The sequence below is a fragment of the Brumicola pallidula DSM 14239 = ACAM 615 genome (genome assembly GCF_000428905.1).
In the GTDB taxonomy this organism is placed as follows: domain Bacteria; phylum Pseudomonadota; class Gammaproteobacteria; order Enterobacterales; family Alteromonadaceae; genus Glaciecola; species Glaciecola pallidula.
On sequence record NZ_AUAV01000024.1, the window covers coordinates 1 to 57,671 of the forward strand.

The window sequence follows — 57,671 nt, forward strand, 5'->3', positions numbered from 1 at the left end:
CACCTATTAGTGAACTATCCGCCTAAAGTGGCAGTGTCGAAACTGGTGAACAGCCTCAAGGGGATATCGAGTTTAATGATCCGGAAGAAAAAATATCCAAGCATTCAAAAAAAGCTATGGGGGGCGCATTGTGGTCGCCTAGCTACTTTGCGGGGAGCTGTGGTGGTGCGCCAATTGCTGTGATCCGCAAGTACATCGAGCAACAGCAAACGCCACACTAAAACAAATGGACGGCTTCGCCATCCGAGCTATCCATCCGAGCTATCCATCCCCGCCCTGAACGACGAGGCTTTCCGCTCAATTCCGGTAAAATTTTCCACTTCACGGGATTCAGTTTGAGATAAAAATACAGAACAAGCACCTTGTAAAAGTGCTAAGGATAAAATGATTGAGAGGATTATATATTTCATGCACGGCTCAATGATTAGCTGGATAATGAGGTTATTTTGCCGCATTAAAAGAACAATCGTTAGAGCGCTTTGTCATCAATTGAGATGACAAATGTCATGCTGTTGAGGTTGAGGTTGAGGTTGAGGTTGAGGTTGAGGTTGAGGATAATTAACGACAGCTTTATAGTTTGGTCAACCGCATTATTAAAATCCAGAGTGGGTAGTGGCCAGTTTTCGACTTTTTCCAAGCCTAAAGTAAAGTGTTTTTTATAAATGAAATTAAACTAATATTGGCATTGCGCCAATTTATGGTGATATTTAAGTCGTTTAAAAGTATGGTTATGACTCAAAAAACCAATACTATGACCCTTCGATTTACGTAACAACAATGCTTGCATTTTTAGGCTTTATTTATAGTTTTTGTTCATTAATCCAGCGTGTTTGCTAATTAAATCACCGGATATGTAGCGTAAATAGTAATCTTTATTAAATACATCGCATCACCAATTAAATGAACCAAGCCAAGTAAAGAAAACGTATCTAAGCAAATTATAAACAACACTATAGACAGTTAAAAAAGGAATATGGATGAATCAGTCAGCTAGCATGCACAAACACGAGAGTAAGTTAGGGTCATACAAAATAGCCCTATTGCTGTGCCTAATAAGTTTAACGGGTCTTCTTTCAAGCCAAACAATGGCGTTCACTGCGGCTCAAAAACAAAATTCAAGTGCACAAATGGCGACTGAAGTTAGCCCCAAACACACAGCGGTAGTTGCGAATGCTGTGCTGATGACACCGTCGATTTTGGATCTTAGTGCTACGCAGCAAGCAACGTTGATCAGTCAGGGTAAACTTAGCTCAACTGAACTCGTGTCAGCCTACTTGACTCGCATTGAAGCTATGGATAGAAAGGGTCCGAGTGTTCAGTCGATATTATCACTTAACCCGAATGCGCTAGGTGAGGCAAAACAAAAAGATGCTGAGGTTGCCCAAGGTAAAACACTGGGACGTTTGCATGGTATTCCGATCCTCGTTAAGGACAACATTGAAACAAGTGAGTTACCAACAACGGCCGGCGCTATTGCTTTGGCCGAAAACAACACCCAACGCGACGCACCTATCATTGCTAGATTAAAAGCCGAAGGCGCAATCATCTTAGGCAAAACCAACTTGTCACAATGGGCAAACTTTCGCTCGAACGATTCCATCAGTGGTTGGAGCGCACTGGGTGGTCAAACTCGCAATCCACATAGCCTTGACCGTTCTCCTTGCGGCTCGTCTGCGGGTTCAGGTGCAGCAATCGCGGCTCAGTTTGCGTCTCTGGCTATCGGTACAGAAACCAACGGCTCTATTATTTGCCCTGCTGCAATGAATGGCATTGTGGGTGTCAAGCCGACGGTGGGGTTATTATCACGCACTCATATTGTGCCTATTTCAGTAACGCAAGATACCGCAGGTCCTATGACACGTTTTGTTGAAGACGCTGCGCTCATGCTGTCCATTATGGCTGGTACCGATCCTGCAGACCCTTACACAAAGCTCGCGGACGGCCGCAAGCGCGACTACACAAGTGACTTAGACAAGCCCTTAAAAGGCAAGCGTATCGGTGTTTTTACCGCGGTGCAAGGTAACCATCCAGCAATTATTAGTGCATTCGAAGCATCGGCAAAAACCATGCAAGCTTTAGGTGCAGAATTAGTGATTATAGAAAAATTTGAGACGCCTGAAGGCTTTTGGGATAAGGCGCTCAATGTGTTGCTAAGCGAATTTAAGCATGAATTAAACCTCTACTTAGAACTAGCAGCACCCGCAGTAAAAGCACGAACCTTAGCCGACTTAATTGAATTCAATAAAGCTAACACTCGCGAAATGGTGTTATTCGACCAAAGTCTGTTTGAACAATCACAAGTAACCACAGGGTACGACAAAGACTATCTCGACACGGTCGCCTTTTTACAAAACGCGACTAGAAAACAAGGAATTGATTTACTACTCACTAAATACAACGTCGATGCGATTATGATGCCCAGTCGAACCCCAGCATTTTTAATCGACCCTGTTTTTGGCGACAACTTTGCTGGCGGCAGTGCAGGTGCAGGTTGGTTAGCAGCCATTGCAGGCTATCCGCACGTCAGCATTCCCATGGGTGAAATGAAAGGATTGCCTATCAACCTTAGTTTTATGGGAAAGGCTTGGGACGAAGCACTGCTATTAAACTTGGCGTATCACTACGAAAAAGAAACCAAGGCGATAATTAAACCTAGTTTTGCGGTCGGCGCATACTATACGTCTTATTTTAGAGAAGCGATGCGACCTTTGAAGAAAAATTAATCGCTGCCTATTAACAAGTCTGTAAGTCTGAAATAACAGTGAACTAGTCAAAAGCGCATAAAAAAGGCTGCTTATGAAGCAGCCTTTTTCAATTCAGCTTAAATTTTGCTCAGCGCAACCTATGCCGCTTTCTGCATCCAAGCTGAACACCAACCTTTAGCATTCACTAGTTTGCCTGGGAAAATTCCGCAAGGACGCCATTCTTGACCGTCTTCACCTTGTATGTATTGGCAATTTGAACAGTAGTGACCTTCCACTGCTGACTCGTGGACATATTTTAGTGCGACAGCAGTTGGGTCATCTAATTTAATCTGCTCTTGTGCATTAGCGCGCAGTGCAACGCCGCCAAGAGTTAAGCCGATAAGAGTAGAGCCTGATAATTTTAAAAAGTCACGACGATTAACATTGTTCATAGTGCGTATCCCAATTTGTAGACGAAAATAGAAATGATTCTCTTTTACACTACCCCTAAAATGCAAAAACTCGCCAGATAGAGGCGAGTTCTTAGGAATAGTGAAGTTTTTTATGCTTCTGTTTATACTTATACAGAAAAAATTTAGATCCATCCAGTTAAATTAAATAAATAAGGTGTTTTTGAACTCTCGTTTTATCAGTTTATATGCCTGCAACCAACATCTTAACTAATCGTCATCAATAAAGCGCTGGTCAAGGGGCAAACTGATTAAGAGCCAAACGATAAATGTTAAAACGCGAACAGCGACGCCACAAACCAACGGTAATTACTCTGAATATAGTATCATTATTACGCGTTACTACGTCTCTTTAGGCGGCATAATAAATGGTTTCTCATTCGTTTTGGCGTATCCCAAACGAGCAATTCGATGGCTTAAGTGATAAGAGTCTAAAGACGAAATCGCCACCGATCCAGCAGCTTCAATATCGACATAGCCATCTTCGCTAACCCAATAAGGCTCTACAATTACCTCCACCACCTGGCCAATCACCAGCTCAGTTTGATTAATTGCTAACAACTGAATATCTTGCACCTGCATGCCAAGCTTAATGCGTGACTCCAACACATACGGTGCCTTTACCTGATCCGTTGTTTGCGGCGTTAGCCCTATTTCTTCAAACTCACTCACCTGCGGATCAAACCTCGCTGATGCCCAGTGCGCCTTTTCAACAATGGAAGCGCATATATGGTTAATTGTATATTCACCCGTATCTTTAATATTTTGCAGGGTATCGCGAGGTACCGTATGTGGACGCATTATCATTCCTAATAGAGGTGGATGCGCACCAATATGAAAAACAGAACTGACAATAGCCAAGTTATCAACGCCTCTGGTACCGTCTTTACTGCTAGGAGAGCGCGTACCAATTAGGTTACCACTTTTAAAACCGGACAATGAATTAATAAAGTTGGCCCTAACGCGTTGCTCCATATTATCAATGTCGCTTGCGTTAAAATACTTTGGATCCGCTTTAACCTGCTTTTTGTTCATTTCAATCATCATCCCTTTTGGCAATAATCTCAATACCAAAGCCATTGTCGATAATACTCAGCTCGATGGGGGAGCAGCAAATGTGACAATCAACGATTTGTTGTTGCCCAATATCGTTTGCTTCATCAATCTCCAATTCGTTATAAGTCATACAATATGGACATTCAAATTTTTCAGCGATACTTAGCGTCATTTTATTACCCTGTAAACATATATCTTTTAAACACAACAGCCTAAAAAAACGGCCATTTTCACACCGCACTCACGTTCAGCGGATTAACGAGTGCATCATTAATTTTGTCGTCACGTTGCTCAATCTAACATGGTCTACTACGAATAGAATGTTAACTTGGACGTATTCATGGCTATAAAATTTTTAGCAGGATCGGATAACGCTATTGGCCTCTGGCCCGAGCGTCTGCATAGAACGTCAGATACCCCGCCGAATAAAAAAATCAAAGAACCGAAAATTTTAATTACAACAAAACACTGTATATGCAGACAGTTATTTAGTATGCTAATTCTTTTTTGGTAGCAAAATTATGCAGCGGCCCTTACCCACTTATTATTATTTGAGTCATTTTCATGAATTTTTAAAGTTTGTCACGGGCCCTTGTAACGCTTTATTAGATGGCAATGACATACAATTCATTGACGATTTCATGGCCCTTTCGAAACACCAGCAATGCCTAGTTGTTCGTTTTATTAATCGTAAGTCGATATTTGTAAAAGCCACGTCTTATGCTTACGAAGAAATCGAAGATATTCCCGATAATCTTAATTTTTTATTTCAACAACATTGGTTTATGCCAGTGCAATCAAAAAATATTGAAGCCTTTATAAATCACCTCACCAAACACGAAATCATTCAGGTCATCGATGAATTAAACGCGCCAAGCTTTACTGAAAAGCCAACATTGATGTATAAAAAATCCCAAGCCAAAGGCATATTAGCTGCCTGCATCTTAGATCCAGCTTACGTAAATGATGTCCACAAAACCGCTGTTGCAAGGTCGTATTGGCAAGAAAATTTTGAACAACATATTAGTTATTTTTTGTATCTCTATTTTGGTAATTTCAGATCTAAATTGAATCAATTTTCAATGCGTGACTTAGGGGTTATGCGCACTCGTAAGGAGCAAGCGCAAGTACTTGCTAGATTCGCCGACATTGCCAGCGCAAAATCAGCTTTTGTAATGCACTCGCGATTAAATGACATACGCAGCGAATTGCCTTTATTGACCCACTCAACGACCCTAAACCAACTTCAGACGTTGCCAAGCCCTGTAGGATCCAAAGCAGTTGAATTGGATGCCAAGGTACAATTTTTACTGGCTTGCGAGTTATTGAAACAAGATGCAACTGACGCCATCCGAGTTCTCAAAACGATAAACACCGATATAGCGCAGGAAAAATGGGCGCGGGAAGCTTACAAGCTGGGTCAGAAGGACGAAGTTGAAGCTGAACTAGAACGCATAATAGAAGCCCCATTATCTGAAGACTTATTAGCCTTTGCTGAAGACTTTTTAGCGCGTAAGTATCACAAGAAACGCACCAGTATATTGACTGATATGTTGCGCGAAAACAGCCAAACGATCCTTATTGACGAAATGCACAAAGGAGCCGTTGAACGCGGTGTCGTGGCTTATTATGAACAACGAAAATGCAGCGCCTTTCGCACCGAAAATGAATTATGGCGCGGGTTATTTGGCTTGTATTTCTGGCATGAAATATACGAACTACAAGGCTTAGGATTAACCAACGAGTTTGAACATATACCGGCATCGCTGAAAACAAATCAATTTTATGAATTTGCCTCAAAGCAAATCGATGAGCGCCTTAAAAGCACAGACACAAAGGCCAAGTTGATCCAGCAACTGTCGTTGTCCGCGGCAAAAAATTATGGTCAGGGTAATATTGTATTTAGATGGCGAAAAAACATATTGGAACGCCTTATTTTACTGATTAACTACAGTAAATTAGAGGCATTATTGGCGTTATTAGAAGCCATGACTCAAGATTGGAAAAACTTGAGTGATGGGTTTCCGGATTTAATGCTGATAGATAATGAAAAGCTGCGTTTTGAAGAGGTAAAATCAGAGGGTGACCAATTGCGTCGCAATCAACTTCTCAGCATACAAAAGCTCCGCAGCTTCGGCTTTGATGTGCGTATTACCAATGTAAATTGGACTGTCGATCCCATGCAGCCTTATGCCGTCATAGATATTGAGACTACAGGCGGCAAAGCACAGCATCATCGTATCACCGAGGTGGGTATTGTTAAAATGATTGGCGGCGAAGTGGTGGCTCAATGGCAATCATTAATAAATCCTCAGCGGCGTATTCCACACAATATTACGTCATTAACCGGTATAGACAACGACATGGTAGCTGAGGCTCCCTTATTTGCGGAAGTGGCTGACGATATTGATGAATTCACACAAGGATGTGTGTTTGTTGCACATAACGTTAATTTCGATTACGGCTTTATTAAAGAAGAATTTAATCGCTTGGAGCGCCACTTTCGACGACCAAAACTGTGCACCGTTAGAGAAATGCGAAAACACTACAAGGGCCTGCCCTCATATTCTTTGGCAAATCTCACCAAACATTTTAGTATTGATATGCAACGTCATCACCGCGCAATGTCAGATGCCATTGCTGCAGGTGAATTATTAAATATGGTGAACGAAAAGCGCCTTAAAGATAGACTATCTTGAGTTCTTTATAGATTTAAGCTCAATGATATTTCTTGCAATAGCAACTAATCCAAATCGCAAATATATAAGTAAAAATGTTATGCAGATAAGTTTTAAACAAAAAATGAAGCAATTTAGCGATGATGAAACCTCGCGGATCATTGAAATGGCGTGGGAAGACCGCACGCCCTTTGAAGCTATCGAACGCTTATTCGGCGTAACTGAGCCCCAAGTGATTGAAATTATGCGTCGCAATATTAAACGAAAAACCTTTAATAACTGGCGGGCTAGGGTGACTGGACGTAAAACAAAACACCTTAAACTACGTAGTCCCGATGTCAGTCGTGGCTATTGCTCATCCCAATACAAAGCAGTGCGTAAACGCTAGGCGTTTGCTATCTGCGACTTTCTATATCATCAAAAATACCGCGTCTAAACTGCGCAGTTACGTCAAAGTACCATATGCTTTCTTGCTTAGTTTGAGGGTCTTCTACTTTAATCGCATTCATAGGCCTTTGTTCAAAATAAACAAGCGACTGCCCAATTGCGATCATTCCATTAAGTTGCACAAATGCGTATAAGTCATTAGTACTCGTAATGTAGAAAGCTGTCGCTGGGGTTGAGCCATCTCCTGAGCGCCAAATAGCGTCCATAAAACCGTCGAGTATTACGTTGTGATATTCCCCGTTCTCTTGCTGACCCGATTCAAAGTAACAAATCATTGCACCATAGTGACCGGTAATACTGGTATAATTTTGTTCTAAGATGAGCTCGGTAGATTGCAAACAAGCTTCCCAATTTTGTTCTTCTATGCTGGCAAAAGCCACTAACTTTTGGGCTTGCTCAACGTTCCCATACGGGCTGTATTTTTTGGTTAGTGGATATATCCTAAGGATATCGTCAAAATCACTTGCTTGGGCCTCTTCACGCTCAAATTTAGCGACCAATGCATAATAGTCGGCGTCTGATTTAGCGTAATCCAGAATGTGTTGTTTTGCTTTACGCTGTTGTTCTTTTGCTGACACTGCTTGATTATTAGTTTCCGGTGAGGAGGATTGAGTTGTTGCATCAGTTGATCCACAGCCCGAAAAAACCAATGTTAAGATGATTATGAAGAATACTTTTGTCATGGTTGAAGAGATCGTTAGCATACTTGCTGCCTATTAAAAGTTTACAACCAACAGAATAAACTTCAACTAATTTGCAAAACCACACACCGTGGATGAATTAGTAACTCTCTGGTCGATACTTTTTGTGGAACGTTTTTATATATAGTCGTTCAACTTTATCACGGGCCCACGGTGTTCTGCGCAAAAATTTCAAACTACTTTTAATCGAAGGATCAGATTTAAAACAGTTAATGTTTATACGATAAGCCAAGCCCTCCCATCCGTACTGTTCCTCTAAGTTCTCCATAATCGTTTGCAGTTTAACGCCATGCAGCGGATTATTAGCTTGAGTATTGCCAGCGTCGTCATCGGTCTCAGGGGAAGTAGAAAAGGTTGAAGCTTCATCTACTTCAACCTTTGATTTTTTATCGTTCATATCAGCTCACTAGCTAGCGTTAATTAAAAAGGTAAGAAGTTGAACGCGTATTCTAACTCAGTTGTGGTGACATTTTGAATACCAAAGTTAATTAGTCCTATTCGGCTTATTAGTTTTTCAACTAACTCGGGTGCTCCAAGCTCACTATTCACCAATCTCACTGACAATAAAGAGCCATCAGGCTGTATAGTCAAACGTACTGTCAACTTGCCTTCAATAGAAGGGTCTTGACGCAAAGCGCGGCGATATAATGAATAAACCGCACCTTTGTTGGCGTCTAGTATTTGTCGAATGCTGTCTAGGTCGCGGCTACCAATAACGTCTTGTGTTTCTTCAATACGTTGTTGAGTCGCCAATGAAGCTTCGCCTATTTCAGCGCCAACAAATTCGGTATTTCTACGCCCTTCCAGCGCACCTGCCGCACCCACATCTGAACTCAAACTACCTAGTTTTATACCGCCACTGGTTTTGTTGGTTTCTCGGCCCAGAATTTTGCGCTGAGAAGTGTCTGTTTGTCCGCCACCTTGGGTCTGCTGAGTGTTGGCTAAATTAGTCAGGTTAGCTGTATCTCGCATGCTTGCAAGCTGGTCCTGCAAGGCGAGTACACCTTTACTTTTTGCCGATTCGCGCGCCTGTTTGGTCTTTTCTTCCAACGTTGGCTCTTTCGGCTTTGGCTTCGGTTCAGGCTTAGGCTCAGGTTTTGCTTCTGGCTTCGGCTTTTCAGGCTTAGGCTTTTCAGGTTCGGGTTCCGGCTCAGGCTTTGGTTCAGGCTGAATCACTTTTGGCGGCGGCACAGGCTCCTTGGCTTTAATTAATTTTGCCAATTGCGGCGGCAACTTGTCACGCTCTGCTCTTGGTACCTCAGGTAACTCAGTAATTTGTACGTAAAATGCAATCGCTAACGTCAGTGCCAGCAGCACAATTGTGATGCCGGTAAACGTTGAATTTTCTTTATCACTGCTTTCCCACGGCAACAATGAATGAAAGTACACTGAAGGCAAGTTTGAAGTACTCATGAGCCATCACCTTCAGCGCTAGCATCTGCTTGTGTATCAGCGGGTGCAATTTCGCTACTCGCTTCAAGTTGATTTTCTACCGCCAGTGCAATGTTGGTATAACCCGATTCAGCGCTGGTTTGCATGATTTTCTTGAGTATCTGATAAGGAACCGATTTGTCACCCATAATGGTAATTGAAAGACCCGGATCTTCTTCTGCGTCAGGATCCTCCGGATCAATCGGAGCCCTAGTTGTGCGCGATGCTTGGTACAGCAATTCTTCTTTCAGTGCTAATATTATATAGTCTTGCTGTTCATATAAGTCTGCTGTTTTCGCAATAGGCTTGCCTTGCAACAAAATATTATTTGCATTAATCATCAGCAATAAGGTTTCTTTGGCCGGTGTTTTCACTGTCGACTTTGGTAATTCAACCGAATCGTCACGTTGCAACACTTGCACATCTGACGCATTAAGCATCAAGAAAAAAACCAATATCGTGAATATGTCCATCAATGACACTAAGCTAAGCTTGGTTGTGCCGCGTTTATGGTTTCGAGCCATGCGTTTAGCTCGGGCTGACATCTTCATTGCGCGCCTCCCGCATTTTTTAACTCATAGCTTGCTGGTGCTTCGGCAAGTGATACTTGTGGAAACAACTCGGCATCAACAACCGAGGTTATCAATACCTCTTTGTATGAGCGCGTTGCATCAATCAAGCTAATAATGGTTTGATAGTCTGTGCTATCGGGAAGCATTAAAATAATGTCTTTTTTATCTACTGCCTTGTCTAATAACGTTTGCTTTACCAACTTTAAAGTATTCTGTAGGCCTTTAAAATCGTGCTGTAACGAAGGTTCTGCGCCAGTGGAAACAAGAGCTTCGCCGTCTTCGTCCACAGCCGGTATTTTGGTAATGGTTTTTACCAAATAACCTTGTGGAAAAAAGATGTTTAACGAGTCATCGGAAACTAAAATCTCCAAGCGTTGTTCCTCAACTGCTTCATCTGCTCCCAGTGCCTCAATGCCGGGAAGTATTAACTCCACAACTGTAATTCTTGAGAACACCATCATCATTAACAAAACAGGCACCAATACGATCATCAAATTCATGAAAGAGGTGATGTCTAATTCAGCGTCTTCTTTCTTAGCGTTACGCCCATGACGTCGTCCAATCATAAGAATACTTCCTACGAATCTGACTGGCGGGTTTTAGGGCCCAAATTCTCTTTGGCAATAAGGGTGTTTAAACATTTCACACCTGCCATTTCCATGCTGTCCACTATTTCAGCCGTCTTGGTGTTTAGCAACGAGTGCAACAATAATAATGGAATTGCAGCGATTAGACCAAACGCAGTCGTGTTCATCGCTACGGAAATACTTTGTGACAGCAAGCTGGCTTTCTCTGAAGGGTCCGCATTGGCAACTGCTGAGAATGCTGCTATTAAACCAATAATCGTACCTAATAGGCCAAGAAGCGTTGAAATATTGGCCAGCATTCCCAAATACTGGGTGCGTTTTTCAAGTCGAGGAATAGTTTCCATCAACCCCTCTTCCATCGCATATTCAATATCTTCACGACGTGGACTAATACCTAAACGAGCAATACCTGCACCAATAACACGAGCAATAGGCGCTGCACTATTTTGCGTAACTTGGATAATTTTATCGAAATTTTGGCTAGCTAACAAAGGCTCAATTTCGCGAAACGCCTTTTTATTAGTGTGTTTTGCAAACCCCAAAAACCAATAACGTTCTAGCGCAATCGCTAAACCAATAGCCAACACAACTGAGATAGGGAACATAAAAGCTCCCCCTTCTTGGAAAAAGCGAACGATGGTGTCCATGATATCCTCTTTAATATAGTGATCATTTAATAATCTAGCCTCAATAGTTCTTGATGAACACAGCAATTGAGCGCTAAAGTTTAAGTTGTTGATAGTCTATTCGAATACGTTCTAATGTTATGTATTATGAACCATCAACATGTTGTTGTATTTATACCCAATCAGTTACTTTGTGCATCCACTGCAATAGTAGATTGGCTATTTTTAATCCCTTTTAGGAGTTTTATCTCCCTTAAAAAACTGTTACGTTCCAACGATTTAAGCTCAGTTTTAATGGGTGCCCAACGTTGTTCATTACGATCAATACGCTGATACAAAGGTAACTGCCAAGGTACAATTGATAATACCTTTGGCTGCTCTTTATTTCCGCGAATGGTCTCCTCCAGTCTCAAAATATCTACGCTTGATGAGACATTCCCGGCAGATGCGACAGTTAGTGCTAACGGCGCTTGTTCTTGAGTTAATGTTTGGGCTTCAACGGGCGCCTGTTCTTGTGCTTTTTCTTGTGCTTTTTCTTGTGCAAAGAGATGATGTTGTGCACAAACTAATAAGGTAACTATCATCATCTTGCCGAGCCACTTTGTAAGCACTGCTTTTGTTTCATGCATAAGTGTTGAGACTCTGCCGTTATCCATTCGTTTGCTCCCGCTGCAGGACTTCTATTTGACGTTGAATATCCATGATCCACAGACTTGTTAGTTTCTGCTCTTTGCGCAATGATTTTACTGGCGACACAATACGTTGAATTTGAAGATCAAGTAAGGCTTTATATATTTTATAGTCCGCTAATGCCGCAATTTTGTCGCCGACATAGAGGTCATTTAAAATACCTCTATTGCGATAGCTATTAGCATTGCCAGGCCAAGCGTCAATTGCCTGGTTGTAATGCGCTTTAGCTAAATCAAATTTGCCTGCGTCACGATAGATAGCACCAAGGCGATTGTGTGCTTGATAGTTGCTTGCGACTAATTTTAGTGCTGTTTGGTAATCGCTTATTGCTTTCTCGTTTTCTTCTTTAGCTAGCAATATATCGCCGCGTAATACCCACACTGCTGTGTTTGGTGATGCCTTAAAATCGGGATCATCAATCACGCGTTGCACCTCAACCAAGGCTTTATCTGGCTCACCATTAGCTAACTGATTTATCGCGCTTTGCACACGACGTAACTGACTAGAATTTAAATTCGCTTGATTTTGTTTGTCTAATTTGAACGCATTTACTGTGCCCATTAATCCGCGCGCTTGCAATGCAAGAGCTTGCTCTTCTAGTTCCTCTGGGGTTAATTCAAGCGCTATTTGAACTGCATCAACAGTATCAGCATCACCGCTCAGACTAGCCTCATCTGCTTTTTCAGTGTGACCAGATGCAGTTTCAGCATGTTGCGTCGACTCAGCGTCAGGGCCCGAAAACCCAGGCAGGGACGGCAGGCTTGAGCAACCCGATAAGATCGTAGAAAAAGCAAATACCAAGACCAAGAGTCGTAACTTTGCCTTATTTAAAATCATTAGCACTCAACTCCTGAATCTGTTCTGGTTTGCGGTAACGCACCGGTAGTAAGTTTTCGAGCGTTTTTAAACTCTCTTTTACCCAGTCATCATACAAACCACCATGCGCGCGTTTAGCGTTATTCTCATGCAAGGTAATAGACGTTTCTTCAAATGGAAATGCTTGCTCTTCTAATAACAATTCATACTGGCTTAACTCTAGCGCACTCAAACCGGTCGGACGACTCGATTGCATCAAATCTTTAGCCAACACAGAATATACATTAGCCAGCGAATAGTTGGCTTGTGTGGTGTACTCAGCGATCCCATAGGCCATCACGCCATCATAACGAGCAATGGCGTTTTTAAGCGCATTCTGCTTGCGCTGCAAACTTTTGTTTAACGGTAGCGTTAACTTAATTTTTTGGTAAGCAATATCTGCGTCAGTAGCAAATACCATCGACGCCATCGCGGCTAAATAACGTGAACGTGGTGACCGCTCAGAACCGGCTTTTTGGTCTGCTTGAATTAGTTTGTTTAGCCAAAAACGACGTTTTTTGTCATCACTCGTTTCGTTATAAAACTCGGTCATCTTAAAACGCGCTTCGTTTGCATCAGCTAGCGGCGATGGATATCGATGCGCATAACTTCTGTAGGCACTCAATGATGCTTCGCGATCACCCGCTTTAGAATAGTAATCAGCAGCAACGTACAATGCATCCCTACCCAATTGAGTGTCGGCTTGTGCTTTATGCTGTGCCATTAATAATACAGCCGCAGGCTGCCATTGCTCAGACTCCTCATAAGCAACTAATAACTTACCCGGTATACTCAACACTAAGTCATTTTTTGGGAAACGGGTTTGGAAATCAAGCAATAATGGCAACGCTTGCGTAAAATTTTCTAAGGCCAGTAAGTACGTAGCTGCATCATATTGCGCTGCAGCTCTAAAGGTTGAATTAGGGGTTTCTTGCATAATGCGTTGAAGTAACGCCACACTGTCAGTAACCGCACGTCGTTGGGTTTCACTTAACTGAGCAAAGTCCCTACCTTCGGGTAATGGCGCTGCCAACGTTTGTTTCACTTTGGCTGACGCTAACAGCTGTTCTGACTGCTGAAAGAAAGTAGCTGCCAAACGGTTAGTAAGCGCTTGCACCCGTTTATCCTCTGACTGCAATATACTTAATAATGTTTCATAACCGGCTTGCGCGACTTGGTAATTTTCCAGTGCGAAATTACCATGCGCGAAAACGAGGCGAGCTGAAATTAAACTTTCTGCGTTTACAGCATGCGTTGCAATATGGGCGTCGCGCCAGCCTGCTTTTGGCAGATTTGCGCTTGCATAAGCTAAACCATTTACTTTGTCAGCGGATAATAACCAATGGCTCCAGCGTATTGCATCTGTGTATTTTCGCTGTTCGAACAACCGTTGCATCAAAGCTTGTGCCACATTCACCGTACGTGAGTCTGTAGCAAAGGTGTCAACAAACAAACGCTGACTGATCATCTTCCTGGCTTCTAGCTTTTGGGTAAAGTCAGCTTCACGTGAAACTGTATTTTCAGCAAGTTTCTCAAACAACAACAAAGCAGCATAAGCGGCCTCGCTAGCCAAAGGATTAGGTGAGTCTTGATATGCATAAATTTCAAAGCTTTCAATCGCTAAATTGAATTTGTTTGCAGAACTTAATGCCTCACCAAGATAGAAGCGCATTTGTGGCACTTCCTCGTCAGGTGTAAAAGTGCGAATAAATTGGTCATAATAACCGGCCGCATTTACAAATGCTTGTTGCTTAATGTTACTCAATTCGCTAATTGAAGCCGCTGTCCAAGACGCGCTTTGCACTTCTGATATTGCCAAACCCACGAATGATCCTTGGGCTGTTTCATCACTGCTCAATTGCGCATTTGATACCAGCATATTCTCAACGGTTTGCGCAATACTATGTTCGTTTTGTGCCAACTCTTTTACATAACGGCGCAAGTAAGCGCTGGTTTGGCGACCAATAATACTCTGTAATCCAGAATAGTGCTGCCCATCGACCCCATACGCGGCCACAAATCCTTGCTTACCTTCCAGCACCAATGCAGGGAATTTACCCAATATATAAGCATCAATATGCTTAACGTAAAACTCCACAGCACGCTCATGTAATGGATAAGTATTAGCGAATACAAGAAGGGTGTCAGCACTGTCTTTGAAGCGGCTATCGTTCAAATGTTGCTGAGCTAGCTGTTCATAAATTAAGTTTTCATAGGCGCGCTGACCATTCACAACAAAGAAATCGTTAATTGCGTCACCATTACCTTGGTACGAAAACAATAGCGCCATGATACGAAGCGTGTCTTGCACTAGTTTTTGCTGCCCTAGCTGCAATGTATTAATGTTAGTGTGGGTTTGTGTATAGCTGTTTTGCTCTAGGGTCTCATCTAGCATTTTAGAAAATGCCATTAATGCTTTGGCATGCTCTTCTTGCTTGAAGTAGCTCCAACCCAGCATGTAAGCAGAAATACCATAAAAATTATTAGCAGCAATGTTCGCTTTTTGTTCAGATAAGGCGAGCACCTGAGCATAATTTATAACTGCATTATCGTAATTTTGGCGATTAAAATAGTATTCGCCAATACGAAAATACAATTCAATATGATAGTTAGTCACTGCGTTCTCTGCGCTTGGAAATGTGCTTAAAAAGCGCTGAGCGACACTCACCGACTCATCCGGCTTTCCATCTAAATCAAGGGCTCGAGAAAGTTGGTACATGGCATCCATGTATTTTATTTCTGAGCGCCTAGCTGCGGCTACTGTTGCTGGGTCATCAGACAGTAAATCGGCTTGTGCAACCGACTTGGCTTGCTGCTCTAAGACTTCTTTATAACTAGAAATTGCTTGCTTAAAGTAAGTTGCAGATTGTAATTGCCCAATGCCTTCAGCCTTATTATTGATCGCTGCGCTCGCTTTTGGATCCTCACCGCTCTGAGTTGCAGACTGGCTCGCTTGCAAGGCTTCTAATGGAATACCATCTTCTTGCGCTTTTTCGGCAAGTTGCATTTCAATATCAGCTAAACGAAAAGCGACTTGTTGGCGCTGCTTCTCATCTTTTAATAACGGTAACAACGCTGCATATTCATCGCGTGTTTCTTGTAGCGATAATCTTGGCGCTATAGAGGGCTCAATCTTTATCGGCTGCAGGTCTAATTCAGCTAATGTCGGGCGGTTACTGATACCTTCATTGATAAGTGACCCTTCTTCATCAGAGCTAAACATACTGCAGCTTGCCAGCACCATGGAAAAAGAGAGAATAAGTATTTTTTTCATCTTATAGACCTCTTCCTGGTTCTGCTAAATCTTGTAAACGAATAATCGCAAGCCGGGTTGCTACTTGTTGATCAGCTAACGCTTGCATTCTTAGGTTCATATTAGCTTGTAAAAACTCAGTTAAGCGTCGAGTAAGAGAATCAACTAAGGCTTCAGTCCGTGCATAGTCAGCTGCAGCACTTAAGGCCATGACGTCAACACGCGAGCGCTGCTCATCAGTGCTACTGGTGTTGTTTTGTAACTGCTTAAGTCGCGTATATTGCTTGTTGGCATCAGCGTAGGCTACTTTTAGTTGATTAAGTTGTTTTTGATGTTGCCAGCGCGTTGCCGGATACGCTTCTGATAATTCCCATGCCAATACCCCTTTTAAACGAACAACACGTTGTCCGTACTTTTGCGATAAATTAGCTTCACGTTCAGTATTAATACGCAGTATTCTCTCTTCGCCTTTATCGAGACGCTCAAGTGCCGATACTTGCTCAGTTGTGGCCAATAACTTAGCGGAAATTTGGTCTGAATTAAGGATCGTTTCAAAAGCCTCAATATGTAACTGAGTGCGATCAAGGGTTTCTTGTGCATCAGTTAACGACAACGCCTCGCTTCTGCGCTCAAATGCGAGTTCACGTTCATCAAGTAAACGATACATGCCGTCAATTTGCGCTAAGTTCCCTTCGAGCGTGTTCAACAGTTGCTTGGCCTGGCCCCGCACGCCGAGTAAATATGCGCTGTCGATATCGCCATTACCACTAAGTAATAAAATTTGCAGGTCACGATGTTCTATTGGCCAATTACCATTCTCCACGGTATCGAAAAAAGCAGCTTGTTGCACTTGTTCACCAAAGCTATTCAACGAGGTCATTACGGCGTCTAATTGACGAGAGGAATCGCGCAGTGCATCAAATGCTTCAGCCAATGCGCCTTGCTGCTCGTAGCCATACGCCAATCCATGACTGGCCTGCAATGCATAGATCCCTTTGCTGTTATCACGTAAATATTGCCAAGCCGCCATTGCCAAGGGCCAACGGTTTTCTTGTGCTAATGTCCAGCCATAAGTCAACATGGCTTGTTCTGCGTGCAACGATTCACGGCCAATTAATTTAAGTGCGATCAGCGCATTGGCGTAGTCTTTTTGCTCAAGTAGGGTAACACCTAAACCATAGTTTAAGCGGTCAAATAATGCGTTACGTTCTTGAAAGGCCCGGTCTTCTTGACTCTCTGTCAAGCCATTACCGAACCAATTAAACCATGACCACCAACTTGAGCTGTTGTTTTCTTCTTGTATCGAATTTTCAACCGGTGTGGCGTTCAACAGCAACTTCGCACTAATGAAGGCCTCATTCGCGGCATCATAATCTTGCTTGTTATGTTCTATTACCGCTTGATTAGCAATAAGATAGGTTTGATAAATAGAGTCACTGCTTAATTCTCCTGCAAGTGTTTCCCAATCAGCGCCCATATTCATGCGTTCATGACTAACTTGGTAGACCAGTTCTTCCCAGTGGTCTTGGCTTAGCTCGTCTTCTAAATCATTCTCGATAATCGCTAAATATGCGCGTTCGCTTACGCCCATGCGTTTTTGTGCAAAGCTGGATTTAGCTAACCAAAACCACGTATTTGCTTGAATATAAGGATTGCCTGATTGCGCTAGTAAGCGATTAAAAATGCCTTCGGCTTGCTGTGTCATGCCTAACTGCAAACTCACTGCACCTCGCATTAAATCGAGTCGGTCTTGGTTGTCAGGTCCGTAGGGTGTTTGCGCCCTCAATTCGTTTACGCGGGTTAATGCACCTTGCAATAAGGTTTGGTCGGGAGCGCCTTGGAAGTAACTATAAACCACCTGACCAAAGGCAAGGTCTTGGCGTTTTTGCGCTAAAATTTGCACAGCGCTGCGCGTATCTGCTGCAGGTGTTGGCGGCTTTGGCGTTGAAAAACAGCCGTTAAGTACTAACGAAACGAGCGCAATACATGCAAAGTTAGTGGCCTTTAATTGAGTCATAAACAAAAGCAAATCGACCTAAAGTAATATGGCTGAAAAAGTAGGTTGTTGCTTTGATGTCGAATCCACAATTTTCAGTTCTATCGTGGCTGCTTCATCGTCTTTATCAAACTGCAATGTAACAGCGCGCTTGTAAGGTCTATTTTCAGGTCCTGTACCAATAAAAAATGCAGATATTTCTCTGTCACCTTGATTTATATTGCCGACGAACAAACGCTGAACACCGCCTTTATACAGCGCATTCACTTGCCTTTGTGTATACAAATAATGAGTTGCTAATTTACCATCAATTTTTAACTCAACCGCATCGAGCTTGAAGTATTCACCCACATCCATAGATAAATAAACGGCAACTTGGGTGCTGGATGGAAACAATAAGTCTTCTTCCAAAATAAACAAATCACGATTCAAATTCACCAATGCTTGTTTGAGCGTTTCCATTTCAGCCGCTAAATCGCTATCTGCAACCGCCGGCTGATTTTTAACTTCGGCTAGCACAGGCGTTTGCGTATCGCTTGGATCTTGTTGCGCATTTGCGTTGTTGGTCCACAATGCCGCTGCAATTAACAGCATAATCGCTAAGCATGCTTGCACTAATACATTCTTAATTAATAGCAAAGCAACAATGCGCGTAGTGCTTGGCAAATCCTTTACAGTATGGATTGATGCATTTCTAATTGTCATATTTAGTACCAAATTGAAGCAAATATGCGTAACACATTTGCCGAGAATCCAAACAATGGCTCTTCACCCACAGGCGTTTGGGCCGTGGCATCTCTGAAGTCATTGTAATCAAATTTCATGTAATCCCATTCAAAATGCACTGCACTCTTTTTGAAAGTAGCGGTTTGAGAGAATTGCCATTCGTAGGACACGCTTATGCCTGCGGTTAAGCCTGTATAGGTGCTCATTTCTTTGTCGCGAGCCATAAAATTAAACTCATTGGGACGGCTAAATAAATCTTGGTAAAAATCAGCTTTATCCTGTTTATAGTGGCGTAAAAACACTTCAAAAATCCAATCATCTTCAACCGGATGGATGTAACCTAGCTTCACGTTTTGCGCTTTTATGCCCCAAGTATCATTGTATATTCTAGCGTCACCATAAATAGCGGCGCGATAAGGAAGATAATAATTGGCATTTATCGAATAGGCTGTGCTTGAGCGAGTATTCGGGTATTTTTCTGTCACAAAACTAAAGCCGCGATCCGTCGTAGGGTCAAGGAAGCGCACTGCACGGTATGGATTATTCAAATAGCCTTCATCCGAGATATGCTCAATGTTAAAACCAACAATTAAACTCTTTGTAGCCACTTGGCTAAAACCTAAACCAAACTTTTGACGATCAGCTTCTTCCTCGAAGCTTTCATCACCGCGACGACCAACAACATCCCACCCTTTTGAATAACTCAATGAAATAGTACTTAAGTCACCAAAAAAATCCTGGCTAACACCTACATAGAGAGAATTGGCTTCAAAATCATTTTCACTACTGTTAGTGAAACTCGTGCTTAATAATGTTTTGTTATTCAGATAATCCAAGCCAACGGTTTTTTCCTTGCGTACCTCTTCATATGGACTCGCCGTTGCACGCACATCAATTGACGCACCTGAAACAGTATCAACATAATAGTTTGCTGACACCGACACTTTGCCGGCAATATTTTTTCGCAACAAAACCGATGGTCCATCAATCGTCACGCCATCGCCTTCGTAAGAATGATAAAGCACGTCAGCGCGCTCAATAGGCAGCACTGCAGCCTTAGTCCCACCCACAAAAACAAGGCTTAAAATTAGGCCTAAGGCGACTAACACACGCTTAACCATAGTCAGGTTTTGAGTAATTGCCTGCGTGGTTTGTAGTTTAGTTACAGCCACAACCACCACCTGCGCCGCCATCGGCACCACGCGCACCTTCGCGAGATTCAAACACGTGCTTAGCATACGCCAAAGCTACCGGATTACGATTCATACTCATAATAGGGTCAGCTAAGTTACTGCGCTCATACGGTTTAACCCAAGGCTCGAGATTAGCCAATGGATTGATGCTATCATTGATACTTTCAAACGTGCTTGCACAGCCGCTGGAGAGCGTTGCGATGCAGGCTACAACCAATAATCGGATAGACGCTTTGTTCAGTAATCTCATGTGTACTACTCCCTCATCAGCATTTTAATCGCTTTTTCATATTTCTTTTCATCGCCCTTGCGGTAACCAGGATGCAACAGACGTACGGTACCATCGCGGTCAACTATGACGGTAGTGGGCATTGCGCTGACATCATACAATTGGCTTACTTCACCCGATGTATCAAACAGTACTGGAAAGCTTACTTCAATGTCTTGTAATAAAACGTTGGCTTTGTCGGCTTCGTCATCCACATTTACGGCGAGTATTTCAACACCTAAGTCTTGGTATTCTTGGTAGAGTGCTTCAAATGCCGGAAGCTCTTCACGGCATGGACCACACCAAGACGCCCAGAAATTAACCAGTACGATATTGCCACGTTGTTCGGACAGTCTAATATTGCCGCCATCACGACTCTTTAAAGTAAAGTCAGGAGACTCCTCACCTGATACCGGTTTTGCCATCGCGCCAGCACTACAAATAGTTAATGCAACTACCACCGCGCCATTCGTTAACAACTGACGCATGCGCACTGTTGATAGCGGTTTGACGAATAGTAATGTTGCTAAAGCTATATTTATGTTTGTCATTATTTAGTCCTGTCAATTAAAAGAAGAACGTTGTGCTTAGCGTAATTGCTATATTGTGAACGTCCTTTTCTACGCCGATAATATCACTGGAAAATACATGATCACGAACGTCTACTTTTAACGCCCAAAAATCAGTCAACAGCAGTCGATAACCAGCACCAGCACTTATCGTAAAGCGTTCGTCACCACCAAATTTGGTACTGCCAGCGCCCAACGTAAAGTAGATATCTGAATTGAAGACTACGTTATCTGTGAAGAAAGTTTCACCATTAATGTTATAACCTAGTGATAAGTTATAATACGTATAGTCACGTTCTTCTTCGGTTAAGAAAGGTGCGCCTCCAGACAATTTCTCAAAACTGGTTTGCCCTGCAGTTGCTTGTGCATAACGGGCTTCAAGAAATAAATTTTCATTGATATGATAGGCTAACGAGACCCCCACAACCGCGCTTGACTCAAAATCTTCAATCGCAATAAATCCACCAAAAATACCTATTTCAAGGTCTTCGGTATCAATATCCGACTCATTAATTTCACGGCGTTGAATATTTGGATCAATCAATGCAGGAGGCTGGTCAGTATTTGCTTGCATCGAACGCGCTGCGCTTTTTACTGATGAGCCTTTTACTGATGAGCCTTGCGCAAATACGTGCGCATTGAATAAACCAATACTCAATACAACAGCTGTGCTTAATACGACATTTCTATTAAATTTCATTCATTTCACCATACTATGGGTTTCATGCTAACGCGATATTGACTGCTATCGCCTATCTGTTACTTTTTGCTTGCATTTATTGAGGGCTTGTCGGCTAAAAAAAGACCGAAAAGCCTAATTTAAATTCTTCAATTTGTTCTTGGTCGTCTCGATCTGTTAGTGCAATAATATTTCGATATTCAAATTTTATAACCATATTGCGCGCAAAATAATAACGTATACCGGCGCCTACTTCATAAAAGTCACTCTTGCGAACCTCATCACCACTTTGCACTAAATTGGAACGAGGGCGCGTATTTATACCACCAGCACCAATCGTTAAGTAAGGGCTTACTTTCCACTCAGGGAATATATGATGCTGTATTCTAATTGACCATAATTTATTTTCAGAAAAATCGCCCAACGCTTGAGTATACGTTGCTTCGGCAACTAAGTTACCCGTCACATTCCAAGCCGCAGCAACTGACATTGCAGTCACACTTTCTAATATGCCGCCAAAAGCACTGAATTCAAATGTACGATTAGTGTAATCTTCGAAGCTGCCTGTTGGTACATAAAGCAACTCACCGCTGGGTTTGATAGTTTTACCAAGTTGCTCAGCTGATATCCAGCCCTCTTGGCCTGTATAAGTAATGGCTTTGTACCAGCCGGTTTTCTTTTTAAATATAGTGATGGTTTCACCTTGCTCAGCAACGTGAAAAATAGGATATTCGCTGGCAGGGCCGGTACGAAAGTCAACGTAGGGTTCGACAATACTGACAATCAAGTCATCTGCTTTGGCTGCAATGCTATAAAAGGCAGACGCCATAATAACGACAAATAAAAAGTGTGGGTTTAATTTCATTAATTTGTTGGTGCATCAAATGGGTTATTGTAGTTTTGGCCACCGACATCGAGCCATTCGCTTATCATTTTTAATTCAGCTGGACTCAACCAACCTTGGTGACTACCGCTTTCAAATGGAGCAAAAAAGCCAGCGCTATTACTCGCACCACTCACATTCATCGCACTACCTACGCCCACTTGCTGTGTTACCTGAATTGGGTTGCCTTCTTCATCCAGAATAAGCTCACCATCTTCATCGAGCTCAAATACTGGATCACCACTGTTATCAAAAACAGGTATCAAACGCGGCAAAAGCGCTCCGTCAATTAATTCCAATTCAACATCATTAAACATGAGTTCACGGTAACTAGTCAATAATTCTGCATTGGCTGGTGACGGATTACCAGTTAATTCTAGTTGCACTGCAGGGACTTGCAATTGGTTATCTGCATCAAAACGATTATGACAAGCCACACATGTGTTATCTGCCACCACTAAACCATCGGTATCAACGATTGCACGATCAAGCTCAAAAAGCGGTTGAATGTGATCCGGAAAATTAATCACAGCGCGACAAATTGAGGTCCACGTTTGTGCGCAACTTTGAGTAATAGGCAATGGCGTTAGCAAATCGGCATAGCGGTATTCAATATTATCAGCGGGCGTTTGCACTGCCGGGTCTGCCCACACATCTGCAAACAAAATATCAGGCGTTAGGTCAGGTACACCGTTAATACGTGTAAAGGTTTCAGCCATGGTTTCGCCTAAATCTGCGAAAAGTGAAGGGTTAGTATCAGGGAAGGGCACGCCAGTACTTGGAGCACCATTATTAATAGAAGGCGTTTCAGCATCGCTTCTGCCGTGTGGACGCAATGTAATATCAGAATTATTACTGCCATCATGGCAACCACTGCAAGTTTTAGTTTCACCGGGAGCGACTTGCAACCAATTTTGGTGGCGCGCCGAAATACGTTTACCTTGTGCATCAACAATACTAATGCCAAAAGGCACTTTAGCTGGCACCGCTACTTTAACCGAGCCATCTGGTTGGATCGGTGTGTAGCCGAGCACTTCGCGCATTAATTGGTTTCTTGAGCGCCCAAATGCACTATTCTCAATATCCAAAGTATTCTCATCGGGTATAGACACACTTTTAATAATTCGAAGGAAACGAGCGGGTCTCTGGTCAGGGGCAACTACCGTAGGATTTGCCATATTCACAATGCCTTGTGGGCTGAAGTCTTCACCCGCAAAGTCATATACGCTACGAATATGAATAATCCCCATATTGGCATCAATTAGGGCTGTTTCGCTGGTATCAATGGTTGATGATGGATCGGCAGGAAATGGACGGCTCTCAACCGCGACAACTTCCGAATAAGAGGCATCTTCTTGGGGCACAACTAAAGGTAACTGCGTGCCTTGAGATGGGTCAAACATCCATAAACCATACAGTGGGGGTGCTTTTTCATATGTTGGGTCAAGTAACGTTTCAAGAGAGCAAGGCACGACCGAACGCACTTCATCCGTACCTGCATCTACTGCTAGGGGCGCCAATAAACGGCATTGACTCCAACTAAATAGTTGACGACCGCTGCCGTCAAACAAGGGATATAAAGCAGCAATATAACCACCGGGAGAAATATCTGCCTCTATATCAATATTTTCAAACAATGCCTTTTCTTGCGCCGGACCAGTTAACGAATCTGCCGCTGCAATAGGCGTAAAGTTATCGATATAGTTGACCACATCAATAGTAACAAAATCAGTGCCTAATTCGTCTTTTTCAAACGCAGTGAGTGCAACAAGAATACGACCATCGGGTGTCACCCGAGTTTGCGTAAAATGAATATCTGCGTTATTGCCGTTAGAATCGACATGACTATGGCGGCCATACAATATTTCTAAATCGCTACCGTCCGGATTCATTTGATAAAGATGCACGCCTTTGCTGCCACCGAATTGGTCCCAGCGACTAAAGATAATTTTGCCATTGGGCATCACCAATGGGTCTAAATCGTGGCTTTGATTATACGAAATTTGCTCCAGATTTTCACCATTCGCATCCATAATATGCAATACCGAAGCATGCACATCTCGGCTTTCTTCTAAGCCAGCATATTGCGGCTTGCCTTCATCCAACAGACGTGCTTGATTGCCACGTTGACGAGTGGAGCTGAATAAAATGCGACCGTCGGCTAAGTAAACTGGCCCGGTATCTTCACCGGTTTGTGCAGCAATATCAGAGGAAATAACACGCCGTAACTCTTTGCTTTCAATAACGTATTCCCAGATGTTCCATGTCGGTTGTTCGTCATCATCGGCGTTTTCATCTTCTGGAGCTCGCATACTAAAAATAAGACGTGAACCATCATATGACGTTTCTAAGTCTTTAATATCAATTGGTAGACGATTACCCTCTTCATCTACTCGGTCTTCGAATACGTTTGCGGTAATATCAACTTCAATGGCAGTTGCATTGGCACGCGCTTTTAAAATCAGCGATGCACCGGGAATAAAAAGAGCAGGGGCCGTAATAGAGCGCTGCACGTCAGCGCCTTCAATACTCAAGTCTCGTTTCACAACGGCGATGGGTACATCGACAACAACCGGATCAGGCTTTTGTTCTTGGTTGCTTATATCTTCACCGCCACAAGCGGCAATGACAAATATGCATGAGCAAAGTAGTACTGTTTTCAGTGGTTTTGTTAACAAATAGTCAGTATTTGGATTACCAGTCATCATATTACTCTGCTCATTTTGAAGATAAATCTGCATCGCTACGATACTTACCTACCTTACCTATTTATAGTGTCACTAAAGTGCAACGCCTGTATTTACCTGACGCGAAAGGTATATTTATTCGATGCCCTACTAAACACACTTTGACCTGAGAGGGATAGCCTTACACCATGCGGTCTATACAACAATCTTGTTTTCTATATTTAAGGATTAATTTTTATACCGTGCCTTTAGGTATACTTTTCACCCCGCAATTGCGACAATTAATAACCAAAACAGTAAATATATCAACAAGTAATATCAAATTGATATAACAATTATTTTCCCTAGTAACAGGTTGTCGGCAATTATCAAAAGCACATTAATGCCACAAATAATAAAAAATCCCGCTTCTAACCCATTAAAAGTCACAAAAGCTGTCTTCATCACGGGTTCATTCAGACTAAGTAATTGAAAAAAATACTGGTTCAGTGTCGCATTTAGGTAACACCCAACTGTGTTTTGATTTAAAGAAGTAACTGAGATAGCTTAATAAATTTTAGTTTAAACGTTATAAAACAATACATTAAAAAGAACGGCACATTTATTGATTAGAGGCAAAACTAGGCCCTTTATTGCCGTTTTTTTTTATACAACGATCAATCGAGTGATTAATCGGTATACGGGCAAACACTTAATGTTAACAGAGAATAACTAACGATACGTAAAAGGCGGGTATAACATGATTCTCATTCAAAAAAGGAGTTGGTTCGATGTACTTATTGGCAAAAGAATCAAATAACCCACCTGATCACGTTTCTTTTCATCAAGTAACTATGAATATAAAGCAGTTGCTGAAACTTATCTGCTTGGCTACACCGATCATTCTAGCCAGTACGTTAGCATCTGCGGGATCCTTAGAACAAGCCAAACGCATGCACGATCGTTTGGCAGGCGTTCCGGGCTCCACAGCAGTAATCCAGACAATGTCAGACTTAATAGACGCAGGCGATGCTCAAGGAGCAGCGCAAATTGCAATGCAGTCACCTAGCTTTTATAACGTCACTATAAAGAATTGGGTTACACCATGGACAAACGAAGAGTTTGACGTCTTCGCGCCGCTAAACGACTACACAGCCACGGTCATTGGTATGGTTAGAGATGAAGTTGATTTTCGTCAAGTCTTAACCGGTGACATTCTATATATAGCAAATGCCAACGCAGGCGTACCCGCATACAGTACAAATAATAACGCACACTATGAAACTTTAGAAGATGAAGGCGCAGACCTATCGAGGGCCTTAGTCGCAACCACACAGTCCTCGCTGACTGGTATTCCCGCACCAGCGACTGCTGGCGTAATGACAACGAGAGCTGCAGCCAAAGCATTCTTTCAAGATGGCACAAACCGCGCCATGTTCCGCTTTACACTCATGAACCATATGTGTGCTGACCTTGAAGCATTTAAGGATACCAGTAGTCCGCCAGACAGAATTCGGCAAGATTTGAGTCGCAGCCCAGGTGGCGATAGCCGCATTTTTACAAACTCATGCTCAGGTTGTCATTCCGGCATGGACCCATTGGCTCAAGCCTTTGCTTATTATAACTATGACTACAACGTTGAAGCCGACCCTGATGGCGAAAATGGTCAAATTGTTTATAACGCTGAAGGGCAAGTCGACCCTGAAACGCAGCTAAGAGTACAAGCTAAATACTGGATAAACTCGAATAACTTCCCATTCGGTTATGTCACCATGGATGATACATGGGAGAACTATTGGCGGACCGGGCAAAACCAAACAGTTGGTTGGTCCAACCAACTTTCTGGCACCGGTAGTGGCGCTAAATCAATGGGTGAAGAGCTAGCTAACAGTCAAACCTTTGCAAATTGTCAGGTAAAAAAAGTGTTTAAGAACGTGTGTTTACGTTCACCTCAAGACCAAGCAGACCGCGCTGTAATTGCTCAAATTCAATCTGAATTTATGGGCAACAACTACAATATTAAAAACGTGTTTGCCGCAACTGCAGACTACTGCAAGGGGGAATAGAACATGGTTAACTCAACTTCAAACTCTAATTTGCAAACTGTGCTGAGCAAAAATGACAGCACTGGCACGTCAATGTATTCTCAAGCGGTTCGTCATATTGGAGCTGCTAGTATCGCAATTTTGCTACTTGCTAGTTGCGGCGGAGGTAGTGATGCAATAGTAGAACCGACACCCTTACCACCGCCAGTTCAGCAGCCCACGTTGAATTATACAGGCCCAGCACCAGCAACTACCGACGTGCAAAACTTTAAGTTAGCCCTTTGGGATAACCTAGCGAAACCAGATCGTTGCGGTGCTTGTCATATTCAAGACCAGCAATCACCACCTTTTGCTCGCTTCGATGATATAAACCTTGCTTATACAGAGGTTAACGGTCTTATTAATACCTCGCGTATTGCTGACTCTGCGCTGGTTACTAAAGTTGCTGGCGGACACAACTGCTGGTTAAGCGACGCATCTGCTTGCGCTGATATTATTAGCGCATGGATTGGCAATTGGGTAAGCACGGAACAGGTGGAGACAAGCATAGAACTCAATGCCCCTGTGGTTAAGATCCCCGGTGCAAATAAGAATTTCCCAGCGGACTCAGGCTTGTTTGAATCAAATGTGTATCCTGTATTACGTGCACATTGTGTTGACTGCCACCAATCAAGCGCTGCTATCCCTATATCGCCCTACTTAGCCTCATCCGATATTGCTGAAGCGTATGCCGCGGCAACCTCGAAGATGAACTTAGATTTACCAGAAGATTCGAGGATCGTAGCGCGACTACGAGATGAGTTTCATAACTGCTGGACAGACAATTGTCAGGCTGATGGTCAAGCCCTAGCAGACGCTATTCAAGCCATGGCAGATGCCATTGACGTAACCGAACTAGACGCAAACCTAGTTAGCTCAAACGCACTTACTTTATTTGATGGCACCCTCGCTACCGGGGGTGGTCGGTTTGAATCTAACCTTATTGCAAAGTGGGAGTTTAAAACCGCTTCGGGGAATATTGCCTTCGATACCAGTGGCGTAGAGCCCGCACTCAACCTTACCCTAAGCGGCGCTTACGAATGGGTTGGCGGTAATGGTATTCAACTGACTGATGGTAAAGCACAAGGTTCGACTACCGACAGTAAGAAGGTCCATGATTTGATTGTCTCTACTGGCGAGTTTGCCATCGAAGCGTGGGTTGCTCCTGCAAACGTCACACAAGAAGGGCCTGCGCGTATTGTCAGCTATTCAGGTGGCCGCGACAGACGTAACTTCACTCTGGGTCAAACGCTCTACAACTACGACATGCTATTGCGCCACGGCAATACCGATACCAATGGCATGCCTGCGCTAAGTACGCGTGACGCCGATGAAGATTTGCAAGCCGCACTACAACATGTCGTGGTTAATTATGATGGTGTTGGCGGTCGCCAAATTTACGTGAATGGCGAATCTACAGATGACCACGACACGATTGAAGCTGCGGGTTTAGGTGACTGGGATGATAGTTTTGCATTCGTCCTTGGTAACGAAGTCTCGGGAGATGTGCCATGGGCAGGTACCATCAGAATGGCCGCTATGCACAATCGTGTATTGACCTCAGAACAAATCGTGAAAAACTTTGATGCCGGTGTGGGTGAAAAATTCTTTCTCTTATTCGGTGTCTCAGAAATCATTAATGTCCCGCAAAGCTACATTGTGTTTGAAGTGAGCCAGTTTGATTCATACAGCTACTTATTTACCGAACCTTCAATGATAAGCCTTGATGCAAATGCAAATCTGGATGGCATTACGTTAACCGGCATTCGTATTGGCGTGAATGGTCGAGAATCAAGAGGCGGTCAAGTATTCGCAACATTAAACCTAACCGTTGATGGTGTAGAAGCGGCGAGTAATGATTTAGGCCAGCAACTCTCTGCACAAGGGACCATTATTCCAGTGCAAAAAGGGCCTGTCCAAGACGAATTTTTCCTTACCTTTGAAGTATTCGGAGATGCGGTCTCTTTGCGTCCAACTGCTGACATGCCGTTAGCAGCGCAACCCGTCGACTTAGCACCACAATCAGACATTGGTATTCGGAACTTTGCTGAAGTAAATGCAAGCATGGCCGCACTTACCGGTGTGTCGTCTTCACAAGTAGACGTCAACGCAAGCTATCAGCAGTTGCGTCAACAACTGCCCAGCATAACAGACATGCAAAGCTTTTTAGCCTCAAACCAAATGGCAATCACGCAAATGGCAATACGCTATTGTGACGTTATGGTTGAAGACAATAGCCTAAGAGCCAGTTACTTTCCACAGTTTGACTTCAACAAATCAGCTAACGAAAGTCTTGGCACCAATGAACGCGCAGCGCTAGTTAATCCGCTTATAGACCGCATGATCGGTAGCGGCTTGAGCAGCCAGCCCGCTTCGGCAGATGTATCAACTGAGCTAAACAACTTAATCGATCGCTTAACGACTTGTTCAAATAGCAATTCTTGTTCAGCGCAGACTATACCCACAGTAGCAAAAGCAACTTGCGCAGCCGTTCTCGGCAGTGCTGCTGTTGTTATGCAATAGCAGATGCGAATAGGTGATTAAAATGAAAAAAATAACACGTACATTTTCAAAAAAATACGCCGTCGGCGCGAGTGCAAAAACTGACCATGGTGGCATGGGTGGTAAAAACGGATCGAATCCAGATGCACCACTGTTTCATCAAGACCACGGCAAACCCGTAACACGACGTGACTTCTTAGCTCAAGGTTTTACGGCTGGTATGGGCGCTGTTGTTGGCGGTTCAGTATTGAGTATGTTGGCAGGTTCTGGCAAAGCGTATGCATCCTTATCACCTGATTTAGAGGCATTAAAAGCAGGCTGCGGTATTGCGACTCAAGGTGCAGGGAAAATACCTTTTATCGTATTTGATTTAGCCGGTGGTGCTAACATTGCAGGTTCAAATGTACTGATCGGGGGTCGCGGCGGACAAATGGATTTTTTAAGCACCCAAGGATATAGCCGTCAGGGCTTGCCTGGAGATATGATACCAAGTATTGCTAATCCGGAAGTCGGGTTATCTGATTTTATAAATAATGAATTAGGCTTAGCATTTCACGCTGACAGTGCATTTTTGCGTGGTATTCAAGATAAACTAGCCGTAGGTAACCGCGCTAATGTAAACGGTGCCGTTATTCCCGCTCGATCAGAAAATGACACTGGTAACAACCCACACAATCCAATGTATGGTATCAATCGTGCAGGTTCAGACGGCTCGTTACTAACCTTAATTGGTTCAAGAAACTCAGACAGTGGTGGCAGCTCAATGGCACCTGCAGCGTTGATTGACCCGGCAAAACGACCAACTAAAGTCGACCGACCGTCCGACGTAACCGGCTTAGTTGATACCGGCGACCTCGTGGGCTTATTAAGCCAAGAAGACGCCGTGTCGGTAATGGAGTCGGTCCAACGTATTAGTGACATGAAGCTCAATCGCGTCGATACAAAAATTAGTGGCGACGAAAACTTAAAAGAACTCGTGCGTTGTGGTTATGTAAAAAGCGCAGATATTGCGGATAGATTTGGCGACCCATCCTCACTTAACCCAGAACTTGATCCTAATATTGTGGGTGACGCTGGCATCTTCACTCAAACAGAATTTGACGGTGACCGTGAGTTTCAAAAAACAGCGTCAGTAATGAAGTTGGTAATGAACGGCTTTGCAGGCGCTGGTACCATCGCCATGGGCGGCTATGATTATCACACCGGTAATCGAGCATCTGGTGAAGTAAGAGATCTGCGCGCTGGCAAATGCATGGGTGCGGTATTGGAATATGCAGCTCGCGTTGGTGTTCCGGTCATGATGTATGTTGTCAGTGACGGCTCTGTATTTAGTAACGGTATGATAGATGACTCTGAAAACGGTCGCGGTAAAGGTGTATGGACGGGTGATAACTCCTCCACGGCTGCTTCTTTTTTCATGGTCTACAATCCTAACGGCACGCCTCAATTAATTGGTGGTACGCCAGAAGAACAGGCTGTTAGCCAACAAATTGGCTATATGCGTCGCGATGGGTCTGTTGAAACCTCAGCAACACCGGCAGCAAACAACGTAAACTTGCTAGTCGAAACAGTTATTTTAAACTACCTTGCTTTGCACGGTGAGCAGGGGCAAATGCGCACGTTATTCCCACAAACAGGCCTGGGTAACTCGGCGTTAATGGATTCATTAACCGCATTTGAACCTATCGTAAATGGGGTGATTATTGCTTAGTAAAGCGAATAAACGCTAACTTGGGCTAGGTTGTGGAGTTTAACGATTTCGAGGTAACAGTCTCGTCATGGGTGACAGGCAGGAATGCTTAAAGGCATTATTATGCTTAATATATGGCGACATCAATACAAGTAGAAACCGGTCTAAACACGGTTTCTACTTTTCTTTATATCTAATTTATATGTAGTTTATATCGAGCTTATATCTAGCTTTTTATTTAACTTTCTTCCACACAAATTGCTCGAATGACTTATCCACAGGCGTATTGCCAATGTGGTTAATGTAATTACTCATCACCTTTTGCGATAATCCTAAAATGATGTCCAGTAGATGCTGTTCGCCATAACCCGCTGCGTAAAAGCTATCTAATTCTTTTTGGTTAATGTGGCCGCGGTTTCGCACGATAATCAGAGTGGTATCTAGTAACGCTTGCAACTTAGTTGTTGGCATCGGTTGTTCATTGCGCAACGCATCCGTTAATGCAGGGTCTACTTTCATTGCATGTGCAATGCCGGTATGAGCAGGTACACAATAATGACATTCGTGCTCAACATTAATACCTTGCCAAACTACGGTTAACTCTTGGGCATTAAATGAGGAATTACAAAATAATTCGTGTAGCTTTTGATATCCCTCGAGCACTTGTGGTGAGGTCGCTAAAATGCCGTGCAAATTAGGTGTCATACCAAACGCTTTTTGAGAGCCTTGCAATAATGGTTTACTTGCTTCAGGAGCTGATTCAATTGTGTGAATAGTTAGTGATGTCATTGGATTTCCTTTAAATGAAAAGTTACTTCAACTTACGTTTACATGTGACAGTTACGAAATTTACGGATGAATAGATACATCGAGAAGCCTCTACACTGTAATCACCATAAAAGGGGTAATCGATTTCCTGATTTCATTCATATGAAATCAGTTGACCCTTGGCGTATTGCAATAATTGGAGTGAAGTACCTTGTGTAAATCTGCGCTGCCGCTATTTAATACCAATCGGTATAGTTTGATTAAATGGTATTGTACCGATTGGTATAGTAAAGTCAACGGGTATAGATTTAGAGGTAAAGATGAAGGTGAGGGTAAATAGAACTAAAATAAGATTTATTTAAGAGTGGAGACCTACGGACCCAGCTTAGTCGAGCCCTATTCCGGCAAGAATGCTATCTACAGAATATTCTAATTCTGCTCTTAGCGCACCTGAGCGGGCCATAGCAGCAGTGCCTTTCAACATTGTATAAAGACATAAACTATTGGATTGAGCATTCTGACTTAGCCCTAACAGAATGGCTTCAGGGTCGTTACTAAAAATGTCAGCGTAACATTTTGTTGGTATTGCTTCTGCACTTTTTAGCAATAACTCGGCTTGCATCGGTATGCCACCGCTAATCAACTCTGATTGACATAAAACTAAATAACAACCTTTAGCATCAGGAGTACTGCATTGCATATCAACAATCGACATCATGTGTTTTTTAAAGCGGCCTTTTAACGTGGCACCTTCCTCGAATAGCAATGCCATATGAGGTTTCATTTTGATTTCGAGATAGCGCTCAGTTGCTTTAATAAACAAGTCTTCTTTATTACCAAAAGCGCGATATATACTGGGCTTATTGATATTCATCCTTTCAATAAGGTCACTCATTGACGTACCGCTGTAACCCTTCTGCCAAAAAACATACATTGCAGCATTTAGTGCTAACTCATAATCAAACTCGCGCCTACGACCACTAGCCAACGTTTATTCCCCTGAAGTTAAATCAACTTATTTATCTTTCGATGTTTATGTTGCTGCGCCCTATGTTACCACTTGGTATAGAAAATTCAATTTTGAATTTATCTATCTGCAGTTGAATGCTCAATCGACTAGCAAGATCGATAATCTAGCGAATAAAGGTCATCGTTCGCAGACCTCTTATTGTTGCAGGCCATTCGAATAATGCATTTTACGTTGATAATCCATCACCACCGCATCGTAACCATCAATTCGATTAATCATACCCAGACCGTCTCGTAAACCCATAACAAAAACCGCTGTCGACAATGCATCGTTATAAGTGCTACTTGGACCAATAATCGATACCGACTGCACATCGTAAGTCGATTTACCCGTTTTAGGCGACAAGATATGATGATAGCGTTTACCATCTTCTTCAAAGTAACGTTCATAATCACCTGAAGTCGACATGGCGGAGTCTTGCAATGGCATGACCACTGCTTGTTTTTCTTCGTCTCTAGGGTCACGTATACCGACAATCCAAGGCTTGCCCCGGCGGTCACCAATTAGACGAGTATCGCCACCTGCGGTCACTAAGCCGTGCATAATGCCCATGCGTTCGAGCAATGAAATAGAGTTATCGACGGCATGACCCTTAGCAATACCACCTAAGTCAATTTTGACTTTTTCATGCGTAAAGGCAACGGTCTTATTGTGTTTATTGAGGTCGATATGTTTGTAGTTAACCGCAGCTAATAATGAAGCAATAGTTGCCTCGTCTGGACGTTGATTTTGCTTATAATTATACAAGTAACCCACACTCGCAAAGGTAATATCAAAAGCTCCCTTTGTGAGCGCAGAAATATTTACTGATTTATCCAGCAGCTCAAACATTTCATCACTGATCACCACCGGCTGTTGACCCGCCTTTGCGTTGATAAGGCTTAGTTCGCTGGTATCAATATAAGGACTCATCAGTTGGTTAATACGCTCCATTTCTGCCATGACAGATCTCAACGCAAGCTCACCTTGAACTGGCGTTTCAGCCCAAACCTCAACGTATATATTGGTCCCCATAATGCCTGCACTCTCAGAATACCACTCAGCTTTGAGTGAAGCAGAAAAGGCCAATACGAGAACAAGCAAAACACTGTTAATAACGCGTATATTCATGCAGAGTTAACCTCAATCAAAGTGTGTGCTTTTTGTAATTCTATCAGAAAAAATTACGCTTTATTAACCCACCCCGTATAAATCGATAGCGTATTACTGAATGGTGATTAGAATTGGGTATTATAGTTGGGCCTTAAAATTGATAGAACAGATTTGCTAAACCGAAGGTAACTACAACCAAAAGTGCACCGCTAATAAGATACTTGGATGCGTAAGCGCCTTCCTTCCTGTGCTGCAAACAGTAGACAATGCTTATAGGAAAAAATAACAGCGACAGCACACCGTACGCATATTGTTTGTTGCCAAATGCAGTTACTACAACAATGAGCGAACCGACAAAAAACAGTGCCGCGCCAAGCCCCACCAATATTATCATTATTACATTTACAGCTAGTTCCACTTTATATTTACCCTTGCTCGTAATATGATTAAGAATCGAATTAGTTATCTTTCTAATTGATTTGGCTCTTAGCTAAACAGACTAGAAAAACTTCTTACCTGTGAGTGCGATATAAATGGCAAAGAAACCAACGACAGCATAAATAATTTCAAATGCATCAATACCATCAAAATTGCCTTTAATTGCCTCTGAAATCAACATAAAAGCAAGCAATAATGATGGCATGGCGAGGACACCTATAATAATGCGTACAGTCAATGACAGCTTACCTTTTTCAGTTATGTGCAATCTGCTCTCTCTTATTTATTACTTTGAATTAGGCATCGCTAATACGATTTAATTAATGAGTTTTTACTGCGTATTGCTTGGCTCATCCTCTAGATTTGCTACCTGCTTCAGCATCGATAAATTCGACGCAACTTAGCATTAGTTGTCGCAGCCCTTATTTTTCACAGACCTTACTTGTCGCAGTCTTTATTTGTCACAGACGCTGAGAAATGATGATTTGGCTATTGCGGCGCTCTATTTGCCGTGAAGCCATATTCTTTGCCTAAACCAAAAATAATTCTCTCAGGGCCAATAAAATTACCTTTAATCGCTTCATCCCATTCGCATTGCAGCGTGCTCGTGCCTTTTCTAAGTTTGCATGACCACAGGCTAATTCCAGATTCTATTTCGTTGTACTCACCGCTTAATTCCCAACCGCGCCCCACGTACTGAGAAATAATTTGATGGAATCGTTCTTCCGACACCTCTTGAATAATATTGAGCCCATAATATTGGTACTTAAATTCAGTTAACTTTTGTCCTAACAAAGCAAAAAGACTCATTATTCCCTCACTCCGTAGTTTTTTTGGATGTACTATTAACCTAGGCTGACTTTTAGCTTAGCACGATGTTCATCATACTGGGTAATATCAGAGCAGCGCGTGGCGTCCAATATAGCAGGGAGAAGAGGGATCAACAAAAGGAACATCGGTTATTCAGCAACTATTTCCAGCCTTGCAACCAATGACTCTCATCTTTTAAGTCTAGCCAATTAATCGTCATGGCACGTTTTGACATGACAGCCTCTATGCAGCAGTCAACAACAACAATACCTTCCTCATCAAACTGCATCTTAGAAATGATAAAGTGCTTTTCTTTGTTAATCGGTGTTACCGCGGTCCACTTACTGTTAAGTAATTTTTTGGGGTTTATTTTATTCATTGTAACTCAACTAAATTCTGCCACCGCGAAACACTGACAGTATAAACGATCAAAATTAGACTGTAGCTCAAACTAATACAGGCTACTCAACTACCAATCTAATTAAGAATTCCAACGAATGTCAGATAGCATGACTATAATAAAGGTCGCGAGCGGTCCTAAAAGTATCGAAATCAAGAACCAGTTGAGTCCTCCTCGACCTTTACCTTGCGCTAGTCCTGCATTTATTAACGCTAATGTGCCCCAACCGACAAAAAAAGAACCGTTATTTAGTACTGCTTCAGACATTATTTAAACTCCTTTCAATATTTATTTTGCTAATTAACAACCCGTACAATGTGCTCGAAAGCGGGTAAGTTAACTATACTTTTATAAGTTTAATTAGTTTGCCAATAGCTTTTCAAGTAGCTCATCTATTTCAACTTTAAGCCCTCTATCTTCTATTTTATTAGCGCTTATTTTTGCGTCTTGGAGATTTTTAATAGCAGCGTCAGTCTGACCTAATTCAACTTGTAATGTAGCCATCGAAAATGCGATCGAAGACAGATGATCTTTTGAATTAATCGCACCTGCTTTTTCTAAGGCTTTTGCATAGCCTACAATTGCATCCTCTAACTCTTCGGTAAAATCAGCCAGTGTTTCCCATTGCTCCGGGTGATCTTTGTCGGTGTTTTCGTTGTCAATGCAAAGGGCGTTTAAATCCGCATAGAGCGAGTCAAATGCCTCTCGATCCTCTTTATCAGCAGCGTCCATTAGCTTTTCAGCTAAGCGATAGACGGTCTTATATATTTTAGTATTAATCATTACTACTTACCTTTTTGTACATTCATTATGTTCTTGCATGACCAAAAGTCTGATTATTCTTGAAAACTTTCGGGTCAAGTATGAGCCGAGTTGACTCGCTTTTGATTTAACGGGAAGACGCTGGAAATACCTGCCATGCATCACGAAAGTGTAATTACATTGCAGGCCAAAATCAACCTAGAAAAAGATAACTCCGCGCAAAATCGGGAAGTTTACGGCAGACACTTTTGGAAACAACTGAAGACGCCCAGAAAGTTGTTCAAACAAAAGCAGTGGGTTGATGCGTTTGTTATGTTTGATCAATTGAATACATTCTCAAAAACAGTAAAATTGTTGCTATTCCGTAGCTGAGTGCTAGCACATCCCAATAGCCATTTCCTATTAACAAGAGGCTTGGGACAACCGCCGCAACAAATCCGCATATTTGAAATGCTCGCTTTTGATTTTTTAATAAAATTGCAATTGGGCTAATAACAACAAGGCTATACATCAAACCGACTGGAAATAAGAATATACTGACGTTAAGGGCATCATTAAACACGGATTGTTGCCCATTCGTATCTTGATTTTTCCATACAAAGAAGATAACGGATGCGATTATAAAAGACGCTAAACCGCCAACTAAGTTACCGAATGTAATGGCTTTAAAAAACTCAAAAGTTCGCTCCAGCTTAGTTTTATGCATACGGACTAAGACTCCGCACAATATGAAACGATAAATAAAGTAGTGTATCTATAGTTAACATTTATGATTTTACTGCTCCAAAAAATAACTAGTGTAAATTGAAATAGCGCTCTGCATGTCTATTCCTTCGGCCTTTCTTTATTATAAAGTATTTCCGTTTTTTCCCCTTGAAAGCTGTCGTAAAGAGCTTTATGCGCGCTGTATGAGAGGGTATCTTTTCTGTCCATATATCCAGCGATCCAATCGAGTAGCATTGCTAAATTATTATCTTGCGCTTCTTTTGACTCGTATTTATGCGGCTCCCAAGGTCTGCTTCTCGCATTTTTCTGACATAACTCAATCGGCAAATTCAAAAAGATAGCTTCAGTTGCAAACGGTTTCACCATTTCAAGTAAATCGGCATAACAGCCTTCCACAACCCAATTATCATTGGGTGTCATGAAATTCTCAATTTGCTCATATGCCAGGTTTATCGGCCTACGTTCAGGCGGATCCGAAGGAAGCCAAGCCAGAACATCCAAATCGAGGTGAGCAAACCCGTCGTTACGATGTTGTGCAGCTAATTTCGATTTTCCAGAACCGGAATTTCCAAAAATGATTATTTTTCTCATCAGATACAACTCCTGCGATTGACTGGAAGCGTTTGTTATAATGCATCTTGTGTCATTATATAAGAGACTGTTAGCTTGCAATCGATAAATTTAAGCATTCGATTAACTGAGCCTGGTACATCGATAATATTTGCTTCTTTTTTCGACGCAATAGATATCAAAATATCACAATCACAGGCTTCAATACGCTGTCGAATAAAAAAGTCAAATATATCCTCTAAGTTATCGCTCTTTAAGGTTACACAGCCTAAATAGCAGTCTTTCTTAGGGTGTTTTTTTTGTGAACCTGCAGAAATTTCGCGCTCCAGAGTAAATGCTTGAAGTTTATTTAAACTAAAGAAGCGGAAGCTTGAACTGACGGTTTCGTTTACATTTTCCACTGGATCCTCATTATCTTACAATTTTATGTAGATTATTTACCACCGCGGCCTCTGCGCGCCTGCGATTTACCTCGACGTCGGGGCGCAGAGTCTGCCTCAAAATTACCGTATTCGTCATCTTCCGATGAGACTGCAGGTGCCTTCACTCTGGGCGCGAAGCCCGGAATTATCTCGCGCTCAGATTTACGACCAATAACACGTTCTATAGAGTTTAACTGTTTAGATTCATCCTCACTGACCAGTGAAACAGCTAAACCGAAAGTGCCAGCACGGCCAGTGCGACCAATGCGATGCACATAGTCTTCTGGTACATAGGGCAGATCGAAGTTAACCACGCAAGGCAGTTGGCTTATATCAATGCCCCGAGAAGCTATATCAGTGGCAACCAATACCTTAACATTGCCGTTTCTAAAACCATCTAAAGCCAGTGTGCGAGCATGCTGGGTTCTGTTCGAATGGATTGATGCGGCACTAATACGTGCTTTTTCCAGCTGGACCACCAAACTGTCCGCACCAAGCTTGGTGCGAGTAAATACCAAAACTTGATGCCACTTGTTCTTTCTAATCAGGTGGATCAACACCTCACTCTTTCGTTCTTTGTCTACAGGATGCAATTGCTGCTTGATCTTATCGAGGGCACTGTTAGCGGTATCCACTTCAATTAAAAGTGGATTATTTAACATCCCTTTAGCAAGAGACTTGATCTCTTTAGAAAACGTCGCTGAGAACATCAAGGTTTGGCGTTTGCTGGGCAGCAACGTTTGGATATGACGTATATCGTCGATGAACCCCAAATCCAACACGCGATCAGCCTCATCTAAAACCAATATCTCAAGGCGATCAAAGTTAATCGCCTGTTGATTATAAAGATCAATCAAACGACCCGGCGTAGCAACCAGCACATCCAAACCACCTTGCAGTTGGTATATCTGCGGCTCAATCCTCACGCCACCAAACACTGCACCAGAGCGAATATTCATATGCCGACTGTAGTTTTCGATGCTGGCGGCAACCTGCGCAGCGAGTTCACGGGTCGGCGTAATGACCAACGCCCGCACACATTGAGGCTGCGAACTAACGCCACCAGACAATAGCTGCACCATAGGCAGCGTAAAACTGGCTGTTTTACCCGTGCCCGTGTGGGCCACCGCCATAACATCACGTTGGCTAAGCACCACTGGTATAGCCTCAATCTGTATCGGCGATGGGCTTGTGTAACCTTGTTCTGCAACGCTTTTCAAAAGCTCATTACACAAACCTAAAGATCCAAATGGCATAGATAAACATTCCTTGGGTTGTTTAATATTTTCTAAATTTTTGTCGATGGTACGAGTAAAATTATAGCAGCAATACTCACATCACCAAAAAGAGCGGGACCAAAAGTAATGCCGATACCGGTGCCAAATAGTGCAGTACCCAACGTAAATACTCAATCTTGAGGTTGCCCCATGATGACGAAAAAATAAATATGCTGAATACAAAAGGGAACTCACTAACACAACCCTAACAGCGGCAACTACGCCAAATATTGGGGAACCGAATGCCCATGACATCACGTAAAAATCTAAGCAGTACGCGATGGCCATTCCCAATAAAAGGCCCTCGGGGTAATTGAAAAATAATAGAAGTATGATTGGAAAACTCGTTGCTATAACACTCATATGTGTATATCCAATGAGATCCCCTAACTTATTCTCTTTACTAAATGGGTCTGCACCAAACACCTTTGATAAAAGAACAGCAACTGGAAATATACAAAACGTCCCAACAAGCGGATATATTGATGAAATCTCAATTGGGTAGACATTTTATACTACTACAACATATAGCCAAAATATAAGCCCTGAAGCGAAGTAACCGATATTCCATTTACTTTGCAATGCAAGTCTATTTGAAGCTTTTTCAGTTCCATAATTTCTTCCCTTTATTTAGAACCACCCGAGCTTAATATCCCGCATAAAGGGCAAGTTTATGGGGCGGCTTTTGAGTAACGCGAAATACGAACGTAAAGTTTTCCCAACGAGCAAAGAAAGTGTTAATGCGTTTGTTAGCAGCTATATTGTGTTGTGGATATTGAATTAACAAGCTATTGCTCCTTGATATTTGTGTTGATTTCTAAACATTACCCAGTTTCACATGAAACGACAACTGATTTATCTTGGCGAAGAAGACCAAACAGCAAATGCGCGCGAACCCGAAAAAACGAATTTGAAGCAGATGGATTGACTCTTGAGAGAACGAGCAACTTACGTCAATTGATAAAACCATAACTCAAAAAATAACTGTATTACCCAATAAAACGCCCGTTAGACTGCCAAGGAAATAAATTAGCATTTTCAATATATCCATTAATAAAATAGAGACATGATAAGCAACAAAAACCTTTGGTGTCGAGTAAAGCATTGAAAATGGTAGGCGAGCACGTTTAGTTATGCAATCGGTGCCTAACACAAAGAAAAATACACTTAACAGAAAATAAATTACTAATAATAGATTAGCAATTTTATCTACGATTAGCAGCGAGCTATCAGCAGATCTGGTCGCAAGATAAATGATTGCAAAGCCCAATACCATTCCACTAAGATAAGCCGCTATTTTGGCAGGTGAAAAGAATCGACTAAACAGGGCTAACACTCCGCATATCGGGAAATTGCATGGGCGCAGTTTTTGAGCGCAGCGATTGGGTTAATGCGTTTGTATGCAGCTATATTATGTTGTGGATATTGAATTAACAAGCTATCACTCCTTGATGTTTGTTTTGAAGTAATGACATTAGTGAATTTTAGCTAAAACAACAACTGATTTATCCTGACGAAGCCTAGACGACCAATGCGGGCGGACCTATTGTGCAGTGACAATAAAGTGTCATACTAAACAATAAAGTATCATCCTTTACAATAATCTACATGTAACTAAAATTTAGATAGAAAAGTTAGAAAACCCAATAAAAACAGTGCCTCCAAAGCGATTATTTAACTTTACTTCGAATTATCTAAGTTTGTGCTTATTTATAAGTGTGAATTGGTAATTACTAGTGGTCATTTTTTAGATCAACTTTTAACATTGTGGATCTAATTTATTTATAGACGGATAATAAACTAACACCTGAATGCTGCGGCTTTCGGCAGCCACCCAAAATCCATATTAAGATAATTCTTAACGGCAGCAAATGGCGGTAAGGGGACATAAGCAATTCCCTTCTTTCAAAAGCAAAATCCACCTATTAAGCAGTCTAAAAACTTAGAGCCGGCAAGCAGACTTTCAGCTAAATAAAGAACTCAAGGATGAGTGCTGCTACACAAATACCGATTAAAAAATGCTTTTTAACGCGAGGGGATTACACTGTCGCAGTAAACTGGTTGCAAGATTTTCGCAATGGTGACATTAAAACCGCACCTCGTTGTATAAACAAATAGTTTTGTTGTACTTTATACACCAAACGACGTTTTATACTCTTGCGTTACATCCGTTAACTTACCCTCTTGTAAGGCATAAATAATATCGGCGTCTAATATCGTCTCTTGCCTGTGGGCAATTACAATGCGCGTCATGTCGAGTTGTTGTATCGCTTGGTTAACGTAATGCTCAAGGGCGGCATCTAAATGACTAGTGGCTTCATCAAGCAGTAGTATTTTGGGTTGGCGATATAAAGCACGGGCCAGTAAGAGGCGCTGCTTTTGCCCACCCGACAGTGCGCTGCCCATGTCACCTACAAGTGAATTGTAGCCCATGTTCATTTGCGTAATGTCTTGGTGGATACCGGCCAAGGTAATTGACATTTAATACTAATCCCCGTAATTCCTTAGGCAAGGTGAAAGTCACCGTATAGTAATCCACAGGCAACAGCTTGCTTTGCTGGCGTGCCAGCCACTGACGGGTGGTGTGATGTTAACACTGATTGCACGCACGATGACCACAAGAGCAGTATGTGCGGCGCTGGTAAGGACAGTCATCACAGGCAAGCGCAATCTCACCGTATTGCGGAGTACGACATCCAAGAATGGCATTAATCGCCGACCATTCATCTTGGGAGGTTGCCCTTGAGTATCGTTGTTTGAAGCGAGGCAGATAGCGCTCATAAATAGAGGCAAGCTCATAGCTCATGCTTTTTCTCCCCGTCCATAACGATGTTAAGCCTATCCACCATGGCGTTGATAAGCTTGCCGGTGTCATGTTGAGTGACATCGGTTAACTGTGTGTACAGTGCGGTAGTTTTGGGGCATTCATGCCCCATTTCATGCTGGATAGCGCGCAGGTTGACACCGCATTCCACCAGATGTGCCCCATAGCAATGGCGCAAAGTGTGAGGGGAAGCAGATTTGTAGATGGCGCAGTCGGCCAGAATGATTTTGAAGGCTTTTTGCAGTCCACCACGATCCATTATCTTAGTGGCATGATGGCGCTCGTGATGGTTTTTCCCGGCAGGAAACAATAAGGAAGGATGGCGGTGAGTGGCCCAATATTGGCGCAGTGCGACTAATGCGCGCTGGGGTAAGATAACAAAACGGTCTTTTTTACCTTTGCCAAGACGGATATGGAGCTTCATACGCTGGGCATCGATGTCGCCAATCTTTACGCTAAGGGTTTCGCCAAGGCGAAGCCCCATGCTAAAAGACACGAGAATGAAGGTTTGATAACGAAGCTCACGGGTGGCGTTGATAAGCTGCTCAATTTCTTGGAGGGTGAGGATATCGGGTAACACTTTCACGTGAGGGGGTTTGACAATGTCAATCCATTGCCAGTGTTTGTCCAGAACATGCTTGTAAAAGAACTGAAGGCCATTGCGATCAATTTTAACGGTGCTCCAGGAGTGTGTTTTAACAAGTGAGGTAAAATAGTTTTTGAGATGGGTTTTGGTTAATTCATCGGGGCAGATGTCGAAAAAGGAGGTGATACGCCTGACGGCGCGTGAGTAGGCATCGATAGTGGCATCGGCTTTGCCTTGACGAAGTAATGCGTTAAGATGCTGTTTTTACAGTAAATCGAACTTTTGTTGCTGTGCTGTGTTCATGGGATAATTCCTCTATTAGTCGCACTCGGGGATGAGTGCGTAGAGGTATTATCGTTGATAGGTCAGATATCTGAATTTTGCCGCGGAGCGGCTTCGTTCAACAAGGAGTTTAGAATGACAAAAATCTTTTTAGTAGCAATATTATTATCTGTTAGCCTTACTTTAAGTGCTAAATCGGAGGCAGAAATGCCTACGCCTAAAATTTCTATTCATCAAGCTTCAAATGCTGCTGAGGTTTTATTGTTAAGAAGCGAGGATAATATCGAACCTAAGCTTTTTTTGGCTGAAGAATATATTGTTCAATCCATCAATTTTTCAAAAGTTAAAAATGAGTGGGTTTGGGTTGTTCGTTTTATGCACCCGAAAGCGAAAGACTACAAAGTTACATACCATGTTGATCAAGATGGGAGCGCTAAATTCGAGTTTGCCACAGATTGAGCGCATAACAAAGACTATGGCAAAAGCTCGTTCTTTCAAGAGTGGCTCTCATCTGTTTTTAATGAGTTATTTTCGGGTTCGCGAGCGCATAATGTTTGATTTCCGCTGGTCAACTTCAGTTGTTGTTTCAGCGCCAAACGGGTATTGTTTTACCTAAATGGTTAACGCAAGGAGACATGGATTGTTTTATCAATACCGAGTTAAATCAACTAAATATAACAAACGCATCAACTCACTCCCGTTGGTCGCTGGGAAAATTACTCGGGGTGTTGAGGTTGTAGAATAACTAATTCATTCAAAACTAGTAATGTTTTGTGCTCTTGAATCGTACTGTAAGCAGCTAATTCGATATAAGTAATGCATTTGTCACCCCGATTTATGGGTGTAATTTATAATAAACGAGTAATTCTACAGCCTCGTTATGTTTCCGCGGTAGATATTTAGCAAGGATGATTCAAGTTTGAAAAAGCGTTTTGGATTAGTGTTAATTGAAACAACTAAAATAGCGACTTGGGCAATTAGGTTATTCTGTTTACTATTTGCTAGTAATTTTGCAAACGAATTTATTGAATTGCTGGAAGCTGGATCTTTTTACAGAAGAGGCAATTTTTATACTTTAGTTGACAACCCAACTTCATTTTACATACGAGCTACTAAATATGGAGTTTTTTGCATTTTGGCGTTTTGGTATATGACGATTGGAACTAAGGTTACAAGTGAAACATAACAAAAACATCAACTGGAAAACCACTCGCTGGGCTACGACCAATACGCGCGCGTTTTCCAGTTATATTAGCCGTAAACAACACGTTTTAACGACCATCTTAGTTCTTTAATTATTACACTATTGAAGCCTCAAATGTTTCTTAATTTTGGTTTAAACGAATGTCCGCTTCGGTTTAAAATTCCCGCAAAATAAAGCAAATGCCAGAGCCAATTGAGCGCCATTTTCAGGATTACCTACAAATTAAATTTTATCACTGATATTTGCTGTTTGAATTCTCAGAATAAAAAATGCTTATTTCAGCAATGTTTTAGATTATCAGCTATCTGTCTTCCACAATAAATCCGCTATCCCTTATCAGATGCGACAGATGGTAGATAATCTGACATGGACGAAACCGCGGGATGTTACCTATAATGTTTCGCTATGGGGATTTCGTTGTTGGGTCGGGCGGATGTGGTGGGTGTTTCGCTCACAATTATTTTTCGGGCCTGTAATACTTGTACTATATTCATAATTTTCGCCAATTCCACGCGCTTTTTAGTGTCATTCTGTTATCGTTCTCCACATTTTTGTCTGCATCTGTATTTTCGACCACAGTGTACTGTAATGGTCTAATGATCTTGGTTTACTGCTTTATAATGTTCACCATAAGAACGAAAGATATCGGCCACCTCAAGTGAATGGCAAGGCATCTCATGTAACTCAAGGTTTAAGCTTCAGCGCATCAAGCGGACTGGCGACTTCATGCAGTAATTTAGTTGCCACTTGCGCATACAGTGCGGTGGTTTCTAATTGCCGGTGCCCCAATAAGGTCTGTATTACCCGTATATCCACCTTGGCTTCTAGAAGGTGAGTCGCATAGCTGCGGCGCAAGGTGTGCATAGATATTTTGCGCTCAATCTTTGCTTCATGTGCTGCCGCTTTGCATGCTCGACTAAGTTGTCGAGTAGAGATGTGATTAAACGGTTGTTGCCCAGGGAATAGCCATCCTCCATTTAACATTAGGCGCTGCTCTTGAGCGTAGCGCCACCAATCCCTCAAATAGCCGAGTAAAACAGGGGATAACATCGCCAGTCGGTCTTGACTACCCTTGCCTTGTTCAATACGCAGCGCCATCCATTGACTGTCGATATCGCTCACCTCTAGATCCACAACTTCACTTATCCGCAATCCGGCACCGTATGCCACTGACAATGCCGTGCGATATTTTAGGTTGTGTGCTGCCTCAATGAGTCGCTTCACTTCCTCAAGGCTGAGTATTTCGGGTAATTTACGGGGTATAGGCACGCAACTTAAGTTCTCCAAGACTTCAGGTCGTTTAAGCGTTTTGCAAAACACGAATTTTAATCCAATTAGGGTGGAATTGATTGTGTTATTTGAAGTGCCTTGCTCGACTAATGCTATTTGGAATTGTCGCACTTCTTCAACAGTTGCGTGTGCGGGTGAGCGCTTAAGATACTTGCCAAGTTTGGTCACCGCTCGAAGATAACCAATCTGGGTTTTAGGGCTGAGTTTACGCATATTCATATCGTCTATCATGCGCTGGCGAAGAGGGCTAATAGCTTTTACAGGCTGAGTCATGATGATACTCCTAAGTAAGTTAAGGGCAAAATGCCCTACACTTAGCTTAGACGCGAAACGATGGTGGTGTGAAGTCTAAAGATGTTGATGCGGCAATTACTACCGCGGAGCGGTTTAGTCCATGTCGGAAAAGCGGCCTAAAAAATATCCAATTGCCAAGGAAGAGTTCCCGCCATTTGCAGTCTGCGAGTGTGATACTTTATTGTTCTTGGTTTTAACCTATTTGATGCGCCAACTTAAATTAATAGGATGCTTAGGCTCTCATAGATTACTCAAAACCCTTAAGTTACCCACGATATTGGGTTTTTTAGTATGAAACTTTATTCTCAATTTACACCTATAATTATTTATTATAAAACCAATGAAAGTTACTCTTGAAAGAACGAGTGTGCATTTAACTAGCCCTTGGTCAACGAATGTTAGTTAGCCGGTCCTAAGCGACTATTGCTTGGGAATATGGAAACCGTTATCCACGTTGAGTTGAGTTGGCAGCTATCGCGATGGAGCACCGACAGATACTGAAGAGGCAATCTCGCTTTTCCCTGCCACAGATAACACTGATTCAAGCGGCAGTTCGCCGCTGTTGTGAAATGCCCGTCTTCAAATGTACTGTTGATGCACTCGCTCCGAACATAAAGGACGATTTTATGTCTTTAATTTGTTAAGCAAACTTTTCCCATAATTTATTGCGTTCCGCTCAATTTTAGTCAGAGGATCGGTTTTTCCTAGTTTTGGTTCTTTAAATAATGTTTGGCCAAACTTTATTGCCTCTTTTTCTTTACTGTTGAGCCTTGCCTGCACTGGTTTGTCTTTAGATATGTTCATGTTCTACTCCTTAGTAATGATATCTGGTGAAGTTTCAAATACAGCTGCAAGGCACTTTAAAGATTCCCAATCTACAATCCGCCCGCTTTCAAATCATTGGATCGTGCGCGAACTTAAACCTGAATAGCGCGCAAGATCCTCTTGCGACCATTTTTTTTTCAATCGACGCTTCTGAATACTCATAAGTTTTCTTTTTACAACTGTGCATTCATTTATGACATATCTACACAAGTATGAACACGACCAAATAACGACAAAGTACAGTCTGTCGACGACAATCAGAACGATGTGCACCTAACTATCACCCGAAAAAATTGCAGATACGGTGACGTCTAAAAAATCCCTATATTGACAGAGTTACTTTTCATTAAATTCCGTATTTACTGACATTGACCACGTATAACAAAACTTATATTTAACCTTATCTCTAAACTGTAGCAAAGAACGGAATTTTTACAATGTAATGCTCTTTACCTGAATTGTCGCCCTACTGTAAACATCAACAGTTAATTTTGCGGTAAGAGAGGATTGCGAGCATAATCAATTTTATCATTTGTTGAAGCGCAAATGCATGGTAAAAAATAGGCTAAAGGCTCAGTGCAAACACGGTTTAAATGGTTAAATAGATTTATTATATTTCATAATAATCAACCGCCTTCCGTTGTATTTGATCAGCATGTTGAGCAGTATCTATCCTGCCTAGTTAATCATAAAAAGTGGTTGGTGAGCGTAAATGGTAGGCGTGAATATCGTTGGCTAATAGCTATTGATGCTAATGATGCTAATGATCAATGAATCAGATGTTTCACATGAAACTAAAGCGGTAATCTAAATACAGTATTGAATCTCTATATTTGTAATTAAATCAGTTTTTGTTAAATAAGAAAGAAGTGCTATATCGACTTTTATGCAACAGTTTGGTCGAAAAAAAACCCAACACATCTTTGCAGATGAAGCTGGGCTTTTACGTCACTTTTATATTAACTTACTTACGCAGTTTTTGAATTAATCTCAATTGTGCGATGGCTTCGGAAAGCTCAATAGCCGCTTCAGCGTAGTCGAAATCGGCACCGCCGCCTTTGGCGATGATTTCTTCTGCATGCTTTTTAGCGTCTTCAGCCGCTTTTTCGTCCAGATCTTCTGCACGGATGGCTGTATCAGCAAGAACCGTTACATGACCGGGTTGCACTTCTAGTATGCCGCCAGCTACATAAATTAATTCTTCAGCACCAAATTGCTTAACAACTCTTACCATGCCAGGTTGTAAGCTAGTGATTAAAGGAGCGTGGCCAGGATAAATACCTAGCTCACCCTCTATACCTGTGACCTGAACGGTTTGAACGAGTCCAGAGAAAATTTCTGTTTCTGCGCTAACTACGTCCAAATGTACTGTCATTGCCATGTGGTCTCCTTTAAGGCAGCTTTCACTGCACTATAAGCATTAAGCTAAAAAATTATTTCTTCGCTTTTGCAATTGCTTCGTCAATGGTTCCAACCATATAGAAAGCTTGCTCTGGGAGGCTATCGTGCTCGCCATCCAAGATACCTTTAAAGCCTATAATGGTTTCCTTCAATGAAACATACTTACCAGGAGAACCAGTAAAGACTTCTGCTACGAAGAAGGGTTGTGACAAGAAACGCTGTATCTTACGAGCGCGCGATACGACTTGTCTGTCTTCTTCAGATAACTCATCCATACCTAGGATAGCAATGATGTCTTTAAGTTCTTTATAACGTTGAAGAACCGTCTGAACGCCACGAGCAACATCATAATGTTCTTGACCAATAACCAAGGGGTCAAGTTGACGTGATGTAGAGTCTAATGGGTCAACAGCAGGGTAAATACCTAACGAGGCAATATCCCGTGACAATACAACCGTTGCATCTAAGTGAGCAAATGTGGTTGCAGGTGATGGATCCGTCAAATCATCTGCAGGTACATATACTGCTTGGATAGACGTGATTGATCCTGTCTTTGTTGAGGTAATACGTTCTTGTAATACACCCATTTCTTCAGCTAAGGTAGGTTGGTAACCTACTGCTGATGGCATACGACCAAGGAGTGCTGATACTTCAGTACCGGCTAATGTATAACGGTAGATGTTATCAACAAAGAAAAGTACGTCTCGACCTTCGTCTCGAAACTTTTCAGCCATTGTCAAACCTGTCAAAGCAACACGCAAGCGGTTACCCGGAGGCTCGTTCATCTGACCGTAAACAAGTGACACTTTATCCAGTACATTTGATTCGTTCATTTCGTGATAGAAATCGTTACCTTCACGAGTACGCTCACCAACGCCAGCAAATACTGAGAAACCACTGTGTTCAATAGCGATGTTACGAATAAGCTCCATCATGTTTACCGTTTTACCAACACCAGCACCACCGAATAAACCGACTTTACCACCCTTAGCGAATGGGCAAATAAGATCTATTACTTTAATGCCCGTCTCTAATAGCTCAATAGAAATTGATTGCTCTTCGTAACTCGGTGCTTCGCGATGAATAGACATGCGCTCTTCTTCACCAATGGGACCAGCTTCATCAATAGGGTTTCCAAGTACATCCATGATACGACCCAAAGTGGCTATACCTACAGGCACTTGGATCCCTTCACCACTGTTCTCTACTGCTAAATTACGACGTAAACCGTCAGTACTTCCCATCGCAATGGTGCGCACTACGCCACCACCCAATTGTTGCTGTACTTCGAGAGTTAAGCCCATTAAGTCACCTTCGGTTACTTTTAGTGCGTCATATACTCTTGGAACTGAATCCTGTGGAAATTCGATATCCACGACAGCACCAATGATTTGGACGACCTTGCCTTGACTCATAATTTGTCCTCTTAATTCCTAAAAATTTTGCTTAACCTAAGTAGCCCACAATGCGCTTAAACAGCAGCGGCACCCGAAACGATTTCACTAATTTCTTGTGTAATCGCCGCTTGGCGAGCCTTGTTGTATATTAATTGCAAATCATCAATAAGGTCACCTGCATTGTCTGTAGCTGCCTTCATGGCAACCATACGCGCAGCTTGTTCTGAGGCTACGTTTTCAACAACACCTTGGTAAACTACTGTTTCAATATATCTACCAAGTAACGCAGTCAGGATCTCATCCGCATCAGGCTCATAAATATAGTCCCAGCTATGCGGACGTTGCGCCTCTTCATCTTTAGGAAGGGGTAACAACTCACTAATTACGGGTTCTTGGGTCATCGTATTTACATAGCGATTGTTTACCAAATAAACTTTATCTATTTTACCGCTCTCATAAGCATCAAGAATGACTCTTACAGTACCGATAACTTCACTTAAACTAGGCTTATCACCCAATCCAGATTCCGCTGCCAATACATTGCCACCAAAGCGTGAAAAGAAAGTCACTGCTTTCGCACCTAACGCGGCAAAGTACAGTCCTTTGCCTTCATCTTGATAAGCTTTAATACGCGTAGAAACAGCTTTAAATTCATTGGTGTTTAGGCCACCACACAACCCTCTATCAGTTGATATTACAATGAAGCCAACATTCTTCACTTCTCGCTCTTCTAAGAACGGATGCTTAAAATCTAGGTTACCATTTGCAATATGTCCGATGACCGTTTTCATACTTTTGGAATAGGGACGCCCTGAAGCCATGCGTTCCTGTGCCTTTTTCATTTTTGAGGCGGCAACCATCTCCATCGCGCTGGTAATTTTTTGGGTGTTTTTAATACTCCCAATTTTACCTTTAATCTCTTTTCCGCTTGCCATGAAACCTTCTCCAATTACGCTACAACAGTCCCCAACGCGTGCATTGGGGTTGTGTAATTACCAGCTTTGAGTTGATTTGAAATTATCAAATGCTTCTTTTAGCTGACTTTCAATATCGTCATTATAATTACCACTTTGGTTAATAGTATCCATCAGTTCCTTTTTCTCACTATTCATAAATGAGTGCAGAGCTGATTCGAAATCAAGAACTTTGGGAAGTTCTATATCTCGCAAATAACCTTTTTCAGCAGCAAAAAGAGAGACAGCCATTTCAGCAACAGAAAGCGGCGCATATTGGTTCTGCTTCATGAGCTCCATTACACGTTGACCGTGCTCTAATTGAGCTCTTGTTGCTTCATCAAGATCAGACGCAAACTGAGAAAATGCTGCCAGTTCACGATATTGAGCCAATGCTAAGCGTATACCACCACCAAGCTTTTTGATGATTTTAGTCTGCGCAGCACCACCAACGCGAGATACCGATATACCAGCGTTCACAGCAGGACGGATACCGGCGTTAAACAAATCAGTTTCTAAGAAAATTTGACCATCGGTAATAGAGATAACGTTAGTCGGAACGAATGCTGATACGTCACCTGCTTGTGTCTCAATAATAGGTAAAGCGGTAAGTGACCCGGTTTTCCCTTTTACTTCACCGTTGGTGTACTTTTCAACGTAATTAGCGTTTACACGAGCGGCACGTTCTAATAAACGTGAATGCAAATAGAATACGTCACCAGGATAAGCTTCGCGGCCAGGCGGTCTACGCAACAACAATGAAACTTGACGGTACGCAACAGCTTGCTTAGACAAGTCATCATAAACAATTAAAGCGTCTTCGCCGCGGTCACGAAAATATTCACCCATTGTGCAACCAGAATAAGGCGCTAGATATTGCAAAGCAGCTGATTCAGAAGCTGAGGCAGCAACAATGATAGTATGGCTCATAGCGCCATGCTCTTCGAGCTTGCGCACTACGTTAGCGATAGTAGATGATTTTTGACCAATAGCCACGTAAACGCATTTAACGCCTGTGCCCTTTTGGTTAATGATCGCATCAATGGCTAGCGCCGTCTTACCAGTTTGGCGATCGCCAATAATAAGTTCACGCTGACCTTTGCCGACTGGGATCATAGCGTCAACAGACTTATATCCAGTTTGCACAGGTTGATCAACTGATTGACGTTCAATTACGCCTGGGGCAATTTTTTCGACCGGTTCAAAAGTCGTAGCATTAATCGTACCTTTACCATCAATTGGCTCACCAAGTGTATTAACAACTCGGCCTAACAATTCTGGTCCAACGGGTACTTCAAGAATACGACCAGAAGACTTCACTTTGTCACCTTCTTGCAAGTCAATATAAGGACCCATTACAACGGCGCCTACTGAATCTCGCTCAAGGTTCAATGCGATCGCATAGCGACCACCTGGTAATTCAATCATTTCACCTTGCATTACATCTGCAAGGCCATTTATACGAATAATACCGTCGCTGACACCAACGATAGTACCTTCGTTTCTAGCTTCACTTACTACTTCGAACTGATCAATTCGTTTCTTAATCAGTTCTGCTATCTCTGTAGAATTAAGTTGCATACTTATATTCCCGTTATGCTTGTAACGCGTCGTTAAGACGGTTCAATTGTGAATTTACGGAGCCGTCTATCACGGTATCGCCAGCTTTTATAATCATGCCGGCAATAAGAGTCGGATCCACGCTACAATTAAGCTGTACTTTACGGTCAAATCGCTTTTCTAAGGCAGCGCTCAATTTTGTTAATTGTGCTTCGCTCAATATGGCTGCAGATAAAACATCAACGTTAATTTGTTTTTCGCTCTCTATTTTGAGCTCGTTATACAGTGTTGATATTTCAGGTAGCAGCGTAAGGCGATTATTTTCCGCTAAAACTTTGATTAAGTTTTTACCATGTTCGTTGAGTTGTTCACCACAGACTTTAGTAAATACATCAGTAACGAGTCCTGAGGCTACTGCGCCAGACATGTAATGATGCATATTGTCATTCATCGATACCTCGGCAGCAAAAGCTAACATCGCTTGCCAGTCGTCTATGGCGGACTTCTCAACTGCGAAATTAAACGCAGCTATAGCATAAGGTCGAGCAACTGTTGTCAATTCAGACATGGCTCATTCTCCTAAAGCTCGGCGACAAGTTTTTCAACAATGTCACTGTGCGCTTGTGCATCAATTTCACGTGCTAAAATTTTCTGAGCGCCGGAAATAGCTAACACAGCAACTTGCTTGCGCAAATCTTCTTTAACGCGATTCTTTTCAGCTTCAATTTCAGCATAACCTTGAGCGATAATATTTTCGCGCTCGGTATGCCCTCGCTGAGTCTCATCATCTATAATCTGAGACGCTCTTCTTTTCGCCTGATCGATAATCTTGCTGGCCTCATCTTTGGCTTCACGAAGTTTATCAGTCACGCTTGATTGAGCTAACTCTAGATCTTTTTCTGCGCGTTCAGACGCAGCAAGACCATCTGCTATTTTCTTTTGTCTTTCCTCAATCGCAGCAATGATTGGCGGCCATACATATTTCATGCAAAAGGCTACAAACACTGTGAATGCGATGAGCTGACCTATTAGAGTGGCGTTAAAGTTCACGTCCGCTCCTCCTATTGTTTATTCGTTAACCTAAAATAGATTGTTAGTAGACTCCGCCTAAAGTAGGAGCAACAACGAATAATATGTAAAGAGCTATACCAACACCGATCATCGATATAGCGTCGATCAGACCAGCCAAAATAAACATTTTGACCTGTAGTTGAGGTGCAAGCTCAGGTTGGCGAGCAGACGACTCTAAGAATTTGCCCCCCATAATTCCGAAACCAAGTGCGGTGCCTAGTGCACCCATTCCGATGATTATAGCAACTGCGATGTAGATCATTGTTATCTCCGATTTAAGTTAAATGTAAAAATGTAAAAATGTAAAAATATAAACCTAGTGTTCTTCGCATGCCAGGCTCAAATATACGATGGTTAACATCATAAAAATGAAGGCTTGTAAGGGTAACACTAAAATATGGAATACTGACCAGGCGAAGTGCAGTGGTAACTGAAGATAGCCTATAGTCGCGATTAGTATAAATATCAGTTCACTGGCATAAAGATTACCAAACAAACGTAACGATAGTGATAATGGTCTAGCTAACAAAGTCACTGTTTCGATCACGAAATTAAAAGGAATAAATGCCCAGTGGTTGAGTGGCTGCATCGTTAGTTCTTTAGTAAAACCTTTTATCCCTTTGATCTTAAGAGAATAAAATATAATGAGTATGAATACACCGATTGACAGCGCAAACGTAGTGTTGATATCAGTAGTGGGTACAATTTTCATGTACACGTCTTTCGGGTCCATACCAAAACCGTACTGACCAATCATACCGGCAATCCATGGGAATAAATCAACAGGTAGTAAGTCCGTTAAGTTCATTAGTAAAACCCAAACGAAAATTGTTAGTGCTAAGGGCGCAATTAATTTACTCGAACCGTGAAAGGAACTTTTCACACTGTCATCGACAAACTCTACCACCATTTCAACAAAAGCCTGAGTCTTTGTTGGCACTCCCGTTGTTGCTTTCTTACCTACTCGCCAAAACAAAAATAGAAAAGAAATACCGATGAACGCGGACCAACCAATTGTATCTATGTGCCAAACCCAAAAGCCAACGTCTTCACACGCTTTGTTGAAAACGATCCCTTCGTCGGTTGAACACATCCTAGCATTGGTCAAATGGTGATTAATGTAGTCTTGCGTTGTTTCGTAATAAGCCATTGCTTAACCTGCTTTGTATAATTTAAAAATATTTACATTAATTAAGTGCGTTGTCTTTAAGACTTTCGACTTAACCAGACCATGGCGAACCATTGACTTAACATTGCGACCACATAAGCACCAAATACAGGAAACGGTGCTGTATTTAGTTGAGAAAATGCAATAGCAAAAAATACGGTTGTTAGAACCAATTTAATTTTTAAACCTTGGTTAAAACTTTGTGCGACAATTCTACTTTTTGTCGCACCAGCGTATCGGAATGTCCAATACGCGAAAAAACTATGCGGTATTATAAATGTGATAGAACCAATAACGACCGCTACCGTGTGGTCTGGGTTGACGCAAAAAACAATCACTATTAACACTAATGAAGTTATAAATTGCGCAATAATTCCTTTTTTAGCTAATTGTTGCCCTTTATCGGCCAAATTCACAAGTACCGTTCCATCTTAAAATACATACCCACTCAAAGGCGCGAGAAGTATACTGATATAACAGAGGAATTCAACTACTTCGCAAATTTTTCACTATACTGGTGCAGTTTCTGCAAAAGAATAAATAATGTAAATTCACAAGCAAGAAAAACCGATCTATTCATCAGGTTTTACCGATCTTTAACTGCCATTTTCTCTAAAATACCGTCTAGTTGTTCTAAATCACTAAAGTTAATAACTAGCTTACCCTTGCCTTTACGGTTATGCGCTATTTGCACATGCGTACCAAAATTTTCTGATAATGAGGTTTCTAAGCGTTTAACGTCTGGGTCAACTATGGGGTCTTTACTGGGTGTTTCAGGTGTCGGATTGTCAATATCTGATTGCGTTTTTTTCACCAGATTCTCAGTTTCTCGCACTGTTAATCCTTTATCAGCAACAAGTTTAGCAATCTCTGATTGCACATCGCCTTCAAGTGCTAACAGTGCGCGCGCGTGACCCATATCAATATCGCCATACTCAAGTAAACGCTTGACGTCATCTCGTAAACTGTTCAAACGCAATAAATTAGTCACTGTCGTACGAGACTTACCCACGGCATCGGCAACTTGCTGATGAGTTAAGTTAAACTCGATCATAAGTCGGTCTAGCGCCTGAGCTTCTTCCATCGCATTGAGGTCTTCACGCTGAATATTTTCAATCAATGCAATTGCCACAGCCGCATCGTCAGCAACGTCTTTAATTAAACACGGGATAACGTCTAATTTAGCTAACTGTGCTGCACGCCATCTGCGCTCACCGGCAATAATTTCATATTTGTCAGTGTTAATTTGACGCACAACAATAGGCTGAATAATACCTTGTGAGCGGATCGAAGCGGCGAGTTCTTCAAGCGCTTCGGATGACATATCTTTTCTAGGTTGGTATTTACCCGGCTGCATAAACTCAATGGGAATATGTTTTAGTTCATTTTGTTCACCGGACGCATTTTCTGCGGCTTGTCGTTGTTTGTCGGCATGACTGCGACTAGTTGCAAGTAATGCGTCTAAGCCCCTACCTAAGCCTTTATTTTTTGGTGACATCCTAACCTCTGATATTTCTTAATGAGCTATTTTTAAACTTCTCACTATTTATTATTTTTAATAATATATTTTTCAATGACAGTAAGCGCTTACTTACTAAAATAAATATTAAGTAACACGTCGACGTAGTATCTCACCTGCTAGCGCTAAGTAAGCTTTAGCGCCAGTTGATGATTTGTCATAGTACATTGCTGGCGTTCCGAAACTTGGTGCTTCTGCCAACCTAACATTGCGTGGAATAACGGTACGATACACTTGATCGCCAAAATGACGTTTTAACTGTTCTGATACATCATTCGCTAATCTATTTCGGGGGTCATACATGGTTCTTAAAACGCCCTCAATTTTTAAATTTGGATTAACCACTGAAGCTAACTTATGAATAGTGTCCATCAATGCCGTTAATCCTTCCAGAGCATAATATTCACATTGCATAGGTACAAGTACTGAATCCGAGGCGGCCATTGCGTTTACGGTAAGTTGATTTAACGACGGTGGACAATCTATAAAAATATAATCGTAATCATGCTGTACGCTCTCAAGTGCTCTGCGCAACCGTAATTCACGTGCAAATACTTCCATTAATTTAATTTCGGCAGCAGTGACATCAGAATTACCTGCAATCAGATCGTATTTTCCAGCTGTATTTTTAATAATAACTTCTTTGGCGGGCACATCTTCAATGAGCAATTCATAACATGTATTTTCAACGTCGTACTTGTCGACGCCACTACCCATAGTGGCATTACCCTGTGGATCGAGATCAATCAGCAATACCCGACGCTTTGTCGCTGCCATTGACGCAGCAACGTTAACCGCAGTCGTTGTTTTACCAACACCACCTTTTTGATTCGCGATAGAGATGACTTTCGCCACAATGTATTCCGTTTGTTATGAGTTGAAGACCACTGTGATTTCGTCACATTTCATTTTTTGACAGTTGTTACGTACCACTTTTAACTAAAAATCTATTTCAATAACCGATAAGCAACACAGTAGGCTACTTGGTTTTTTTCACTTTAATTAAATGCCGTTCACCCTGAAAATTTGGCACACCAAGGTTGATACAATCTACCACTTTAAAGCCTGTAGGAATTTCGTCAAGTTCAAGTTGGTTAACTTGACCTTTTAATGCTAAAAATGTTCCATTTTCATCGGTTAAATATTGGCACCAATGCAGCATATCTCTGAGTGATGCAAAAGCTCTGCTCAGCACGCCATCAAGTGGTTTTTCCAATTTAAGGTCTTCAACTCGGGTTTGAATAGCAGTTACATTGCTTATTTTTAGCTCGTACAAACTTTGCCTAATAAAACGAACGCGCTTACCTAAACTATCAATCAGCAGAAATGTTTTATCTGGATTCATGATAGCTAACGGAATGCCTGGTAGTCCAGCCCCAGTGCCAATGTCAGCAAAATGAGTACCTTGTAAATGAGGTGAAACAACAATTGAATCAAATATATGTTTGATAAGCATGTCGTGCGGGTCTCTGACTGAGGTTAAATTGTAGGCTTTATTCCACTTATTAATTAATAAAACAAACTCTATGAGCTGTTTCTTTTGCAGTGTTGAAACAACAAAATCTAAATCCGCCACCATCTTATCAAATGAATCTGACAGTACATCAAACGCGGCAGAGTTATGTTTGTTTGTAATCATTAGGCCGTTTGTTTCTCAGCTTTATATAACATATTGTGTTTCTTTAAATATACCACT

The 57,671-nt window shown here is 42.1% G+C and carries 62 protein-coding genes and 2 pseudogenes (1 of these 64 running past the window's edge); 10 read left to right on the forward strand and 54 right to left on the reverse strand.

From position 1 onward, the window contains the following. Positions 1–45: 45 nt before the first annotated feature. Positions 46–221 (forward strand): annotated as a pseudogene (locus tag G399_RS20485) (transposase). A 756-nt stretch (positions 222–977) separates the two neighbouring features. Continuing rightward, positions 978–2,723 (forward strand): amidase, encoded by a 1,746-nt coding sequence (locus G399_RS0109510; protein ID WP_006014036.1) that lies wholly within the window; start codon positions 978–980, stop codon positions 2,721–2,723. Between the two features lie 119 nt (positions 2,724–2,842). Here the strand turns inward: G399_RS0109510 and G399_RS0109515 are convergent, their stop codons facing one another. The 3 genes from G399_RS0109515 to G399_RS0109525 form a co-directional block, all read right to left on the reverse strand. Beyond that, entirely contained in the window at positions 2,843–3,136 is a 294-nt protein-coding gene (locus G399_RS0109515; protein ID WP_006014034.1) for a high-potential iron-sulfur protein, read from the reverse strand. A gap of 360 nt (positions 3,137–3,496) precedes the next feature. Continuing rightward, positions 3,497–4,189 (reverse strand): flavin reductase family protein, encoded by a 693-nt coding sequence (locus G399_RS0109520; RefSeq protein WP_006014033.1) that lies wholly within the window; start codon positions 4,187–4,189, stop codon positions 3,497–3,499. Between the two features lies 1 nt (position 4,190). Beyond that, on the reverse strand, positions 4,191–4,382 hold the full coding sequence (locus G399_RS0109525) for a zinc ribbon domain-containing protein (RefSeq protein ID WP_006014032.1): 192 nt from the start codon (positions 4,380–4,382) through the stop codon (positions 4,191–4,193). 349 nt (positions 4,383–4,731) lie between these two features. Here G399_RS0109525 and G399_RS0109530 point away from each other — a divergent pair, with 349 nt between their 5' ends. Beyond that, entirely contained in the window at positions 4,732–6,909 is a 2,178-nt protein-coding gene (locus tag G399_RS0109530) for an exonuclease domain-containing protein (RefSeq protein WP_006014031.1), read from the forward strand. 79 nt (positions 6,910–6,988) lie between these two features. Then, entirely contained in the window at positions 6,989–7,276 is a 288-nt protein-coding gene (locus G399_RS0109535; RefSeq protein WP_034896772.1) for a TIGR03643 family protein, read from the forward strand. 7 nt (positions 7,277–7,283) lie between these two features. Here G399_RS0109535 and G399_RS0109540 read toward each other — a convergent pair whose 3' ends face one another. The 17 genes from G399_RS0109540 to G399_RS0109620 all read right to left on the reverse strand — a co-directional run bounded on the left by G399_RS0109540 (position 7,284) and on the right by G399_RS0109620 (position 25,105). Further along, positions 7,284–8,039: a DUF4919 domain-containing protein gene (locus G399_RS0109540; protein ID WP_226989007.1), complete on the reverse strand. Its 756-nt coding sequence runs from the start codon at positions 8,037–8,039 to the stop codon at positions 7,284–7,286. Positions 8,040–8,115: 76 nt separating this feature from the next. Beyond that, positions 8,116–8,331 carry a VF530 family protein gene (locus G399_RS22525; protein WP_026843616.1) on the reverse strand — a complete coding sequence of 72 codons (216 nt, stop codon included), beginning with the start codon at positions 8,329–8,331 and terminating at the stop codon, positions 8,116–8,118. 125 nt (positions 8,332–8,456) lie between these two features. Continuing rightward, complete coding sequence (locus G399_RS0109550; protein ID WP_006014026.1) at positions 8,457–9,449, reverse strand: AgmX/PglI C-terminal domain-containing protein; 993 nt, start codon at positions 9,447–9,449, stop codon at positions 8,457–8,459. Continuing rightward, the gene (locus G399_RS0109555; RefSeq protein WP_026843617.1) at positions 9,446–10,018 is read right to left on the reverse strand and encodes an ExbD/TolR family protein; all 573 of its coding nucleotides are present in this window, start codon (positions 10,016–10,018) and stop codon (positions 9,446–9,448) included. The genes G399_RS0109550 and G399_RS0109555 overlap by 4 nt, the downstream gene beginning before the upstream one ends. Beyond that, positions 10,015–10,605, reverse strand: a complete 591-nt coding sequence (locus G399_RS0109560) for a biopolymer transporter ExbD (RefSeq protein WP_006014024.1) — start codon at positions 10,603–10,605, stop codon at positions 10,015–10,017. The genes G399_RS0109555 and G399_RS0109560 overlap by 4 nt, the downstream gene beginning before the upstream one ends. 11 nt (positions 10,606–10,616) lie before the next feature. Continuing rightward, a complete protein-coding gene (locus G399_RS0109565) occupies positions 10,617–11,273 on the reverse strand; it encodes a MotA/TolQ/ExbB proton channel family protein (protein WP_006014022.1) in 657 nt (218 codons plus the stop codon). 161 nt (positions 11,274–11,434) lie between these two features. Next, entirely contained in the window at positions 11,435–11,908 is a 474-nt protein-coding gene (locus G399_RS0109570) for a hypothetical protein (protein ID WP_006014020.1), read from the reverse strand. Next, positions 11,901–12,779 carry a tetratricopeptide repeat protein gene (locus G399_RS0109575; RefSeq protein ID WP_006014018.1) on the reverse strand — a complete coding sequence of 293 codons (879 nt, stop codon included), beginning with the start codon at positions 12,777–12,779 and terminating at the stop codon, positions 11,901–11,903. The genes G399_RS0109570 and G399_RS0109575 overlap by 8 nt, the downstream gene beginning before the upstream one ends. After that, entirely contained in the window at positions 12,766–16,071 is a 3,306-nt protein-coding gene (locus tag G399_RS0109580; protein ID WP_006014016.1) for a tetratricopeptide repeat protein, read from the reverse strand. The genes G399_RS0109575 and G399_RS0109580 overlap by 14 nt, the downstream gene beginning before the upstream one ends. A gap of 1 nt (position 16,072) precedes the next feature. Then, complete coding sequence (locus G399_RS0109585; protein WP_226989006.1) at positions 16,073–18,067, reverse strand: hypothetical protein; 1,995 nt, start codon at positions 18,065–18,067, stop codon at positions 16,073–16,075. An 18-nt stretch (positions 18,068–18,085) separates the two neighbouring features. Further along, positions 18,086–18,751, reverse strand: a complete 666-nt coding sequence (locus G399_RS0109590) for a hypothetical protein (protein ID WP_006014012.1) — start codon at positions 18,749–18,751, stop codon at positions 18,086–18,088. A 2-nt stretch (positions 18,752–18,753) separates the two neighbouring features. Then, positions 18,754–19,944, reverse strand: a complete 1,191-nt coding sequence (locus G399_RS0109595) for a DUF3570 domain-containing protein (RefSeq protein ID WP_006014011.1) — start codon at positions 19,942–19,944, stop codon at positions 18,754–18,756. After that, positions 19,931–20,215, reverse strand: coding sequence for a DUF4266 domain-containing protein (locus tag G399_RS0109600; protein WP_006014010.1), 285 nt, complete (start codon positions 20,213–20,215; stop codon positions 19,931–19,933). Before G399_RS0109600 ends, G399_RS0109595 begins: the two co-directional genes overlap by 14 nt. A 5-nt stretch (positions 20,216–20,220) precedes the next feature. Beyond that, on the reverse strand, positions 20,221–20,784 hold the full coding sequence (locus tag G399_RS0109605) for a TlpA disulfide reductase family protein (RefSeq protein WP_006014009.1): 564 nt from the start codon (positions 20,782–20,784) through the stop codon (positions 20,221–20,223). Positions 20,785–20,800: 16 nt separating this feature from the next. Next, positions 20,801–21,502, reverse strand: a complete 702-nt coding sequence (locus G399_RS0109610) for an outer membrane beta-barrel domain-containing protein (RefSeq protein WP_006014008.1) — start codon at positions 21,500–21,502, stop codon at positions 20,801–20,803. Between the two features lie 94 nt (positions 21,503–21,596). Further along, the gene (locus G399_RS0109615; RefSeq protein ID WP_006014007.1) at positions 21,597–22,346 is read right to left on the reverse strand and encodes an SH3 domain-containing protein; all 750 of its coding nucleotides are present in this window, start codon (positions 22,344–22,346) and stop codon (positions 21,597–21,599) included. Next, complete coding sequence (locus tag G399_RS0109620; protein ID WP_244877396.1) at positions 22,346–25,105, reverse strand: HzsA-related protein; 2,760 nt, start codon at positions 25,103–25,105, stop codon at positions 22,346–22,348. The genes G399_RS0109615 and G399_RS0109620 overlap by 1 nt, the downstream gene beginning before the upstream one ends. Before the next feature lie 716 nt (positions 25,106–25,821). Between G399_RS0109620 and G399_RS0109630 the strand changes: the two genes are divergently transcribed. Genes G399_RS0109630 through G399_RS0109640 form a run of 3 tightly spaced genes read left to right on the forward strand, consistent with a single transcriptional unit; the run spans position 25,822 to position 31,327 of the window. Further along, positions 25,822–27,096 (forward strand): hypothetical protein, encoded by a 1,275-nt coding sequence (locus tag G399_RS0109630; protein ID WP_006014002.1) that lies wholly within the window; start codon positions 25,822–25,824, stop codon positions 27,094–27,096. A 3-nt stretch (positions 27,097–27,099) separates the two neighbouring features. Beyond that, positions 27,100–29,637, forward strand: coding sequence for a LamG domain-containing protein (locus tag G399_RS0109635; protein ID WP_006014001.1), 2,538 nt, complete (start codon positions 27,100–27,102; stop codon positions 29,635–29,637). Between the two features lie 22 nt (positions 29,638–29,659). Then, a complete protein-coding gene (locus G399_RS0109640) occupies positions 29,660–31,327 on the forward strand; it encodes a hypothetical protein (protein ID WP_006014000.1) in 1,668 nt (555 codons plus the stop codon). Positions 31,328–31,540: 213 nt separating this feature from the next. Here G399_RS0109640 and G399_RS0109645 read toward each other — a convergent pair whose 3' ends face one another. From G399_RS0109645 to G399_RS22765, 18 genes and pseudogenes are all read right to left on the reverse strand, one after another. Continuing rightward, complete coding sequence (locus G399_RS0109645) at positions 31,541–32,095, reverse strand: carboxymuconolactone decarboxylase family protein (protein ID WP_006013999.1); 555 nt, start codon at positions 32,093–32,095, stop codon at positions 31,541–31,543. Between the two features lie 364 nt (positions 32,096–32,459). Continuing rightward, positions 32,460–33,062 carry a TetR/AcrR family transcriptional regulator gene (locus tag G399_RS0109650; RefSeq protein WP_006013997.1) on the reverse strand — a complete coding sequence of 201 codons (603 nt, stop codon included), beginning with the start codon at positions 33,060–33,062 and terminating at the stop codon, positions 32,460–32,462. Positions 33,063–33,239: 177 nt separating this feature from the next. After that, positions 33,240–34,214, reverse strand: coding sequence for an FAD:protein FMN transferase (locus G399_RS0109655; protein WP_006013996.1), 975 nt, complete (start codon positions 34,212–34,214; stop codon positions 33,240–33,242). A gap of 133 nt (positions 34,215–34,347) precedes the next feature. Further along, complete coding sequence (locus tag G399_RS0109660; protein WP_148277463.1) at positions 34,348–34,614, reverse strand: hypothetical protein; 267 nt, start codon at positions 34,612–34,614, stop codon at positions 34,348–34,350. An 81-nt stretch (positions 34,615–34,695) separates the two neighbouring features. Continuing rightward, positions 34,696–34,902: a hypothetical protein gene (locus G399_RS0109665; RefSeq protein WP_026843620.1), complete on the reverse strand. Its 207-nt coding sequence runs from the start codon at positions 34,900–34,902 to the stop codon at positions 34,696–34,698. A 221-nt stretch (positions 34,903–35,123) separates the two neighbouring features. Then, complete coding sequence (locus G399_RS0109670) at positions 35,124–35,444, reverse strand: hypothetical protein (protein ID WP_006013993.1); 321 nt, start codon at positions 35,442–35,444, stop codon at positions 35,124–35,126. Positions 35,445–35,604: 160 nt separating this feature from the next. Beyond that, the gene (locus tag G399_RS0109675; protein ID WP_006013991.1) at positions 35,605–35,823 is read right to left on the reverse strand and encodes a TIGR02450 family Trp-rich protein; all 219 of its coding nucleotides are present in this window, start codon (positions 35,821–35,823) and stop codon (positions 35,605–35,607) included. A gap of 102 nt (positions 35,824–35,925) precedes the next feature. Next, positions 35,926–36,111, reverse strand: a complete 186-nt coding sequence (locus G399_RS0109680) for a hypothetical protein (protein ID WP_006013989.1) — start codon at positions 36,109–36,111, stop codon at positions 35,926–35,928. A 93-nt stretch (positions 36,112–36,204) separates the two neighbouring features. Next, entirely contained in the window at positions 36,205–36,627 is a 423-nt protein-coding gene (locus tag G399_RS0109685; protein WP_006013988.1) for a hypothetical protein, read from the reverse strand. 289 nt (positions 36,628–36,916) lie between these two features. Next, on the reverse strand, positions 36,917–37,312 hold the full coding sequence (locus tag G399_RS0109690) for a hypothetical protein (protein ID WP_006013987.1): 396 nt from the start codon (positions 37,310–37,312) through the stop codon (positions 36,917–36,919). A gap of 119 nt (positions 37,313–37,431) precedes the next feature. Next, positions 37,432–37,923, reverse strand: coding sequence for a P-loop NTPase family protein (locus tag G399_RS0109695; protein ID WP_006013986.1), 492 nt, complete (start codon positions 37,921–37,923; stop codon positions 37,432–37,434). Positions 37,924–37,958: 35 nt separating this feature from the next. Continuing rightward, positions 37,959–38,303: a hypothetical protein gene (locus G399_RS0109700; protein WP_006013985.1), complete on the reverse strand. Its 345-nt coding sequence runs from the start codon at positions 38,301–38,303 to the stop codon at positions 37,959–37,961. A gap of 32 nt (positions 38,304–38,335) precedes the next feature. After that, on the reverse strand, positions 38,336–39,580 hold the full coding sequence (locus tag G399_RS0109705; protein WP_006013984.1) for a DEAD/DEAH box helicase: 1,245 nt from the start codon (positions 39,578–39,580) through the stop codon (positions 38,336–38,338). 81 nt (positions 39,581–39,661) lie between these two features. After that, positions 39,662–40,099: a DUF7010 family protein gene (locus G399_RS22975; RefSeq protein ID WP_425304079.1), complete on the reverse strand. Its 438-nt coding sequence runs from the start codon at positions 40,097–40,099 to the stop codon at positions 39,662–39,664. A 1,632-nt stretch (positions 40,100–41,731) separates the two neighbouring features. Beyond that, positions 41,732–42,082 (reverse strand): ATP-binding cassette domain-containing protein, encoded by a 351-nt coding sequence (locus G399_RS0109725; RefSeq protein ID WP_006013976.1) that lies wholly within the window; start codon positions 42,080–42,082, stop codon positions 41,732–41,734. A 109-nt stretch (positions 42,083–42,191) separates the two neighbouring features. Next, complete coding sequence (locus G399_RS22760; RefSeq protein WP_425304077.1) at positions 42,192–42,488, reverse strand: transposase zinc-binding domain-containing protein; 297 nt, start codon at positions 42,486–42,488, stop codon at positions 42,192–42,194. Next, the gene (locus tag G399_RS20490) at positions 42,397–43,011 is read right to left on the reverse strand and encodes a tyrosine-type recombinase/integrase (RefSeq protein ID WP_226989005.1); all 615 of its coding nucleotides are present in this window, start codon (positions 43,009–43,011) and stop codon (positions 42,397–42,399) included. The genes G399_RS22760 and G399_RS20490 overlap by 92 nt, the downstream gene beginning before the upstream one ends. A 36-nt stretch (positions 43,012–43,047) precedes the next feature. Beyond that, positions 43,048–43,260 (reverse strand): annotated as a pseudogene (locus G399_RS22765) (site-specific integrase); the annotation flags it as partial. A gap of 168 nt (positions 43,261–43,428) precedes the next feature. On the opposite strand from G399_RS22765, the gene G399_RS0109740 reads away from it, so the two are divergent. After that, a complete protein-coding gene (locus G399_RS0109740; RefSeq protein ID WP_006013973.1) occupies positions 43,429–43,752 on the forward strand; it encodes a hypothetical protein in 324 nt (107 codons plus the stop codon). Between the two features lie 460 nt (positions 43,753–44,212). Then, a complete protein-coding gene (locus tag G399_RS0109745; protein WP_006013971.1) occupies positions 44,213–44,479 on the forward strand; it encodes a hypothetical protein in 267 nt (88 codons plus the stop codon). Positions 44,480–45,181: 702 nt separating this feature from the next. Here the strand turns inward: G399_RS0109745 and G399_RS0109750 are convergent. The 3 genes from G399_RS0109750 to G399_RS22980 all read right to left on the reverse strand — a co-directional run bounded on the left by G399_RS0109750 (position 45,182) and on the right by G399_RS22980 (position 47,068). Next, positions 45,182–46,060: a tyrosine-type recombinase/integrase gene (locus tag G399_RS0109750; RefSeq protein WP_006013970.1), complete on the reverse strand. Its 879-nt coding sequence runs from the start codon at positions 46,058–46,060 to the stop codon at positions 45,182–45,184. A 645-nt stretch (positions 46,061–46,705) separates the two neighbouring features. Then, positions 46,706–46,885: a hypothetical protein gene (locus G399_RS0109755; RefSeq protein WP_006013969.1), complete on the reverse strand. Its 180-nt coding sequence runs from the start codon at positions 46,883–46,885 to the stop codon at positions 46,706–46,708. A 93-nt stretch (positions 46,886–46,978) separates the two neighbouring features. After that, entirely contained in the window at positions 46,979–47,068 is a 90-nt protein-coding gene (locus G399_RS22980; protein ID WP_369403285.1) for a helix-turn-helix domain-containing protein, read from the reverse strand. A gap of 414 nt (positions 47,069–47,482) precedes the next feature. On the opposite strand from G399_RS22980, the gene G399_RS22985 reads away from it, so the two are divergent. Continuing rightward, positions 47,483–47,680 carry a phage integrase N-terminal SAM-like domain-containing protein gene (locus tag G399_RS22985; protein ID WP_006013968.1) on the forward strand — a complete coding sequence of 66 codons (198 nt, stop codon included), beginning with the start codon at positions 47,483–47,485 and terminating at the stop codon, positions 47,678–47,680. 190 nt (positions 47,681–47,870) lie between these two features. On the opposite strand, the gene G399_RS0109765 is transcribed toward G399_RS22985, so the two are convergent. From G399_RS0109765 to mnmG, 13 genes are all read right to left on the reverse strand, one after another. Next, a complete protein-coding gene (locus G399_RS0109765) occupies positions 47,871–48,287 on the reverse strand; it encodes a F0F1 ATP synthase subunit epsilon (protein WP_006013967.1) in 417 nt (138 codons plus the stop codon). A gap of 52 nt (positions 48,288–48,339) precedes the next feature. Then, entirely contained in the window at positions 48,340–49,722 is a 1,383-nt protein-coding gene (gene atpD, locus G399_RS0109770) for a F0F1 ATP synthase subunit beta (RefSeq protein ID WP_006013966.1), read from the reverse strand. A 56-nt stretch (positions 49,723–49,778) separates the two neighbouring features. After that, positions 49,779–50,639 carry a F0F1 ATP synthase subunit gamma gene (gene atpG, locus G399_RS0109775; protein WP_006013964.1) on the reverse strand — a complete coding sequence of 287 codons (861 nt, stop codon included), beginning with the start codon at positions 50,637–50,639 and terminating at the stop codon, positions 49,779–49,781. A gap of 57 nt (positions 50,640–50,696) precedes the next feature. Next, positions 50,697–52,238 carry a F0F1 ATP synthase subunit alpha gene (atpA, locus tag G399_RS0109780; RefSeq protein ID WP_006013962.1) on the reverse strand — a complete coding sequence of 514 codons (1,542 nt, stop codon included), beginning with the start codon at positions 52,236–52,238 and terminating at the stop codon, positions 50,697–50,699. A gap of 13 nt (positions 52,239–52,251) precedes the next feature. Continuing rightward, on the reverse strand, positions 52,252–52,785 hold the full coding sequence (gene atpH / locus G399_RS0109785; RefSeq protein ID WP_006013960.1) for a F0F1 ATP synthase subunit delta: 534 nt from the start codon (positions 52,783–52,785) through the stop codon (positions 52,252–52,254). An 11-nt stretch (positions 52,786–52,796) separates the two neighbouring features. After that, the gene (gene atpF / locus G399_RS0109790; RefSeq protein WP_006013959.1) at positions 52,797–53,267 is read right to left on the reverse strand and encodes a F0F1 ATP synthase subunit B; all 471 of its coding nucleotides are present in this window, start codon (positions 53,265–53,267) and stop codon (positions 52,797–52,799) included. Positions 53,268–53,310: 43 nt separating this feature from the next. After that, the gene (atpE, locus tag G399_RS0109795) at positions 53,311–53,550 is read right to left on the reverse strand and encodes a F0F1 ATP synthase subunit C (RefSeq protein ID WP_006013957.1); all 240 of its coding nucleotides are present in this window, start codon (positions 53,548–53,550) and stop codon (positions 53,311–53,313) included. 54 nt (positions 53,551–53,604) lie between these two features. Continuing rightward, positions 53,605–54,438 carry a F0F1 ATP synthase subunit A gene (atpB, locus tag G399_RS0109800; RefSeq protein WP_006013956.1) on the reverse strand — a complete coding sequence of 278 codons (834 nt, stop codon included), beginning with the start codon at positions 54,436–54,438 and terminating at the stop codon, positions 53,605–53,607. A gap of 56 nt (positions 54,439–54,494) precedes the next feature. Further along, entirely contained in the window at positions 54,495–54,872 is a 378-nt protein-coding gene (locus tag G399_RS20495) for an ATP synthase subunit I (protein ID WP_006013954.1), read from the reverse strand. 170 nt (positions 54,873–55,042) lie between these two features. After that, a complete protein-coding gene (locus G399_RS0109810) occupies positions 55,043–55,954 on the reverse strand; it encodes a ParB/RepB/Spo0J family partition protein (protein ID WP_006013952.1) in 912 nt (303 codons plus the stop codon). 108 nt (positions 55,955–56,062) lie between these two features. Further along, complete coding sequence (locus G399_RS0109815) at positions 56,063–56,830, reverse strand: ParA family protein (protein WP_006013951.1); 768 nt, start codon at positions 56,828–56,830, stop codon at positions 56,063–56,065. 124 nt (positions 56,831–56,954) lie between these two features. Beyond that, positions 56,955–57,614 (reverse strand): 16S rRNA (guanine(527)-N(7))-methyltransferase RsmG, encoded by a 660-nt coding sequence (rsmG, locus tag G399_RS0109820; protein ID WP_006013950.1) that lies wholly within the window; start codon positions 57,612–57,614, stop codon positions 56,955–56,957. Continuing rightward, positions 57,614–57,671, reverse strand: partial view of a tRNA uridine-5-carboxymethylaminomethyl(34) synthesis enzyme MnmG gene (mnmG, locus tag G399_RS0109825; RefSeq protein ID WP_006013949.1) — the 3' end only. Its footprint extends 1,844 nt past the window's final position; 58 of the gene's 1,902 nt are visible here — the last part of the coding sequence; its start codon lies off the right edge, out of view; it ends in the stop codon at positions 57,614–57,616. Before mnmG ends, rsmG begins: the two co-directional genes overlap by 1 nt.

Coding starts and splice junctions, on each gene's coding strand:
- atpD (WP_006013966.1), bottom strand. CDS start 49,722: ATGAGTCAAGGCAAGGTCGTCCAAATCATTGGTGCTGTCGTGGATATC.
- G399_RS0109740 (WP_006013973.1), top strand. CDS start 43,429: ATGACAAAAATCTTTTTAGTAGCAATATTATTATCTGTTAGCCTTACT.
- G399_RS0109585 (WP_226989006.1), bottom strand. CDS start 18,067: ATGACTCAATTAAAGGCCACTAACTTTGCATGTATTGCGCTCGTTTCG.
- G399_RS0109615 (WP_006014007.1), bottom strand. CDS start 22,346: ATGAAATTAAACCCACACTTTTTATTTGTCGTTATTATGGCGTCTGCC.
- G399_RS0109610 (WP_006014008.1), bottom strand. CDS start 21,502: ATGAAATTTAATAGAAATGTCGTATTAAGCACAGCTGTTGTATTGAGT.
- atpE (WP_006013957.1), bottom strand. CDS start 53,550: ATGATCTACATCGCAGTTGCTATAATCATCGGAATGGGTGCACTAGGC.
- G399_RS0109750 (WP_006013970.1), bottom strand. CDS start 46,060: ATGACTCAGCCTGTAAAAGCTATTAGCCCTCTTCGCCAGCGCATGATA.
- G399_RS0109620 (WP_244877396.1), bottom strand. CDS start 25,105: ATGCAGATTTATCTTCAAAATGAGCAGAGTAATATGATGACTGGTAAT.
- G399_RS0109565 (WP_006014022.1), bottom strand. CDS start 11,273: ATGGACACCATCGTTCGCTTTTTCCAAGAAGGGGGAGCTTTTATGTTC.
- G399_RS0109675 (WP_006013991.1), bottom strand. CDS start 35,823: ATGAATAAAATAAACCCCAAAAAATTACTTAACAGTAAGTGGACCGCG.
- atpG (WP_006013964.1), bottom strand. CDS start 50,639: ATGGCAAGCGGAAAAGAGATTAAAGGTAAAATTGGGAGTATTAAAAAC.
- G399_RS0109645 (WP_006013999.1), bottom strand. CDS start 32,095: ATGACATCACTAACTATTCACACAATTGAATCAGCTCCTGAAGCAAGT.
- G399_RS0109635 (WP_006014001.1), top strand. CDS start 27,100: ATGGTTAACTCAACTTCAAACTCTAATTTGCAAACTGTGCTGAGCAAA.
- G399_RS0109560 (WP_006014024.1), bottom strand. CDS start 10,605: ATGATTGGACGACGTCATGGGCGTAACGCTAAGAAAGAAGACGCTGAA.
- G399_RS0109540 (WP_226989007.1), bottom strand. CDS start 8,039: ATGCTAACGATCTCTTCAACCATGACAAAAGTATTCTTCATAATCATC.
- G399_RS22760 (WP_425304077.1), bottom strand. CDS start 42,488: ATGTCACTCAACATGACACCGGCAAGCTTATCAACGCCATGGTGGATA.
- G399_RS0109510 (WP_006014036.1), top strand. CDS start 978: ATGAATCAGTCAGCTAGCATGCACAAACACGAGAGTAAGTTAGGGTCA.
- G399_RS0109550 (WP_006014026.1), bottom strand. CDS start 9,449: ATGAGTACTTCAAACTTGCCTTCAGTGTACTTTCATTCATTGTTGCCG.
- G399_RS22980 (WP_369403285.1), bottom strand. CDS start 47,068: ATGAGTATTCAGAAGCGTCGATTGAAAAAAAAATGGTCGCAAGAGGAT.
- G399_RS0109705 (WP_006013984.1), bottom strand. CDS start 39,580: ATGCCATTTGGATCTTTAGGTTTGTGTAATGAGCTTTTGAAAAGCGTT.
- atpB (WP_006013956.1), bottom strand. CDS start 54,438: ATGGCTTATTACGAAACAACGCAAGACTACATTAATCACCATTTGACC.
- G399_RS0109555 (WP_026843617.1), bottom strand. CDS start 10,018: ATGAAGATGTCAGCCCGAGCTAAACGCATGGCTCGAAACCATAAACGC.
- G399_RS0109630 (WP_006014002.1), top strand. CDS start 25,822: ATGTACTTATTGGCAAAAGAATCAAATAACCCACCTGATCACGTTTCT.
- G399_RS0109515 (WP_006014034.1), bottom strand. CDS start 3,136: ATGAACAATGTTAATCGTCGTGACTTTTTAAAATTATCAGGCTCTACT.
- G399_RS0109590 (WP_006014012.1), bottom strand. CDS start 18,751: ATGACAATTAGAAATGCATCAATCCATACTGTAAAGGATTTGCCAAGC.
- G399_RS0109690 (WP_006013987.1), bottom strand. CDS start 37,312: ATGCATAAAACTAAGCTGGAGCGAACTTTTGAGTTTTTTAAAGCCATT.
- rsmG (WP_006013950.1), bottom strand. CDS start 57,614: ATGATTACAAACAAACATAACTCTGCCGCGTTTGATGTACTGTCAGAT.
- G399_RS0109695 (WP_006013986.1), bottom strand. CDS start 37,923: ATGAGAAAAATAATCATTTTTGGAAATTCCGGTTCTGGAAAATCGAAA.
- G399_RS0109640 (WP_006014000.1), top strand. CDS start 29,660: ATGAAAAAAATAACACGTACATTTTCAAAAAAATACGCCGTCGGCGCG.
- G399_RS0109680 (WP_006013989.1), bottom strand. CDS start 36,111: ATGTCTGAAGCAGTACTAAATAACGGTTCTTTTTTTGTCGGTTGGGGC.
- G399_RS0109530 (WP_006014031.1), top strand. CDS start 4,732: ATGCAGCGGCCCTTACCCACTTATTATTATTTGAGTCATTTTCATGAA.
- G399_RS0109755 (WP_006013969.1), bottom strand. CDS start 46,885: ATGAACATATCTAAAGACAAACCAGTGCAGGCAAGGCTCAACAGTAAA.
- G399_RS0109570 (WP_006014020.1), bottom strand. CDS start 11,908: ATGGATAACGGCAGAGTCTCAACACTTATGCATGAAACAAAAGCAGTG.
- G399_RS0109525 (WP_006014032.1), bottom strand. CDS start 4,382: ATGACGCTAAGTATCGCTGAAAAATTTGAATGTCCATATTGTATGACT.
- G399_RS0109670 (WP_006013993.1), bottom strand. CDS start 35,444: ATGAGTCTTTTTGCTTTGTTAGGACAAAAGTTAACTGAATTTAAGTAC.
- G399_RS0109580 (WP_006014016.1), bottom strand. CDS start 16,071: ATGAAAAAAATACTTATTCTCTCTTTTTCCATGGTGCTGGCAAGCTGC.
- atpA (WP_006013962.1), bottom strand. CDS start 52,238: ATGCAACTTAATTCTACAGAGATAGCAGAACTGATTAAGAAACGAATT.
- G399_RS0109655 (WP_006013996.1), bottom strand. CDS start 34,214: ATGAATATACGCGTTATTAACAGTGTTTTGCTTGTTCTCGTATTGGCC.
- G399_RS0109765 (WP_006013967.1), bottom strand. CDS start 48,287: ATGGCAATGACAGTACATTTGGACGTAGTTAGCGCAGAAACAGAAATT.
- G399_RS0109600 (WP_006014010.1), bottom strand. CDS start 20,215: ATGAGATTACTGAACAAAGCGTCTATCCGATTATTGGTTGTAGCCTGC.
- G399_RS0109725 (WP_006013976.1), bottom strand. CDS start 42,082: ATGTCAATTACCTTGGCCGGTATCCACCAAGACATTACGCAAATGAAC.
- G399_RS0109810 (WP_006013952.1), bottom strand. CDS start 55,954: ATGTCACCAAAAAATAAAGGCTTAGGTAGGGGCTTAGACGCATTACTT.
- G399_RS0109535 (WP_034896772.1), top strand. CDS start 6,989: ATGCAGATAAGTTTTAAACAAAAAATGAAGCAATTTAGCGATGATGAA.
- G399_RS0109575 (WP_006014018.1), bottom strand. CDS start 12,779: ATGATTTTAAATAAGGCAAAGTTACGACTCTTGGTCTTGGTATTTGCT.
- G399_RS0109605 (WP_006014009.1), bottom strand. CDS start 20,784: ATGACAAACATAAATATAGCTTTAGCAACATTACTATTCGTCAAACCG.
- G399_RS0109520 (WP_006014033.1), bottom strand. CDS start 4,189: ATGAACAAAAAGCAGGTTAAAGCGGATCCAAAGTATTTTAACGCAAGC.
- atpH (WP_006013960.1), bottom strand. CDS start 52,785: ATGTCTGAATTGACAACAGTTGCTCGACCTTATGCTATAGCTGCGTTT.
- G399_RS0109685 (WP_006013988.1), bottom strand. CDS start 36,627: ATGATTAATACTAAAATATATAAGACCGTCTATCGCTTAGCTGAAAAG.